Origin of the sequence: Bartonella machadoae (genome assembly GCF_022559585.1) — a bacterium.
GTDB classification, from domain to species: domain Bacteria; phylum Pseudomonadota; class Alphaproteobacteria; order Rhizobiales; family Rhizobiaceae; genus Bartonella; species Bartonella machadoae.
In genome coordinates this window covers 223,908-281,578 of record NZ_CP087114.1, presented here as the reverse complement: position 1 = coordinate 281,578, position 57,671 = coordinate 223,908, and the positions used below count along the sequence as shown (strand labels likewise).

The 57,671-nt window shown below is 38.1% G+C and carries 48 protein-coding genes, 1 other RNA gene and 5 pseudogenes (1 of these 54 only partly in view); 41 read left to right on the top strand and 13 right to left on the bottom strand.

From position 1 onward, the window contains the following. Positions 1 to 102 carry the beginning of an MFS transporter gene (locus tag LNM86_RS01405; protein WP_241438871.1) on the bottom strand. It extends 1,134 nt beyond the left edge of the window, so the window shows 102 of its 1,236 coding nt (coding positions 1-102); its start codon is at positions 100 to 102; its stop codon lies off the left edge, out of view. A 229-nt stretch (positions 103 to 331) separates the two neighbouring features. Beyond that, entirely contained in the window at positions 332 to 706 is a 375-nt protein-coding gene (locus tag LNM86_RS01400) for a ThiF family adenylyltransferase (RefSeq protein WP_241438870.1), read from the bottom strand. A 654-nt stretch (positions 707 to 1,360) separates the two neighbouring features. Here LNM86_RS01400 and LNM86_RS01395 point away from each other — a divergent pair. Continuing rightward, positions 1,361 to 1,610 (top strand): annotated as a pseudogene (locus LNM86_RS01395) (Arm DNA-binding domain-containing protein); the annotation flags it as partial. Positions 1,611 to 2,450: 840 nt separating this feature from the next. Here LNM86_RS01395 and LNM86_RS01390 read toward each other — a convergent pair. After that, positions 2,451 to 3,032, bottom strand: a complete 582-nt coding sequence (locus tag LNM86_RS01390) for a c-type cytochrome (protein WP_241438128.1) — start codon at positions 3,030 to 3,032, stop codon at positions 2,451 to 2,453. Positions 3,033 to 3,136: 104 nt separating this feature from the next. On the opposite strand from LNM86_RS01390, the gene LNM86_RS01385 reads away from it, so the two are divergent. From LNM86_RS01385 to LNM86_RS01265, 25 genes and pseudogenes are all read left to right on the top strand, one after another. Continuing rightward, a complete protein-coding gene (locus tag LNM86_RS01385; protein ID WP_241438127.1) occupies positions 3,137 to 3,868 on the top strand; it encodes a 3-deoxy-manno-octulosonate cytidylyltransferase in 732 nt (243 codons plus the stop codon). Next, complete coding sequence (locus LNM86_RS01380; protein WP_241438126.1) at positions 3,865 to 4,728, top strand: prephenate dehydratase; 864 nt, start codon at positions 3,865 to 3,867, stop codon at positions 4,726 to 4,728. The genes LNM86_RS01385 and LNM86_RS01380 overlap by 4 nt, the downstream gene beginning before the upstream one ends. 681 nt (positions 4,729 to 5,409) lie before the next feature. After that, the gene (locus LNM86_RS01375) at positions 5,410 to 5,817 is read left to right on the top strand and encodes a hypothetical protein (RefSeq protein WP_241438125.1); all 408 of its coding nucleotides are present in this window, start codon (positions 5,410 to 5,412) and stop codon (positions 5,815 to 5,817) included. 775 nt (positions 5,818 to 6,592) lie between these two features. Beyond that, positions 6,593 to 6,689: signal recognition particle sRNA small type (gene ffs, locus LNM86_RS01370), an RNA gene on the top strand. 227 nt (positions 6,690 to 6,916) lie between these two features. Next, complete coding sequence (locus tag LNM86_RS01365) at positions 6,917 to 8,839, top strand: DNA polymerase III subunit gamma/tau (protein WP_241439044.1); 1,923 nt, start codon at positions 6,917 to 6,919, stop codon at positions 8,837 to 8,839. 14 nt (positions 8,840 to 8,853) lie between these two features. Continuing rightward, on the top strand, positions 8,854 to 9,177 hold the full coding sequence (locus tag LNM86_RS01360; protein WP_241438124.1) for a YbaB/EbfC family nucleoid-associated protein: 324 nt from the start codon (positions 8,854 to 8,856) through the stop codon (positions 9,175 to 9,177). 36 nt (positions 9,178 to 9,213) lie between these two features. Continuing rightward, the gene (gene recR, locus LNM86_RS01355; RefSeq protein ID WP_241438123.1) at positions 9,214 to 9,819 is read left to right on the top strand and encodes a recombination mediator RecR; all 606 of its coding nucleotides are present in this window, start codon (positions 9,214 to 9,216) and stop codon (positions 9,817 to 9,819) included. Between the two features lie 78 nt (positions 9,820 to 9,897). Then, a complete protein-coding gene (locus LNM86_RS01350) occupies positions 9,898 to 10,926 on the top strand; it encodes a YeiH family protein (RefSeq protein WP_241438122.1) in 1,029 nt (342 codons plus the stop codon). A gap of 531 nt (positions 10,927 to 11,457) precedes the next feature. After that, the gene (tsaB, locus tag LNM86_RS01345; protein WP_241438121.1) at positions 11,458 to 12,141 is read left to right on the top strand and encodes a tRNA (adenosine(37)-N6)-threonylcarbamoyltransferase complex dimerization subunit type 1 TsaB; all 684 of its coding nucleotides are present in this window, start codon (positions 11,458 to 11,460) and stop codon (positions 12,139 to 12,141) included. Beyond that, positions 12,141 to 12,623, top strand: coding sequence for a ribosomal protein S18-alanine N-acetyltransferase (rimI, locus tag LNM86_RS01340; RefSeq protein ID WP_241438120.1), 483 nt, complete (start codon positions 12,141 to 12,143; stop codon positions 12,621 to 12,623). The genes tsaB and rimI overlap by 1 nt, the downstream gene beginning before the upstream one ends. Positions 12,624 to 12,663: 40 nt before the next feature. Beyond that, entirely contained in the window at positions 12,664 to 14,040 is a 1,377-nt protein-coding gene (gene miaB, locus LNM86_RS01335) for a tRNA (N6-isopentenyl adenosine(37)-C2)-methylthiotransferase MiaB (protein ID WP_241438119.1), read from the top strand. 153 nt (positions 14,041 to 14,193) lie between these two features. Beyond that, a complete protein-coding gene (locus tag LNM86_RS01330) occupies positions 14,194 to 15,303 on the top strand; it encodes a PhoH family protein (RefSeq protein ID WP_241438118.1) in 1,110 nt (369 codons plus the stop codon). Between the two features lie 12 nt (positions 15,304 to 15,315). Further along, positions 15,316 to 15,801: an rRNA maturation RNase YbeY gene (gene ybeY / locus LNM86_RS01325; RefSeq protein WP_241438117.1), complete on the top strand. Its 486-nt coding sequence runs from the start codon at positions 15,316 to 15,318 to the stop codon at positions 15,799 to 15,801. A 92-nt stretch (positions 15,802 to 15,893) separates the two neighbouring features. After that, positions 15,894 to 16,916 carry a hemolysin family protein gene (locus tag LNM86_RS01320; protein ID WP_241438116.1) on the top strand — a complete coding sequence of 341 codons (1,023 nt, stop codon included), beginning with the start codon at positions 15,894 to 15,896 and terminating at the stop codon, positions 16,914 to 16,916. Continuing rightward, complete coding sequence (gene lnt / locus LNM86_RS01315) at positions 16,897 to 18,513, top strand: apolipoprotein N-acyltransferase (RefSeq protein ID WP_241438115.1); 1,617 nt, start codon at positions 16,897 to 16,899, stop codon at positions 18,511 to 18,513. Before LNM86_RS01320 ends, lnt begins: the two co-directional genes overlap by 20 nt. A gap of 146 nt (positions 18,514 to 18,659) precedes the next feature. Beyond that, entirely contained in the window at positions 18,660 to 19,073 is a 414-nt protein-coding gene (locus LNM86_RS01310; protein WP_241438114.1) for a helix-turn-helix domain-containing protein, read from the top strand. Between the two features lie 130 nt (positions 19,074 to 19,203). Beyond that, on the top strand, positions 19,204 to 20,475 hold the full coding sequence (gene metK, locus LNM86_RS01305; RefSeq protein ID WP_241438113.1) for a methionine adenosyltransferase: 1,272 nt from the start codon (positions 19,204 to 19,206) through the stop codon (positions 20,473 to 20,475). After that, the gene (locus tag LNM86_RS01300) at positions 20,468 to 21,169 is read left to right on the top strand and encodes a tRNA (guanine(46)-N(7))-methyltransferase TrmB (protein WP_241438112.1); all 702 of its coding nucleotides are present in this window, start codon (positions 20,468 to 20,470) and stop codon (positions 21,167 to 21,169) included. The genes metK and LNM86_RS01300 overlap by 8 nt, the downstream gene beginning before the upstream one ends. Positions 21,170 to 21,320: 151 nt before the next feature. Continuing rightward, positions 21,321 to 21,947, top strand: coding sequence for a ribosome maturation factor RimP (gene rimP / locus LNM86_RS01295; protein ID WP_241438111.1), 627 nt, complete (start codon positions 21,321 to 21,323; stop codon positions 21,945 to 21,947). 67 nt (positions 21,948 to 22,014) lie between these two features. After that, positions 22,015 to 23,644, top strand: a pseudogene (nusA, locus tag LNM86_RS01290) (transcription termination factor NusA). Continuing rightward, the gene (locus LNM86_RS01285) at positions 23,645 to 24,280 is read left to right on the top strand and encodes an RNA-binding protein (protein WP_241438110.1); all 636 of its coding nucleotides are present in this window, start codon (positions 23,645 to 23,647) and stop codon (positions 24,278 to 24,280) included. After that, positions 24,277 to 26,799, top strand: coding sequence for a translation initiation factor IF-2 (infB, locus tag LNM86_RS01280; RefSeq protein ID WP_241438109.1), 2,523 nt, complete (start codon positions 24,277 to 24,279; stop codon positions 26,797 to 26,799). The genes LNM86_RS01285 and infB overlap by 4 nt, the downstream gene beginning before the upstream one ends. 126 nt (positions 26,800 to 26,925) lie before the next feature. Further along, complete coding sequence (gene rbfA / locus LNM86_RS01275; RefSeq protein WP_241438108.1) at positions 26,926 to 27,333, top strand: 30S ribosome-binding factor RbfA; 408 nt, start codon at positions 26,926 to 26,928, stop codon at positions 27,331 to 27,333. Positions 27,334 to 27,337: 4 nt separating this feature from the next. Beyond that, a complete protein-coding gene (truB, locus tag LNM86_RS01270) occupies positions 27,338 to 28,297 on the top strand; it encodes a tRNA pseudouridine(55) synthase TruB (protein ID WP_241439042.1) in 960 nt (319 codons plus the stop codon). 309 nt (positions 28,298 to 28,606) lie between these two features. After that, complete coding sequence (locus LNM86_RS01265; protein WP_241438107.1) at positions 28,607 to 28,858, top strand: hypothetical protein; 252 nt, start codon at positions 28,607 to 28,609, stop codon at positions 28,856 to 28,858. Between the two features lie 193 nt (positions 28,859 to 29,051). On the opposite strand, the gene LNM86_RS01260 is transcribed toward LNM86_RS01265, so the two are convergent. Then, entirely contained in the window at positions 29,052 to 30,680 is a 1,629-nt protein-coding gene (locus tag LNM86_RS01260; RefSeq protein WP_241438106.1) for an MFS transporter, read from the bottom strand. Between the two features lie 321 nt (positions 30,681 to 31,001). Here LNM86_RS01260 and rpsO point away from each other — a divergent pair, with 321 nt between their 5' ends. The 3 genes from rpsO to LNM86_RS01245 all read left to right on the top strand — a co-directional run bounded on the left by rpsO (position 31,002) and on the right by LNM86_RS01245 (position 34,735). Further along, complete coding sequence (gene rpsO / locus LNM86_RS01255) at positions 31,002 to 31,271, top strand: 30S ribosomal protein S15 (RefSeq protein ID WP_019219947.1); 270 nt, start codon at positions 31,002 to 31,004, stop codon at positions 31,269 to 31,271. 256 nt (positions 31,272 to 31,527) lie between these two features. Then, entirely contained in the window at positions 31,528 to 33,663 is a 2,136-nt protein-coding gene (pnp, locus tag LNM86_RS01250) for a polyribonucleotide nucleotidyltransferase (RefSeq protein ID WP_241438105.1), read from the top strand. A 73-nt stretch (positions 33,664 to 33,736) separates the two neighbouring features. Then, complete coding sequence (locus LNM86_RS01245; protein WP_241438104.1) at positions 33,737 to 34,735, top strand: class I SAM-dependent methyltransferase; 999 nt, start codon at positions 33,737 to 33,739, stop codon at positions 34,733 to 34,735. Between the two features lie 16 nt (positions 34,736 to 34,751). Here LNM86_RS01245 and hslU read toward each other — a convergent pair whose 3' ends face one another. Further along, entirely contained in the window at positions 34,752 to 36,062 is a 1,311-nt protein-coding gene (gene hslU / locus LNM86_RS01240; RefSeq protein WP_241438103.1) for an ATP-dependent protease ATPase subunit HslU, read from the bottom strand. Between the two features lie 14 nt (positions 36,063 to 36,076). Further along, positions 36,077 to 36,643, bottom strand: coding sequence for an ATP-dependent protease subunit HslV (gene hslV, locus LNM86_RS01235; protein ID WP_241439041.1), 567 nt, complete (start codon positions 36,641 to 36,643; stop codon positions 36,077 to 36,079). A 220-nt stretch (positions 36,644 to 36,863) separates the two neighbouring features. Between hslV and LNM86_RS01230 the strand changes: the two genes are divergently transcribed. The 5 genes and pseudogenes from LNM86_RS01230 to LNM86_RS13065 all read left to right on the top strand — a co-directional run. After that, complete coding sequence (locus tag LNM86_RS01230) at positions 36,864 to 37,853, top strand: asparaginase (protein ID WP_241438102.1); 990 nt, start codon at positions 36,864 to 36,866, stop codon at positions 37,851 to 37,853. Between the two features lie 172 nt (positions 37,854 to 38,025). Then, positions 38,026 to 38,970 (top strand): type I pantothenate kinase, encoded by a 945-nt coding sequence (gene coaA / locus LNM86_RS01225; RefSeq protein ID WP_241439040.1) that lies wholly within the window; start codon positions 38,026 to 38,028, stop codon positions 38,968 to 38,970. A gap of 13 nt (positions 38,971 to 38,983) precedes the next feature. After that, positions 38,984 to 40,357 carry a leucyl aminopeptidase family protein gene (locus tag LNM86_RS01220; protein WP_241439039.1) on the top strand — a complete coding sequence of 458 codons (1,374 nt, stop codon included), beginning with the start codon at positions 38,984 to 38,986 and terminating at the stop codon, positions 40,355 to 40,357. A 149-nt stretch (positions 40,358 to 40,506) separates the two neighbouring features. After that, a pseudogene (locus LNM86_RS01215) lies at positions 40,507 to 40,777 on the top strand (peptidoglycan endopeptidase); the annotation flags it as partial. A 259-nt stretch (positions 40,778 to 41,036) separates the two neighbouring features. After that, positions 41,037 to 41,150, top strand: a pseudogene (locus LNM86_RS13065) (peptidoglycan endopeptidase); the annotation flags it as partial. Between the two features lie 607 nt (positions 41,151 to 41,757). Here the strand turns inward: LNM86_RS13065 and LNM86_RS01205 are convergent. The 3 genes from LNM86_RS01205 to LNM86_RS01195 all read right to left on the bottom strand — a co-directional run bounded on the left by LNM86_RS01205 (position 41,758) and on the right by LNM86_RS01195 (position 44,645). Further along, on the bottom strand, positions 41,758 to 42,183 hold the full coding sequence (locus tag LNM86_RS01205; protein WP_241438101.1) for a (deoxy)nucleoside triphosphate pyrophosphohydrolase: 426 nt from the start codon (positions 42,181 to 42,183) through the stop codon (positions 41,758 to 41,760). A 133-nt stretch (positions 42,184 to 42,316) separates the two neighbouring features. After that, on the bottom strand, positions 42,317 to 43,549 hold the full coding sequence (gene argJ, locus LNM86_RS01200) for a bifunctional glutamate N-acetyltransferase/amino-acid acetyltransferase ArgJ (protein ID WP_241438100.1): 1,233 nt from the start codon (positions 43,547 to 43,549) through the stop codon (positions 42,317 to 42,319). 142 nt (positions 43,550 to 43,691) lie between these two features. Next, positions 43,692 to 44,645 carry a peptidylprolyl isomerase gene (locus tag LNM86_RS01195; protein WP_241438099.1) on the bottom strand — a complete coding sequence of 318 codons (954 nt, stop codon included), beginning with the start codon at positions 44,643 to 44,645 and terminating at the stop codon, positions 43,692 to 43,694. 439 nt (positions 44,646 to 45,084) lie between these two features. Between LNM86_RS01195 and secA the strand changes: the two genes are divergently transcribed. From secA to prmC, 4 genes and pseudogenes are all read left to right on the top strand, one after another. Then, on the top strand, positions 45,085 to 47,820 hold the full coding sequence (gene secA / locus LNM86_RS01190; protein ID WP_241438098.1) for a preprotein translocase subunit SecA: 2,736 nt from the start codon (positions 45,085 to 45,087) through the stop codon (positions 47,818 to 47,820). Further along, a pseudogene (locus LNM86_RS01185) lies at positions 47,759 to 48,252 on the top strand (Fur family transcriptional regulator). Before secA ends, LNM86_RS01185 begins: the two are co-directional and overlap by 62 nt. Before the next feature lie 181 nt (positions 48,253 to 48,433). After that, positions 48,434 to 49,513, top strand: coding sequence for a peptide chain release factor 1 (gene prfA / locus LNM86_RS01180; protein WP_241438096.1), 1,080 nt, complete (start codon positions 48,434 to 48,436; stop codon positions 49,511 to 49,513). Beyond that, entirely contained in the window at positions 49,510 to 50,376 is an 867-nt protein-coding gene (prmC, locus tag LNM86_RS01175; protein ID WP_241438095.1) for a peptide chain release factor N(5)-glutamine methyltransferase, read from the top strand. Before prfA ends, prmC begins: the two co-directional genes overlap by 4 nt. On the opposite strand, the gene nrdF is transcribed toward prmC, so the two are convergent. From nrdF to nrdH, 4 genes are read right to left on the bottom strand one after another with little or no spacing between them, the layout of a single operon-like run. Then, positions 50,373 to 51,347 carry a class 1b ribonucleoside-diphosphate reductase subunit beta gene (nrdF, locus tag LNM86_RS01170; RefSeq protein WP_241438094.1) on the bottom strand — a complete coding sequence of 325 codons (975 nt, stop codon included), beginning with the start codon at positions 51,345 to 51,347 and terminating at the stop codon, positions 50,373 to 50,375. The genes prmC and nrdF overlap by 4 nt on opposite strands. An 11-nt stretch (positions 51,348 to 51,358) precedes the next feature. Next, positions 51,359 to 53,509, bottom strand: coding sequence for a class 1b ribonucleoside-diphosphate reductase subunit alpha (nrdE, locus tag LNM86_RS01165; protein ID WP_241439038.1), 2,151 nt, complete (start codon positions 53,507 to 53,509; stop codon positions 51,359 to 51,361). Further along, positions 53,491 to 53,889, bottom strand: a complete 399-nt coding sequence (nrdI, locus tag LNM86_RS01160; protein ID WP_241438093.1) for a class Ib ribonucleoside-diphosphate reductase assembly flavoprotein NrdI — start codon at positions 53,887 to 53,889, stop codon at positions 53,491 to 53,493. The genes nrdE and nrdI overlap by 19 nt, the downstream gene beginning before the upstream one ends. Further along, positions 53,889 to 54,113, bottom strand: a complete 225-nt coding sequence (nrdH, locus tag LNM86_RS01155) for a glutaredoxin-like protein NrdH (RefSeq protein ID WP_241438092.1) — start codon at positions 54,111 to 54,113, stop codon at positions 53,889 to 53,891. The genes nrdI and nrdH overlap by 1 nt, the downstream gene beginning before the upstream one ends. 686 nt (positions 54,114 to 54,799) lie before the next feature. Here nrdH and LNM86_RS01150 point away from each other — a divergent pair. The 3 genes from LNM86_RS01150 to LNM86_RS01140 are packed head-to-tail and all read left to right on the top strand — an operon-like array spanning position 54,800 to position 57,365. Next, positions 54,800 to 55,552, top strand: a complete 753-nt coding sequence (locus LNM86_RS01150; RefSeq protein WP_241438091.1) for an ABC transporter ATP-binding protein — start codon at positions 54,800 to 54,802, stop codon at positions 55,550 to 55,552. Positions 55,553 to 55,555: 3 nt separating this feature from the next. Then, entirely contained in the window at positions 55,556 to 56,437 is an 882-nt protein-coding gene (locus LNM86_RS01145) for a metal ABC transporter permease (RefSeq protein WP_241438090.1), read from the top strand. A gap of 1 nt (position 56,438) precedes the next feature. Beyond that, positions 56,439 to 57,365 carry a metal ABC transporter solute-binding protein, Zn/Mn family gene (locus LNM86_RS01140; RefSeq protein ID WP_241438089.1) on the top strand — a complete coding sequence of 309 codons (927 nt, stop codon included), beginning with the start codon at positions 56,439 to 56,441 and terminating at the stop codon, positions 57,363 to 57,365. Positions 57,366 to 57,671: the final 306 nt, after the last annotated feature.

The following is a 57,671-nucleotide window of genomic DNA, read 5'->3' as shown; positions in this document are numbered from 1 at the left end:
AACCCCCATAGACATTAGAAAAATGGCGTGATAAACGCCAATAAGCATTCGTATCGCATGGTAAGATCCATAGGTTACAGCAAGTATTCTGGGTCTGTTCATTAGTTTGTTCCACAAACTTTGCAATGAGGATTCTTTTTTAGGCAACGCTTTTGTGTGAAAAGTTTGCTGCTCCATATCCCACCACGGCGATCAATGGACAGGAGCTCACCATAACCACCCAAAAATTTAAGAGCATCCACAGGAGAAAACGTCGCAACTTTAAAATTATTATTAATAGCAGCACAAGTGTCATAGATTAAACTTTCGCGTTTTTCGGGGAGATTTCCTATCAATGGACTGTATACATAGTAACCGGTTTTCTAGGTATATAAAAAAGCCCAAACACAGCAATGTCATTAACAGTGCCGGAATCTCTATAAGCTTGTTTGTTTATCCATGGGACCAAATGATCAGGTTCATCAGATGAAATGAGCCACAAATCGGCTTTAGGAAACTTGATAATATCTTCTTTCACAGTGATCAACATTTGTAATTCACTAACCTCACTTTGACTGTTTCTTTGTATCAACTCACGCCGAAGAACTGTTGTTTTAGGAAAACCAACATCTTGTTTAGTAAAAAGAATTTGTCCGGTCAAATTGGTTATCTTGATGACATCATTGTCGACAAGAATTAATTTTTCCACACCAGAGGATGCAAGTATTGCTGATACATGATGACCAATTCCTCCACGTCCTAAGATGACTACTACTTTTGTAAAAGTATACGTTGAACGGACTCTGGATCCATACCGTAACTTTGATAATGAAAATGATTTCTCGAATAGCGATTATTGAAGATATTGTCCGATGTTTCTACTAACATAAGGAAATGGTTGGAAAAAAGAAAGTTAAACGCGCGGTTAAAAGCTTCTCTTAACATGATTGATGATAGTGAATTATAAGCTTCTTCTATCGTCTTTTTTCAATCCATTATGCAGCAAGAGATACAAAATTTCCCCCGTCTTTCATCTCATTAATAACAAACTGCTTTGATCTAGCACCGAAAATATGTTCTCTTTACGGATAAGAACACGGGTGTATTTTTTAAATATATTGCCGTTCTATTGTCCCTCATGTATTCAATTAAATAAACATCTCCCTCAAAAGCCATTCTAGAGAAAAAACCCTTTTCATCAATTATATAATACGTTGATTTATAATGATAATTTGCTATTTTGCATGTTGAATAAGGGGCTCGAATATTATAAGATTCCCTTATTTCAAACCTGCTTATGTTGAATCAATCAAAACCATCTCTTTGCACATCACAAGTGGGATTATCGTGTGGATAAAAAATAGAGAAGAAAGGAGTAAAAATGCCTCTTATGAATCGTCCTAATACCAAGGGCTGTTGCAACAGTGGGGGCTGGCAAATAGTATGACGGTGCCGGCTCGCACCTTCATAAGCGTAAAGATGGGGGGGGGCAATGGCTTTTACGTTATACCATCCACGGGCGGCAGCGTGAAATGGGCTTGGGTGCTTTAAGAGACGTTTCTTTAAAACAAGCCCGTGAATTGGCACCCCAATGGCGTTCTGTTTTACGTGAGGGTCGTGACCCCATTAAAACCTATATGATACGTAATGCTTCCCTAACTTCCATATCTCCATTAATTCATCACTCATGTAACAGAAATTAAGCCTGTATCAACATCTTATTATTGTCAATCCGCTTTATATGACCTAGTATGAATATTCTTATAAAATATTGTCTAGAGCTTCTTAGAAAATAAAAAAACACCCCTTACATATTAGAACTCTCTTTTGCATTCGCAAACGATAAATAAAGCTTGTTTTTGTCGAGCTTTATTTTCTATGATCTTTAATCGGCTAACTTCAACAAAATACAAATGACACATCACACAACTCTTTATTCACTTTCTTTGATAGAAATGAGAGTAATTTTATTTTTAAACGAAACTCTCAATGAAACTTTGCTTGATACTTGTATTTTCCAACCTTGCTTGAATTATTGTGGTCCAATCACTTGTAAGTATATTTTATTACATTACAATCATCGAAAGAGAATGCCAACCAAACTTTTATCACAGAGTTTTAAATGAGTATCGAATTCAACGCATTCCCTCCATCACTTTATCGAATAAATCTTGGTAATATACTTTTACTCTTGATAAGAAAAAATGCTTATAAACAATTCTTTATAAGAAATTATGGCGCTTTTCTTGGCATAATTTACTGCGTAAATTTTAAAGTTTTAATGGAAAGCTCTTTAATAACAGAAAACCACCGTGTGCCAATGATCAACAAACGCATTAAACTCAAATATCTACATATTTTATGCTATGTGGTGAATCCTGCTGTACACGAAAATAGATTGATGCGTAGACTAAAAAATACATTGGAACTGCCATTATAAATGCAAGTCTAAAAAACAACCACATCTCTTTCTAAAATAGTTTATCTTTAGTCTGATCTCTTTCGCTTTCTTTATTATCCATTGGCAAAGGGACAGGATGATCAGACAAACTGCGTAAATAAAGCAAAAGATCAGCACGATCTTGATCATTTTTTATTCCACGGAAAGACATAATGGTTCCCGGAAACGCTTTACGGGGTGATTGTATATAACGATCTAAAGTTACAAAATCCCATTTTTGATGAGAGTTTGCACGCAATACTCGTGAATAAGCAAAGCTTGGCGCCGCGGCCAAAGGACGGTTCACTATATCCCAAAGCACTGGACCAACACGACCAGATTCATTGCGTCCAGAGGTATGGCATATAGCACATTGGTGAAAAATTTTACGCCCATTTTCAAGATTGCCTTGTTGAAGACGATCTCTTAGTGATAAAGAGCTCTCAGATACCTGCTGCTCCTCTTTTGATACGTCATTCTTGGTAACTGTATGAGGATGTTGAACCGATGAAGAATTGTCATAGATGATATCACTGAGCGTGGAAATTCCTACCAATATAATCAGCACAAAGAGACAAGCACAAACAAAATAAAGAACTGTCGAGCGATTCATAAAAACTTAAACGTTTATCTTTTCATTACCCCTTTTAGTTTAAGCTTTTTCCTTATAACATACAATATTATAAATGCATTACACACGGTATTTGGAACATTACAATGGCACTTGAACCTATCATTCTTATTCCTGCCCGCATAGGCTCAACCCGCCTACCTCAAAAAGCTCTCGCTGAGATTGCTGGAAAACCAATGATTGTTCATGTCGTTGAACAAGCAAAAAAAGCTGCAATAGGGCGGACTCTCGTTGCAACAGATCATAATGATATCGCTAAAGCTGTAACAACTTATGGACATGAATGTATTATGACATCTTGTGATCACAAATCGGGATCTGATCGTATTTATGAAGCTTTAACACATATTGATCCTGAACAACGCTACGATACAATTTTGAATCTACAAGGTGATCTGCCGACAATCACACCTCACGAAATCATCAGTACTTTACGCCCTCTAGAAAACAGTCTCACTGATATCGCAACTTTGGGTGCCAAAATCATTGAAAAAGATGAAGAGAGTGATCCCAATGTCGTCAAAATTATTGGGACACCGCTTTCTCAAAATCGCCTTCGTGCTCTTTATTTTACCCGTGCAACAGCGCCTTATGGAGAAGGACCCCTTTTTCATCATATTGGAATCTACGCCTACCGCCGCAAAGCACTTGAACAATTCGTGGCGCTTAAACCCTCTCCCCTCGAGCAACGTGAAAAACTTGAACAATTACGCGCATTAGAACATAATATGCGTATTGATGTAGAAATAGTTGACACCATTCCCTTAAGCGTTGATACACAACATGATCTTGAAAGAGTTCGTAAGATTTTAGCATGAAAACACTGAAAAAAACCAACAAAATCTCTTTTCAAGGAGAATATGGTGCAAATTCTCATATTGCTTGCTCCAAACTGTTTCCCAAGATGGATGCTGTACCCTGTACTACTTTTGAAGATGCCCTCAACTTCGTAGAAAGTGGACAAGCTGATCTTGCTATGATTCCTATTGAAAATACTCTTGCTGGACGCGTTGCGGATATTCATCACCTTTTACCGCAGTCATCCCTTTATATTATTGGTGAATATTTTTTGCCTATTCATTTCCAACTCATGGTTTTACCCGGTGTTACGCTTGAAGAAATTAAAACCGTACATAGCCATACACATGCCCTTGCACAATGCCGTAAAATCATACGCAATCATGGCTGGATACCTGTTACCTCCGCCGATACAGCTGGGGCCGCAAAATTGATTAAAAACGATGCAAAACGTTCACAAGCAGCCTTAGCGCCTCTGATCGCAGCAGAACTTTACGGACTTGATATTCTTGAAAAAAATGTTGAAGATAGTCCTCATAATATTACCCGTTTTGTCATTCTTTCGCGTTTTCAAAAACACGTACCAAAACCCCAAAATGGCGAAAAAATCATCACAAGTCTTCTTTTTCGCGTGCGCAATGTACCAGCTGCCCTTTATAAAACTCTGGGAGGATTTGCCACAAATGGTATTAATATGACAAAATTAGAAAGCTACCAAATTGGTGGGAATTTCAATGCAACACAATTCTTCGTTGATATTGAGGGGCATCCTGAAGAGCCTATGATGAAACTCGCTCTAGAAGAGCTCGCTTTCTTCTCTGCTGAATTGCGCATTATCGGTATTTATCCTGCTAAAAATGATCGAATGGCACATATATAATATATTGATTTATAATGATAATTTACTGTTTTTCATGTTGAATGAGAGACCCAAATATTCTAAGATTCTCTCATTTCAAACCTGCTTATTCTTAAATCAATTAAAATCATCCCCTTGCACGTCACAAGTGGGATTAACGTGTGGGTAAAAAAACGTTTAGAAAGGAATAAAAATGCCTCTTATGAATCGTCTTAATACAAGGGCTGTCGCAACATTGGGAGCCGGTAAATAGTAAGATAGTACCAGCTTGCACCTTCATGAGCGTAAAGATGGTGGTGCTCAATGGCTTTATCGTTATTAAAGGACAATTGATTGTCTATTTTTTGTGGACAATACAAAATACAATCTAAGCATGGACAAAAAACAACATAAGCAACAATTCACAATTTCCTTTGGCCCTCATTTCTCTCATACAAAAGAGGCCCTTTGGAGAAAAGATATAATCTTCATTTGATTTTATTTTAAAAGAATAACTATAAACCTTCTAAATAAGCTCATAAAATAATTTAAATTTCTCTCAGAATATATCAAACCGCTTTTTATTGTCTCTGACTCAAAAAATGCTCAAATTTATAAAACTACAAAGTACAATTACGCCCCGTTTTTTGCTTTAGCTTTGGTCTTTTCTATTTACAAAAACTGATTTATCTTTAATCATATTTTAAAACAAAAGGGAAAAAAATGAAAAAAATTTTCAGTCAAGGATTATTAGCTGCCAATATTCTTGTTTACTCCAGTGTTGCATTTGCTGGATTTGGTGAGAAAGAATGGGATTTTGCGCCTGGTGAAAGTGCTAAGATTGGTACGCCCGATAAAATGCATCATGGTGTTGAATACTCTTGTAAAATATTTAAGCCCAAGAGAGCGTCTTTTACTTTATCTTACTCTTCTCCTTCTGACTTAGAAAAATTAAAAATTGTTGCTGATGATGAGAAGAAAATAACGCATAATAAAAAACATCAAATCTTTAGGCTTAAAGGTGTAAAATCTCTCACTGTAAGCTTCCCTCCATCAGGGAATTATGTTTTTAAAAATATTACTAAGAAAAGAATTATTGGAACCAATTGTGATACAGGGGATTACGATTGATAATTTTTCCAAGAACATTTAAATTTGGATAGTTTTCTGCAATTGTTGAAATGAGCTTTTTAAATCGGGTAGAGTAAGTTATCAATGCCTGTTTTTTAAAGCAACATTTGTGTTTTGTTTAACAAAATCAAACTATTCAAACTAAATTGCGGAAAACTAAATATTAAGTAACTCTTGCAACCAATTGAATTTTGTATAGTTGCATTTCAGAACATCAAAGCAATTTTTCATAAAAATATTCTATCCGCTTGATACTGCTTGACAGTTGAATCGCATCAAAAACTCGGTTTTACTTTTCAGTTCTCAGGTCTTGATCGCTATAGAGCGAACATTTAAGTCAAGGGGGCGTGTTTTTGGACTGTTAAAAATCATCTGTTATTGAAAGTGATGTAACAGTGGATGTGCTCTTTGGTAACAATATTTTTCCCCAATTTTCTCATTTCAGCTTATTAAACAACCTGTATGTTAAATCCCTCTTTTTGATTGCTGAAAACTTCTCATCATTTTAAAATATTTCTCCCCCCAAAATGCATATTCCTGCCCAAAAATTCTACAACAGGTCTTCGTTAATGAACATCTCCTTAATCTTAAAAATAAAAACTTTTGTTCATACGCAATAATATATGATGCGCGCTCTCAATGAAAGTTAATGATTTTTTTTTCTATTGATTGCTTATGGTATAAATTTAACTCAAAAGAAAATTTCTTTATCGCTCTTGTCATATTTTTTGTTTCTTAGCTTGATTTTTCATTTTAAATCGACAATATGAGATTGGGAGGTTGGTAGTGGACGGACTGCTCGCCAACTGGGTCAGGTCTGGAAAGAAGCAGCCCCAACGAGTTTTGGTACGGGTCATGTACCAGCCTCCTTTGTTTGTTTTGTAAATTACACTTTTATCAATCATGAAGTGTCTTTATTTTTCAAAGTGATGGTGTGATGTGAAAAATAGAGGGAGTGGGTTGTCTTTTAAAAATAACCCTATTTCTTCAAAAAATAATTTGATTGAGAAAAAATCCTTTTATATTAAAGTACCATAGTCATCTGTCGTTTTGTGTTATCAAAATATACGCATAAAGAGCTTCAAAATTGGAATCATTGATGGAAAATACGCCGGTAGAAACGACCTATCGTGTTCTTGCTCGCAAATATCGACCTCAGAATTTCTCTGACCTCATTGGTCAAGAGGCTATGGTGCGTACCCTCACAAATGCCTTTGAAACAGGGCGCATTGCACAAGCGTGGATGCTCACAGGAATTCGCGGAGTGGGGAAAACCACAACAGCGCGTATTTTGGCACGTGCGCTCAATTATAAAACAAAAGATATTCATCAACCAACAACTGTATTGAATACACTTGGTGAACATTGCACGCAAATCATTGAAGGACGTCATATAGATGTTATAGAAATGGATGCGGCTTCGCATACAGGTATTGACGATATTCGCGAAATTATTGAACAAATACGTTACCGTCCTGTTTCTGCACGCTATAAAGTCTATATTATTGATGAAGTGCATATGCTCTCAACGCAAGCATTTAACGGCTTGTTGAAAACACTTGAAGAACCACCAGCGCATGTAAAATTTATTTTTGCAACAACAGAAATTCGCAAAGTTCCTATTACAATCCTGTCACGTTGCCAGCGTTTTGACCTTCGGCGTATTGAATCAACCGTCTTGGTTGCGCATTTGCGCCAAATTGCAAAGTATGAAAACGTAGAAGTGGAAGAGCAAGCACTCTCTATGATTGCTCGTGCTGCTGAAGGTTCTGTACGTGATGCACTGTCCATTTTTGATCAAGCAATTGCGCATAGTCATGGCAACGTTAGTGCTATTGCAGTGCGCGCAATGTTAGGATTAGCCGATCAAGCACGTATTATTGATCTGTTTGAATTTATTATGAAGGGCAAGGTTGTAGAAGCATTGCATGAATTACGCAGCCAATATGATGCAGGCGCTGATCCTCTTACTATATTGACAGAATTGGCCGATTTTAATCATCTGGTTACACGTCTCCGTTTTACTCCAGAGATAGCTAAAAATCTCTCACTTGCTGAAGACGAACGTTTAAGAAGCCTAGAATTTTCAAAAAAACTTTCCATTCCTGTTTTATCTCGAAGTTGGCAAATGTTGCTCAAAGGTCTACAAGAAGTGAGTCAAACCGCGCATCCCCTGCAAGCTGCCGAAATGCTCCTTATTCGTCTTGCGCATACTGCTGATCTCCCAACGCTTGATGAAGCTTTGAAAAAACTTACCCAAGAACAAACACCCCGCACAATTGTTTCAAATACTTCGCATCAAGAAGCCTCAAATGTAAATAATTTGACAAAAGAAACAGCTGTTTACGCCTCTTCTGCTCCAGATATTGCAAATACATCACAAAATCAATCCGCTATAAAAACACCGTTAGGCACCCCATTAGACCACTCTTTACAACAAAAAGATTCATTCAAAACTCCAGATCTTGAAAATACAAACACCCTTGAAAAAACAAAAGCTTTTGAAACTTCTCCATCTGTTGAACTTTCTCAAGATATTGCAGATTTATCGCATTCCTCAACGCACGAAGTAGAAGAGATGGCTGAAACGCAATCCATAGTCATCAATTCTTTGCACGATATTGTTACATTAGCTGAACAGCATAATGATGTTCCTTTCAAACTTCTTATTAAAGAATTTGTTCACCCTGTTTCTTTTAAACTAGGACATATTACCTTAAGACTTGCTGAAAATGCTCCCCTTTCACTTGCTCGTGATATCGAAAAAACACTTTTCCAATGGACAAAAAAACGTTGGACGATAACTTTTGTTAATGAAGGAGGGGGTCCAACCCTACAAGAAGAGAGTTTGGCTCTCCAAAAAACTCTTTTTTCCAATGCACAAGCAGATCCTGACATTGCAAAAATACTCGACTATTTCCCAGAAGCAAAAATTGTCGATATCCGTCTGAATAAACAAGAAAACGATCTTGATTTACTCTCCAATACCGTTAAAAATGAAAATGATATCAATGATGAATAAGGATACTCACTCCTATGCGTAAAATGATGGACATGATGAAAAAAGCCAAAGAAATGCAAGAACAAATGCAAAAAATGCGAGAGGAAATGGCAAATATGCAAGCCGTTGGCTCTGCAGGCGGTGGTCTTGTAAACGTCATTGTAAATGGTAACAACGCCATAATAGCGTTGCAAATTGATCCTTCATTACTTAAACCTGAGGAAGCTGAAATTCTTGAAGATCTCATTGTAGCAGCACATCATGAAGCGAAAGCAAAAATTGAAATCGCTATAGAAGAAAAAACCAAAAGCATAACAGCAGGGCTACCGCTCCCAACAGGTTTTAAACTTCCACTCTAATGTAGCGGATTTTATCAAATCCCGTGGAGTAGAGATATGTCTAAATACATTGCCGGACCTGAAATTGAACGTCTCATTCAACTTTTAGCACGAATACCAGGTCTTGGTCCACGTTCGGCACGCCGTGCGGCACTTCATCTAATTAAAAAAAAGGAATCCTTATTGGAGCCTTTAGGAGCAGCAATACAAGCAGCTGTAGATACCGTCGGCATTTGTTCTGTTTGTGGAAATGTTGATACAACGGACCCCTGTTCCATTTGCACAGATCCCCGCCGCGATGATACAACAATTATTGTTGTTGAGGATATTGCAGATCTGTGGGCTCTCGAGCGCGCAAAAACTTTAGCAGCTCGTTATCATGTCTTAGGTGGACGGCTCTCTCCCTTAGATGGAATAGGTCCAGATGAACTTAACATTGCTCCCTTAGTACAACGTGTTGTAAAAAGCGCAATTACAGAAATTATTTTAGCTGTTAATGCCACTGTTGAAGGACAAACAACAGCCCACTACATCACCGATCAGCTTTCCAACTTTTCAATTAAAGTGACTAGGCTTGCCCATGGAGTGCCTGTAGGAGGTGAATTAGATTATCTGGATGATGGGACTTTAGCAGCAGCCTTACAAGCGAGAACAAATCTTTAAAACTTTTTTCTCTTCGCTCTTTTTTTGCTATCATTGCTCTTATTTGATACTATCATCCCTTTGGGGGAAAATTTTAAATTGATAAAGAAAAATCTCTCACTTTTAAACGACTTTGGTCCTGGTATCTTGGTATGTTTACTGATATCAGTCTTAGCGTATGGTATAGAAGTTGTAGAAAAACAACTTTTGGGACAAGCATGGCTGGAAAATCTTGTTTTAGCAATTCTCTTAGGATCGATTATTCGTAGCTGTTTTACTTTACCAACATATTTTCAAAGAGGTATAACTTTTTGTGCCAAAACACTGCTTGAATTTGCGATTGTTCTTCTAGGAGCAAGCATTAGCATACATGCTGTTTTTTCAGCGGGTTGGAATCTACTTGCGAGTATCATATTTGTTATATTCATCACTATCCTTATGAGTTTTTCTATCGGTCGACTTTTTGGGCTTTCTTCGCATTTAGCAATGCTCGTTGCTTGTGGAAATGCTATTTGTGGTAATTCGGCTATCGTTGCCGTTGCCCCTGTCATTAAAGCAAAACATGAAGAGATAGCTGCATCGATTGCTTTTACCGCTCTTTTGGGCATTCTTATTATTTTATTTCTTCCTTTTTTACATCCACTCCTCAATTTATCCTTTAGCCAATATGGTGTTCTTGCCGGTATGGTGGTTTATGCCGTACCACAGGTTTTAGCCGCTACAGCATCTGTTTCTTTTATAAGCGTTCAAATTGCAACAGTTGTTAAATTGGTGCGTGTCCTTATGTTGGGCCCTCTTATTTTTGCCTTATCAATTATTTACCATCGATCGGCACAAACGCGTTTGCGTTGGCACTCTCTTGTTCCGTGGTTTATCATTGGTTTTATGATCATGATGTTGATCCGCTCTAGCAATCTTATTCCTGAAACCGCGCTCCCCCCCATTCGATTTATTGCTCAGTTGTTTACTGTCATTTCAATGGCAGCTTTGGGATTAGGCGTTGATGTCCGATCATTAAAAAAAGCAGGATGGCGTGTTATTTTGGCTTCAACCTGCTCCATCTTTATCCTCGGTATTTGTAGCCTTATCATGATACAATTGAACGATTTAAAACAGATAACATTTTGAAATGTGCGTTCTCAAATATTTGTGCTTTTTCACCTAGCCTGTAATCATCCTAACGGTTTGCTAGTATTGGGAAATTCTTTTACAATGCTAGGTAAAAGTTACAGAAACTTCCCTATCATTTTAGATGAAAAATTAAATGCAATTTCGATATGAGGTGCATGTTTTGTGCTTTTTTCAGCACATAATTGTTTGCAACTAAAAGAGTACAAAATAATATATAGTTTATAAAAATACTGTCTTTTGCTGTATCTATGTTCATCACAATCAAAGTTTTATACGAGATTTACAGAATATATTCTTTATCGGGAAAAAACAAATATAACTTCAAAATTTCTCCTTTCAAATTGCTTTTACTCACTGTATGGTGCAGGAGGATACGAACAACAATCAAATCAATCTTCGAGAGAAAAGATATTGTTGCTTATTGGTATGAGCAATATTCTTAAGTTATTGCAAAACAGGCAAGCAAAATGAAAAAACTAAAAAACACCGTGTACCTTTTGTTTATCATCTTATTGAATTAAAGTTTTTATGCTTATTCTTGCTATAGACACTGCTTCGATTTATTGCGCTGTTGCGCTTGTTCGTCATAAATCTGTTATTGCTCGCATCAGTGAGCGCATCAATAAAGGACACGCTGAAAAACTCATTGGATATATTGCACAAATAACAAACCAAGCCAATATTACTCTTCATCAAGTTGATCGCATTGCTGTCAATATTGGACCTGGATCATTTACCGGTGTACGTGTGGGTGTTTCAACAGCACGCGCTTTGGCATTAGCGCTCGAAATACCCGCTATTGGAGTGAGCGCACTTGAAGCATTAGCAGCACAGACAAAAAGTACAAATACCACATCGGCAATCGCTGTTGTTATTGAAGCAGGAAGAAATATGTTCTATCATCAAAATTTTAATGAGGATCTTACTCCTTTGGGAGCTCCGAGATTAAAAACAATTGAGAATATCCTCGAAGATTTACCGCAGCAAACGATATTAACCGGTCCAGCAGCTGATATCGTTGGACTTTATATTAAAAACAATAAGCTAAATAAAATCGTTGTACTCGATCAAATCTTCTGCAAAGCAGCTGATGTTGTAAACTATGCTTATCTTGCTGCGAATAAAAAACCTCAAGATCCACCCCGCCCACTCTATTTACGCAATGCGGATGCAAAACAGCAAACTGGTTTTGCTTTACCACGAAAAAAATAATGTCTCAATTTTCATCAACAAATAAGCATTTTGCAATTGCTCCACTCCAAACGGATGATAGTGCTTCTCTTCATCAAATTTATCAGAATTGTTTTACCCCTGCTTGGGAAAAACAAGCTTTTGATGATTTTTTAACAGATCACTCTATCTTTGGATATAAAGTCGCCCTCATGAGTGAACCAGAAAAAATTTTAGGCTTTTGCCTCTGCCGTCTTATTCTTGATGAAGCAGAAATCATCACAATTGCTGTTCATCCTCATTTTCGACGACAAGGAATTGGCACCTTGCTGATCGATAGCATATTTTGTCATCTTCACCACGAAGGAGCTATAAAGCTCTTCTTGGAAGTAGAAGAAACGAATCTTTCTGCTTTGAAGCTTTACCAACGTTTTAAATTTGAAAAAATTGCCAAACGTTTTGCCTACTACCAATCACACAACAGTCGTACAGATGCAATCATTATGCAAAAAACTTTTAAGTAAAGAGATTGAGATTTATGCTAAAAACATTTAGACATGCATTATGAATAAAGTAAATCCTAAAAATATACCTCCTGTCCCTCCTAAAAAGGTTTTTATCAAAACCTATGGGTGCCAAATGAATGTTTATGACAGTCAACGAATGACTGATAGCCTGAGCGCGCAAGGTTATGTTACAACACAAACCCCAAATGATGCTGATCTTATTCTCGTTAATACTTGTCATATTCGTGAAAAAGCAGCAGAAAAACTCTATTCTGATCTTGGACGTTTGCGCGTAATGCGTCAAGAACGTGCACCGGACAAACCTTTGATGGTTGGTGTGACCGGTTGTGTTGCACAAGCTGAGGGAAGTGAAATTTTACGTCGTGCTCCAACAGTTGATCTGGTCATTGGCCCGCAAATGTATCATCGCTTGCCAGACTTGTTAGAAAAAGCCAAACGGGGGGAAAAAGTTATTGAAACAGACTATGCTGTTGAAGATAAATTTGCATCCTTACCGGCGCATAATAAACGCGCTGTAAGAAAACGGGGCGTTAGTGCATTTTTAACAGTACAGGAAGGTTGTGACAAATTTTGCACTTTTTGTGTTGTTCCTTACACACGTGGTGCTGAAATATCACGATCTGTCGAGCAAATTACCGAAGAGGCTCGCCAACTCATTGAAGCAGGTGTTAAAGAGATTACGCTGCTTGGTCAAAATGTCAATGGTTGGCATGGACAAAGTGCGAATGGCAAAACTTGGCGTCTTGGCGACCTTCTCCATCATCTTGCCAAACTGGATGGTTTAAAACGTCTCCGTTATACAACCAGCCATCCCCGAGATATGGATGACAGCCTTATTGCTGCACATCGCGATCTTGATATCTTGATGCCTTACCTGCATCTGCCTGTACAGTCTGGTTCAGATCGTATTTTAAAAGCAATGAACCGCCAACATAAAAGTATTCATTATCTTCAGCTTATCGAAAAAATTCGTAATGCGCGACCTGATATTGCTTTTTCAGGCGACTTTATTGTAGGGTTTCCAGGGGAAACAGAGGAAGACTTTGAAGAGACACTTAAACTCATTCAACAAGTACAATACAGTTCGGCCTATTCTTTCAAGTATTCACCAAGACCTGGAACCGTTGGTGCAACAATGAAGAATCATGTTGACGAGACTGTGAAAGACGCTCGTCTTCAACATTTACAAGTGCTTCTTCTTGAACAGCAAAATGCATTTTTGCGTTCTAAAGTTGGTCAAACAACCGATGTTCTCATCGAGAAAGCTGGACGTCATTCGGGACAAATGGTGGGTCGTTCACCTTGGCTTTTACCTGTGGTGGTGGATACAGAAGCCTCTACAGGGACTGTGATGGCAATCCATATTAAAAATGCAAGCTCAAACAGTTTTGTTGGTGAAGTGGTAAACGGGTGAATATATCTTGATTGCAAAATGGATTCTAAAAAGCTCTTTTATTTTTGAAGAAAATGATTACATCTAAAAATTGTGCTCTATGAAAGATAAATTGTCTTTGATAAAGCTGCTTCAAAAAAGTGTATAACACTTATGTCAATAAGGGAGAATAGGTTGAAAAATTCAACCGAAAAAATAAAACGCGTTAAAGAAAAAGTAACAGCTTACCCTAAAAATACTGGTCTCTTGGAAAAAGCAAGTACGCCAGATGTTAGTCGTGTTGTTTTGATTTTTGAAAATAATCAATATGCAAAAGCAGTTTTTGGTAAACTCGATGAAAATCTTGCTTATATCGAACAAAAACTTGGACTTGATATTCATCCGCGTGGGAATGAAGTTCTCATCCATGGAAATATCGCTGCTATAAAACGTGCACAATATGTATTACAGCAGCTTTATGAACGCGCCAAAACACATCAAGAGCTCACTTTATCCGATACAGAAGGAGCGATTGCCATGGCAAATTTGCTACAGGAACAACAAGAAGCCCCAACAAGAATCCAACCTGCCAAAAAACATATTCCTGCACGATTAAGTACGCATAAAAAAACAATTCATGCTAGAACTCCAACACAGGATGCTTATATACGTGCAATGGAGCGTAGTGAACTTGTTTTTGGCGTTGGACCAGCAGGAACAGGGAAAACATATCTTGCTGTTGCGCACGCTGCAATGCTTTTAGAGCGTGGTATCATTGAACGAATCATCCTCTCACGTCCTGCCGTGGAAGCTGGAGAACATCTTGGCTTTCTTCCCGGTGATCTGAAAGAAAAAGTCGACCCTTATTTACGTCCACTTTATGATGCCCTTTATGATATGATACCCGTCGAAAAAGTAGAGCGCATTTTGGCGTCTGGTGTCATAGAAATTGCTCCTCTTGCTTTCATGCGCGGACGAACACTTGCCCATGCCGCTGTTATTCTTGATGAAGCGCAAAATACCACACCCATGCAGATGAAAATGTTCCTCACACGGCTTGGAGAAGGAACACGGATGATTGTCACCGGTGATATAAGCCAAATTGATTTGCCTAGCGGACAAAAATCAGGTTTAATCGAAGCCGTACGTATTCTCTCACAGGTAAAAGAAATTGAAATTATTCGTTTTAATGAAAACGATGTTGTGCGTCATCCCCTTGTTACCGCTATCGTCCGTGCCTATGATCATGATTCTGCTATACAAATCCAAGAAATACCATCTTCAAACGCTTCATTAAAAAAGTGAGTTTGATTTATTATGATTACTATTGATATAATGATCGAAAGCTCTGAGTGGAGTGATAAGCAATTACTTTATAATATCACTGAAAAAGTATTAACAGCAACAATGCATCATCTTTCCTTGGAAAATATTGTCAGTGAAGTCAGTTTGCTCTTTACAGATGACAAACATATGGCACAAATCAACGCAAAATGGCGCAATAAGAATAAACCCACAAATGTATTATCTTTTCCTGCTTTCCCACTTGAAATCGGACAGAAACCTGGCCCCATACTTGGTGATATCGTTATTGCACAAGAAACTGTTGCGCTTGAAGCAAAAAAAGAAAGGAAATCATTTCAGGATCATTTGACACATATGATCGTTCATGGTGTTCTTCACCTTCTTGGCTATAATCACGAAACAGATGAAGAAGCGCATCAAATGGAAAAACTTGAAAGAGAAATTCTGCAAAAGCTTTCCATAAACGACCCCTATATTGATACTATTGAAATGTCTTAAAATGCTAAAAATGAGCCTTCTTAATCACTATCATATGATCTAAGGTCTCTTATCGCTCTATTATAAAAAGAAAGTTTGAAGATTTTAAAATTATGGCAAACAAAATAAATGCACCAAATAATAACAGTCAAACGCCTTCCAATATTGAAGAAGATACCTCTCAACAGGCTCATCATACAGAAAAAACGTCCCTGCTAAATCATTTATTTTCATTTTTACGTGGTCGTAATTACACATCATTGCGGGATGATCTCACTGTTGCACTCAATACTGATAATGAAAAAGACACAACTCTCTTTTCTCCTGAAGAACGTACTATGCTACATAATATCTTACGTTTGCGTGAAGCACGCGTGGATGATGTTATGATTCCACGTTCTGAAATCGAAGCATTGGAAATAAACACCCCTCTTGGGGAAGCCCTTAAATGTTTTGCAAAAATTGGACATTCTCGCATGCCTGTTTATGCCGAAACTTTAGATGATCCACGAGGGATGATCCATATCCACGATATCCTTAATTATATGACAAGCTTTATTATCAACTCAAATCAAACCGAGCAGAAATTCGATTCACTTCAGTTAAACCATAAAGATTTACACACTCCAATTGGTGCATTAAATTTAATTCGAACAGTTCTCTTTGTGCCCAGTTCCATGCTGGCAAGCAAATTATTAACACGTATGCAAACCACACGAACACAGATGGCTTTGGTTATTGATGAACATGGTGGCACAGATGGTTTGGTTTCAATGGAGGATATTGTCGAATTGGTTGTTGGTGATATCGAAGATGAACATGATAACGTCGATAATGCTATCGTCTATGAACAAAATAATAAATGGCTTGTTGATGCAAAAACCGAACTAGAAGATGTAGAAAAAGCTCTTGGTCCTGATTTTATCGTAGGCGAATATGGTGATGAAGTCGATACCATTGGTGGTTTGATCGTCTCTATTCTTGATCGTATTCCTGCAAAAGGTGAAGTCGTTGAAGCTGTACCGGGCTATCAATTTCGTATTTTAGAAGCTGATAAACGCCGGATTAAACGATTGCGCATTTTGCGCATTCCAGAAAATAAAAATTTTGAAAACAATGCCATCTCTAAAGAATAATCAAACTTTTTTAAGTCATTTCACATTTTTCTTATTTTCTGTTACCGGTTGGAAACGACAAATGGGGGTGTTTTTGTGTGGAGCTGCGACTTCTTTTGCACTTCCACCCTTTTATTTAACACCACTCTGTTTTTTAACTTTTCCCATCTTTATTGTGCTTCTTGACACAATACGAACTATCCAAAACAATAAAAAGCGCTTTCTCACCTATGCTCTAAGCTGTGGAATCTTTGGCTTTAGTTATTTTATTTGCAGCTTGTGGTGGTTGTGTAATGCTTTGTTAACAGATCCGGTTTCTTTAGGTTGGGCGGTGCCTTTTGCCATTTTAATCCCTCCCTTCTATCTTTCGCTTTATTGGTTTTTTTCTGGTTTCATCATTGGTTTATTATGGACAAAAGGAATAGCACGCTTCTTTGTCTTAGCCTTTTCTCTAGGATTGGCAGAGTGGTTACGTTCATTTTTATTCACAGGATTTCCGTGGAATTCTCTTGGTTATACAGCCATGCCAACCCCACTACTCATGCAATCTGATGCAATCGTTGGACTTTACGGAATGAATATTCTTGCTGTGTTAGTCTACAGTTTACCAACTGTTTTATTAACGAATGAAAAAAAGAAAACAGCACTTTCTCTTTGCTTATCGCTTATATTATTTCACAGTGGTTTTGGATTTTACCGCCTTAATACTATAGAAAATACTGCGAATGACCCAAAAAACAATTATTGGGTGCGCATTGTTCAACCCTCTATTCCACAAAATACAAAATTGAATAACACTACACAAGAGGCGATATTTGCAGCCCATATGCGTTTGAGTGCAACACCAACAGCCGATCAGAACCCAGAACCTGATTTTATTGTATGGCCTGAAGCCTCTATTCCTTACCTTCTTTATGACAACTCTTTTACGACAATGCGCATTGGCTCTCTTCTAAAACCCAAACAATGGGCTATTATTGGTGCTGTACGTGCCATTGATGATGCACCTCATGCACAAACAAAGTATTTTAATAGCATTGCAGTTATTAACGCTAAAGGGAATATTCTCAATATTTCTGATAAACTTCACTTAGTTCCTTTCGGTGAATATCTTCCTTATGAAAATTTCTTAAAAAAAATTGGATTACATATCCTAGCTGATAATATTGGTGGCTATAGCGCTGGTAGTGTACGTAAAACTGTCACCATGCCAAACGGTTTTGTTTATCTTCCGCTGATTTGTTATGAAGCTATCTTTCCCAATGAAATGACTTTTCAAGGCCCACCACCTCAGGCAATCATTAATGTCACAAATGATGCATGGTTTGGTGTAACACCCGGCCCATATCAACATCTTCAACAAGCACAACTTCGTGCTATTGAGCTGGGGATTCCCCTCATACGAGCAGCCAATAATGGAATATCGGCTGTTATTGATTCTTATGGACGAATAGTTGTAGCTCTCCAACAAAATGTTGTTGGCGTTATTGATTCACCGATTCCATCACCCATTACTCCCATAGGAAGCAATGAAAACAGGATATTCTCTACTTTCATCTTATTTATTCTTATGCTATTGTGTCGTATTGGTTTTGGTTCTACAAAACAATTTAAATGATCAGATGCCCATAGACGGTTTTGTGTTGTGCATACCCGTAATATTGGGAAAAAGTATTACATATTGTTTTAATTCTATGATAAATCAACCTCACATAAATTTGATGTTGGTTTAAAAGTAGAGTGCTGGAAATAAAGAGTTGCATTATGACTGAGACTAGAAAAAAACCTGATCCTATAGATGTTTATGTTGGAACTCGTATACGCTTGCGTCGTAATATCTTAGGACTTACTCAAGAGAAATTAGGTGAGAAGTTAGGCATTACTTTCCAGCAAATTCAAAAATATGAAAAAGGTATCAATCGTATTGGTGCGAGTCGCCTTCAAGCAATTGCAGAAATTATGGATGTTCCTGTTTCTTATTTTTTTGACAAAGGCATTCATACACAACAAGTAGAGGGTTTTGCTGAAAGCGACAGTGATTTTATGGATTTTTGTTCTAGTAACGAAGGAATCCAGCTCATGCGTGCCTTTACTAATATCTCTGATGCTAAAGTGCGTCGAAAAATCATTGATTTGGCAAAAGCACTTTCAGAAGAAGATATGACAACCAAACTATAAAATAAAAATTACATCTTTTCTTTCCTTGTCTTATAAATCAGCATTGACGATTTGTCATGGTGTTGGCAAATAGGAGCGGCTTTAAGAAACAATGAATGAACTGTCGGTTTTCTTTTTTGAAGGAGTTCCTATGCCGCATCAAGATTATTTTTTTACGAGTGAGTCGGTATCGGAGGGACATCCTGATAAAATTTGTGATCGTATTTCCGATGAAATCGTTGATATGATTTATAAAGAAGCGCAAAAAACCGGTACAGATCCATGGCTTGTGCGAATTGCTTGTGAAACTCTTGTCAGTGTAAATCGTGTTGTTATCGCCGGTGAAGTGCGTGTTCCTGATACACTCTTAAAAAGAAATAAAAATAAGCAATTTATTTACGATGAAATGGGAGCTCCTCTCATTAATCCTACCCCTTTTCGTAAAGTCGCACGCCATGCTATTCGTGCCATTGGTTATGAACAAGCAGGGTTCCATTGGAAAACTGTTAAAATTGATGTTCTTTTACGCCCACAATCAACGGATATTGCATGTGGCGTTGATAATGCTATAGATCGACATGGTGAAGAAGGAGCAGGTGATCAGGGTATCATGTTTGGATATGCTTGCCGTGAAACACCTGCTCTCATGCCAGCACCCATTTATTACGCGCATAAAATTCTTAAACTTCTTGCTGCGGCCCGTCATAAAAATGAAGGAGAAACCGGAAAATTAGGACCAGACGCCAAAAGCCAAATAACAATACGGTATAAAAATGGAAAACCTATCGAGGTAACATCTATCGTTCTTTCAACACAACATTTGGATGAGAGTTGGGATTCCCATAAAGTCCGTACAGTGGTCGAGCCCTATATTCGTCAAGCTTTACATGATATCCCCATTTCTGATCAATGTCGTTGGTATATTAATCCAACCGGAAAATTTGTTATTGGTGGTCCGCAAAGTGATGCAGGATTAACAGGGCGTAAAATCATTGTTGACACTTATGGAGGCGCAGCACCCCATGGCGGAGGTGCTTTTTCAGGAAAAGATACGACAAAGGTTGATCGTTCTGCGGCTTATGCTGCGCGCTATCTTGCTAAGAATATTGTTGCAGCTGATTTAGCAGAACGTTGCACCATTCAACTTTCCTATGCAATTGGCATTGCACAACCCTTATCCATTTATCTTAATCTCCATGGAACAGGAAAAGTTGATGAAAAAGTTCTTGAAGCAGCTATCCGCAAAATAATGGACCTTTCACCTACGGGCATCCGAAAACACCTCAATCTTAATAAACCTATTTATACAAAAACAGCTGCTTATGGTCACTTTGGACGCAAACCAGAAGATGATGGTTCATTTTCATGGGAAAAAACCGATCTCATTAAAACGCTTCAAACAATGACTCAAAATTATGATTAACGACAATACACGTATACGTGAAGCATTTTTTGGTCGACGACAAGGGAAACGGTTACGAGACAGTCAACTTGCGCGTATAAAAACGCTTCTTCCAACTCTTAATATTGATTTAAAGTCCCCTCCACCTTTAAACTTAACGTCTCTTTTTCTCGGTAAAGTAACAGAAGTTCGACTTGAAATTGGTTTTGGTGGAGGAGAACATTTGCTTTATGAAATGGAACATTTTCCACAAACGGGTTTTATCGGCATAGAGCCCTTTATTAATGGTATGGCAAAAATGTTGTTGTCTCTTGAACAACATAAAGAACATCAAAGTCATATTCGCCTTTATGATGATGATGCCACACGCCTCCTTGACTGGCTTCCAAATGCGTCACTTGATGGGATAGACCTCTTCTACCCAGATCCGTGGCCTAAAAAAAAGCATTGGAAACGCCGTTTCATTAACATAAAAAATCTTAATCGTTTTGCACGCGTTCTTAAAACAGGTAAAAAATTCCGCTTTGCTAGTGATATAGACAGTTATGTAAACTGGACCCTCTACCATTGTGCACAGCATAACAGTTTTGCATGGGAAGCTGAAAATCCTAAAAATTGGAAGATGCCTTATCCTCTATGGCAAAGTACCCGCTATGAAGCAAAAGCTCTGCGCGAAGGAAGAACACCTGCTTATCTTACCTTTATCAAGAAATAAATGTTAAAATGCTTTTCTTATAAACAACTTGAAAAGTTTTGCATTTAAGAGTATCAATGAATAAATTCTTGGTCTTATGATGAGGAGTGGGCCGTTGGACCCGCTCTTTTTTAATGTCATAAAACTTGTGAAAATGACTTGGATAAAGTGTATGAACGAAACTGAAAAAATAAGCAATCTTGACGAACCTCGTTTGTTTAAAGAAGATGGTGTTGAAGCACGTATTGCTGCCCTTATTATACCCTTGCTTAAACCGTTGGGCTTTCGTTTAGTTCGTATAAAACTTCTTGGTTTGAATGGTTTAACACTTCAGATTATGGTTGAACGCGCAGATGGCTCTATGACTGTAGAAGATTGTGAAATTGTTAGTCGAACTGTTTCTCCCCTTCTTGATGTGCAAAATGTTATTGAACGTAAATATCATTTAGAAATTTCATCTCCTGGAATTGACCGTCCACTGGTAAGAAAATCTGATTTTTTTCATTGGCAAGGGCATCTTGCAAAAATTGAAACAAAAATAACAATTGATGGGCGCCGAAAGTTTCGTGGAACACTTACAAATATCACCCAAGATGGATTTATTTTAAATACTGATAAAGCCGCTTATGGAGAAGCCATGTATACCTCTATTTCCTTTTGTGATATCATAAATGCACATTTGATCCTCACCGATGAACTTATTCGTGATGCGTTGAAAAAAAATAAAGATTTAAGTCAACAATGCATTCTAGAAGATCATCCTCATGTTTCGGAAAAAACATCAAATTATAAGAATTAATCTCATTTTATAAAAATTAATATCACTGGGAAATGCCCATCGTGTAGCACAAAGAAGGAGAAAATTGATGGCTACAAGCGCTAACAGGCTTGAAATTCTGCAAATTGCAGATGCTGTTGCACGTGAAAAGTCAATTGACCGTGAAATTGTCATTTCTGCGATGGCTGATGCTATTCAGAAAGCGGCGCGTTCTCGTTATGGTCAAGAAACCAATATCCGTGCTGAAATCAATTCCAAAACAGGTGAAATTAAATTACAACGCTTGCTTAAAATTGTTGATGTCATTGAAGATTATACAACTGAAATTACTTTATCTGACGCGCTCAAACGCCAAGCGGACGCGAAAATTGGTGATTTTTTTGCTGATCTTTTACCTCCTATGGACTTTGGGCGTATCGCAGCACAATCTGCTAAACAGGTTATTGTGCAAAAAGTTCGTGATGCAGAGCGTGATCAACAATATGAAGAATTCAAAAATAAAATTGGTGAAATTATTTCTGGTACAGTAAAACGTGTAGAATATGGTAATGTTATCGTTGATCTAGGACGTGGTGAAGCTATCGTGCGCCGTGATGAATTAATTCCACGAGAATCCTTCCGCTACGGAGACCGTATTCGTGCTTTTGTCAATGATGTGCATCGTGAATCGCGCGGCCCGCAAATTTTCCTTTCACGCACACACCCTCAATTTATGGTAAAACTTTTCACTATGGAAGTACCAGAAATCTATGATGGCATTATAGAAATTAAATCCGTTGCCCGTGATCCTGGTTCTCGTGCTAAAATTGCTGTTGTTTCACGTGATGGCTCCATTGATCCTGTTGGAGCATGTGTTGGAATGCGAGGAAGTCGTGTACAGGCTGTTGTTGCAGAACTACAAGGCGAAAAAATTGATATTATCCCTTGGTCCCCTGATGCTGCAACATTTATCGTCAATGCATTACAACCTGCTGAAGTTTCTAAAGTCGTTCTCGATGAAGATGCAGAACGAATCGAAGTCATTGTGCCTGATGAGCAACTCAGTCTTGCTATTGGTCGGCGTGGGCAAAATGTTCGTTTAGCTTCACAGTTAACAGGATGGAATATTGATATTTTAACAGAGCAGGAGGAATCGGAAAATCGTCAAAAGGAATTTACCGAACGCAGTAAAATGTTTATGGAATCCTTAGACGTTGACGAAATGATTGGGCAAGTTATGGCCTCAGAAGGCTTTTCTTCCATTGAGGAAATTGCCTATATTAATCTTGAAGAAATCGCTTCCATTGATGGTTTTGATCATGAGACTGCTGCTGAAATCCAAAACCGTGCACGCGAATATCTCGAACATAAAGAAAAAGAACTCGATGAAAAACGTAAAAAACTTGGCGTTTCTGACGAATTACGTACACTTCCTGGAGTGACAAGTGCTATGCTGGTTGCTATTGGTGAAGATGGTGTCAAAACAATTGAAGACTTTGCTGGCTATGCTGTCGACGATTTGGTTGGCTGGAGAGAGCGTAAAGATGGTCAAACACAGAGTTTTTCTGGTATCCTGACCCCTTTTGATATTACACGTGCTGATGCAGAAGCTATGGTTTTAGCAGCACGTGTGCAAGCGGGCTGGATAGACCAAGCTGATCTTGTGGCAGAAACTCCTGCAGAAAGTGAAAATTCTGCAAAAGATGAAAACAATTAATGTGAACGTGGATAAACTTTAAATGAATGAACGGACCTGTATCGTAACAAGAAAAAATGCTTCAGCTGAAACGCTGATCCGTTTTGTTATTGGTCCTAATAATCAAATTGTTCCTGATCTTAAATCCAATTTACCCGGGCGTGGTGTTTGGATTTCTGCTTGCCATTCTGCTATTGAAGCAGCAATAAAACAGAACGCTTTTAAGAAAAGTTTTAAAACAGATGTTGAGGTTTCACCAAATCTTGCGCATATTGTTGATACACTTTTACTAAAAACTGCTCTTTCAAACCTTTCCATGGCGCGAAAAGCTGGTGCCGTTGTCATGGGGGCAACAAAAGTTGATGCTGCTATCCGCTCTGGTCAAGCTCTTCTCGTCCTTCATGCCAAAGAAACTAAAGAAGATGGAAAACGAAAAATTGCACAAGCTATTCATACAATACAACAACAAACAAATCGAAAGATAAAAACCATATCTTTATTCACAAGTGATGAAATGCGCGTGGCTTTTGGAGCCAATCCCGTAATGCATGCAGCCTTATTGGATACCAAAGCTGCCACAGGGTTTCTCAAAACAATACACAAACTGCTCGCCTATCGTGATGATAAGCACAATAAGCTTGGTGAGATAACGGCACAAGCCGTGAAGGAAGTACAATGAGTGAAAATAATAACGACAAAACGACAGCCAAAAGGACTTTAACCTTAAAGCGGTCAGTTCTAGAAACGAGTACGGTCAAACAAAATTTTAGCCATGGCCGCACGAAAGCTGTTGTTGTCGAAACTAAACGGCGTAAAGTAACACGCCCTGACGAAAGAGCTGAGGTACAACAGCCAATTACAAAACCACATGTCGCTTCCCAACGGGCTAAACCGCGATTCGAAGAAGCAGCTCCTCGTGAACCTGTCGCTAAAAGCAATCTTTCATCTGCTGAAATGGAAGCAAGACTTCGTGCATTAGAAGAAGCGCATATTCAAGAAAAAATAATGCGTGAACGTGCCGAAGAAGAAGCAAGACGTATTAAAGAACGTGAAGAACTTTTGCGGCAAAAAACTCAAGAAACAGAAAAACATCAAGAGGAAGAAAATCCACCTGTAGAAGTTCCCCCTCTTCCCGTCACTCCCTCCATCATAGAACCGATAGATATTCCTGTCACACCTAAAAATACGCCTGTTATTGAAAAACGAAAAGTCGATGAACATAAGGAGGAAGATCGGTACGGTCGGCGTGCTAACCTTTCTAAATCAGAAGTACGTGCACCAAAAGTTGTAAAAGGGGCTGATGAACGACGCCGCGGAAAAATAAATCTTAATAGTGCTTTAGATGAAGAAGGAAGTGCACGTGGACGTTCAATGGCTGCAATGCGCCGTAGGCAGGAGAAATTTAAGCGGGCGCAAAATCAAGAGCCAAGAGAAAAAATTTCTCGCGAAGTTGTTCTTCCTGAAACCATTACTATTCAAGAACTGGCGCAACGTATGACTGAACGCTCCGTTGATGTCATTAAGTTTTTGATGAAACAGGGACAAATGATGAAACCTGGTGATATTATTGATGCAGATGTTGCTGAACTTATCGCTGTCGAATTCGGTCATACTGTTAAACGCGTTTTAGAATCTGACGTAGAAGAAGGCATCTTTAATGTCGCTGATAATCCACAAAAAATGCGCCAGCGTCCACCCGTCGTAACAATTATGGGCCATGTCGATCACGGGAAAACTTCTCTGCTTGATGCTATTCGCAAAGCAAATGTTGTTTCTAGTGAAGCTGGGGGTATTACACAGCATATTGGTGCTTATCAAGTGGAGAAAAATGGTCAAAAAATTACCTTTATTGATACACCAGGACATGCTGCCTTTACAGCTATGCGTGCTCGTGGAGCCCGTGTTACCGATATTGCTGTTCTTGTTGTCGCCGCAGATGATAGTGTCATGCCGCAAACGATTGAATCCATTAATCATGCTAAAGCAGCGGGTGTACCCATTATTGTTGCGATCAATAAAATTGATAAACCAGCTGCTAATGCGCAAAAAGTGCGTACAGAGCTTCTACAACATGAAGTGTTTGTTGAAACCATGGGTGGTGAAACTTTGGAAGTCGAAGTTTCTGCTAAAACTGGTCAAAATCTTGATAAACTTCTCGAAGCAATTCTCCTTCAAGCTGAAATGCTTGATCTGAAAGCAGATCCGCAAAGAACCGCAGAAGGGGTTGTTATTGAAGCAAAACTGGATCGAGGACGTGGATCTGTTGCAACAGTTCTTGTACAGAAAGGAACATTACATCCTTCTGATATTATTGTTGCTGGTAATGAATGGGGACGTGTGCGTGCTTTGATTGACGACCATGGTCATCATGTTAAAGAAGCCGTTCCCTCTACACCCATTGAAATTTTAGGGATGCAAGGCACACCACAAGCTGGTGACCGTTTTGCTGTTGTCACGCATGAAGCAAAAGCACGCGAAATTTCTGAATATCGCCAACGGCTAGCACGTGATAAAGCGGTAGCTCGACAAACTGGTTCTCGTGGTTCTCTCGAGCAAATGATGACCAGATTACAAACTACAGGTATTAAAGAGTTTCCCCTTATTATTAAAGGAGATGTGCAGGGATCAATTGAAGCAATCGCTTCAGCATTAGAAAAGCTAGGGAATGAAGAAGTCCGTGCCCGTGTTGTGCATTCTGGTGCTGGAGGAATCACTGAAAGTGATATTTCTCTTGCTGAAGCTTCTCATTCAGCTGTTATTGGCTTTAATGTTCGAGCCAATAAACAAGCTCGTGATTATGCTAAAACGCAAGGAATTGAAATTCGCTATTATAATATCATCTATGATCTCGTTGATGATATAAAAGCCGCTATGTCAGGACTACTCTCACCAGAGCAGCGTGAAACTTTCCTTGGGAATGCTGAAATTCTAGAAGTCTTTAACATTACAAAAATCGGAAAAGTTGCTGGTTGTCGTGTTACTGAAGGTAAAATAGAACGAGGAGCTGGTGTCCGCCTTATCCGCGATAATATTGTCATTCACGAAGGAAAACTTAAAACTCTCAAGCGCTTTAAAGATGAGGTTAATGAAGTACAAAGTGGTCAAGAATGTGGGATAGCATTTGAAAATTATGAAGATATCCGCGCAGGAGATATTATTGAAACCTTCCGCATCGAACATGTCAATCGTACGTTATAAAATAATCCAATGACTTTACTCTTTATAAAACGAGAGACTATTGGGATTTATGTACAATGTTTCTGTTCTTTTTTAATTTTTTCAGATGATTAAAAAAAGAATAGTTGTAATAAGGATAACACTTCGATGAAAAACGCAGAACCATCACAACGGCAACTAAGAGTAGGAGAACAAGTGCGTCATGCCTTAGCGCATATGTTACAGCGCAATATTTTATTCGATGATACCTTGAAAAACATTGTGGTTTCTGTCTCTGAAGTGCGCATGTCAGCAGATTTAAAAATTGCTACCTGTTTTGTTCCTCCTCTCAGTACTGTTAAAAATGCATCTCATATTGATATCGTTGATATCCTCAATAAACATAGCCGTTTTATCCGTGGAGAAATCAGTCATGCGTTACGACAGATGAAATATATGCCTGAACTGCGTTTTCGGCTCGATAGTAGTTTTGATAATTTTTCAAAAATTGACGCTTTGCTGCGTTTGCCTGAAGTAGCACGTGATCTTCACCATAAAGATGAACTTGAGAACTGAAAATATGTCACAGCAACGCAAAAAAAAAGGTCGTTCTATTTCTGGCTGGGTCATACTTGATAAACCAAAAGGAATGAGATCAACAGAAGCTGTCTCTCAAATCAAAAGGCTTTTTCATGCACAAAAAGCAGGGCATGCTGGCACACTTGATCCTCTCGCTTCTGGCCTCCTACCAATTGCATTGGGTGAAGCAACCAAAACCGTTCCTTATGTTATGCAAGGTATAAAAACCTACCGTTTTCATATCGTTTGGGGTGAAGAGCGTTCAACAGATGACCTAGAGGGTGAAATAACAAAAACATCGCTTAAGCGTCCAACGCAAGAAGAAATACTTGCTGTTCTCCCACAATATACAGGTGTTATTTTGCAAACACCTCCACAATTTTCGGCAATTAAAATTGCCGGTCATCGAGCCTATGATTTAGCACGTGAAGGTGAAATTGTTGAAATTCCACCACGCCAAGTAGAAATAGAAACTTTTAAATTAATAGAAACTATTACTAAAGAGCGTGCGCTCTTTGAAATAACCTGCGGAAAAGGAACCTACGTGCGTTCCTTAGCGCGTGATATAGGGCGTGATCTTGGTTGTTATGGTTATATTGCTGATTTAAGACGTATCGCAGTAGCACCTTTTTATGAAGATGATCTCATTACATGGGATAAACTCAAAACAGTAGCGTTAGATCAAAATGCAACAAGTGAAAATGATACTTCCCCAAAAAGAAACTTTTCAAAACTTGATGCACTTTTAATTGAAACAAGTGCTGCTCTCGATTGCCTCACTCATTATGCTCTTAATAAAACCCAAGCCCAGCGAGTCATGATGGGTAATCCAGTATCCCTTTGTCATCACGACGCTCCTCCTGATGAAAATGAAGTTTGCGTCATTTACAAAGATCAACTTCTTGCGATAGGCTCCCTTGATAAAAACTTGTTCAAGCCAAAGCGTATCTTTACAATTTGATCTATTTTTTCTTACAATCCTCTCTTGGAAAAGAGATTTTTTCATATCAATATTGTTTTACACTCACCTTTTTACGATAATTTGTGTTATAACCTAAATCCGCAATATGTTGATAAATTTATCTTAACTTGTGCCAATAATATATTGATTTATAATCATAAATCGCCTTTTTATGTTAAATGAGACCCCCAAATATTGTAAGATTCTCTCATCTTAAATCCTCTTATGTTGAATCAATAATAATCATTTATTTGCACGTCATAAGCGAGACTGATGTGTGGGTAAAAAACTCTAAAGAAAGGAGTAAAAATGCTTCTTATGAATCGTTTTAATGCAAGGGCTGTAGCAACATTGGTGGCTGGCAAAGAGTATGATGGGTCCAGCTTGTACCTTCATAAGCGTAAAAATGGTGGTGTTCAATGGCTTTATCGTTATACCATAAAGGCAGGTCTCTGTTTTTTGTTGTTTTTAATCCTTTCTTTGATCCTTACTAGATATACGTACAGAGCTCTCATTTTAAGAAGATTTTCTAGAAGAGGAATCGCAAGCTTTCGGTTTTAAAAAAATCATAATATTCATGATTTCAAATTGCTTTTTCAGAAGAAATTTATCCTCCATTTACAAACAGTATAAAATACAAATTACAATATCTCATTTCTCTTCTCTTTTCTTCATACTCACATCTTTATTCCATGAAAATACATTGCACAGGTTAAATAGTTTACAAAAAAAATCGTTTTTAACTCTTGTGCCATTAAGGTAATTGATCAGCAGAGGGCTTTAAATGCATCTCACCAGCATGGGGTATTGTTTGACGTTCAATCATCCGGTGAACCCTTATACCATCAGGCGCACGATTTAAGCGACGCAAAAGCTTATTTACCTCCGCATCTGCTTTTATACGACGATGATTATGACGTAAATAATCTACCCATGTTGGCATATGATAAGCCTCTGTCCAATATTCAGGTCTTTCAAGATCGCGTAAGAGAACCCATTGGCGAGCGCCATCACGTAAACGAATATGGCGACGACGTGTCATCACTTTGAGAAATTCTTCGAGATCATTTTCATGAATTTGATAATCAATCATTATCATGATCGGACCACTTTGTGCTTTTAGATCAAGTAAAAGCTCTGGTTCTCTAAAATGATCAAGGGGATTTAGATCTATCTGAGGAATTTCTTGAATTGTAAATTTTATCCCTGCAAGAGCGCCAAAAATCAAAAAGAGAGAACAAACACTCAAAGCAACTGTTGGAGAATAACCATCAGCCAAAACACCCCAAATCACACTTCCAATGGCCATACCTCCATAAGATGCTGTTTGATAAAGTGCTAACGCACGTGCCACAACCCAACGCGGTGTAGAAAGCTGTACAGATGTATTAAACAGTGATAACGCCAAGACCCAACATAAGCCCGCAGGAAATAAAGCGATATGGCTTACAATCAATGAACGGCTTATTGCTAAAAAAAAGCAAGAAAAGGCAAAACCGATAAATGCACCGGCAATTATTGTCTCTAAACGAAAATAATGCCGTACAGATGAATTAATTATACCAGCTGTCATAGCGCCAAGCCCAAAACAACCAAGTAATGTTCCATAAAGAAGAGCACTGCCCCCAAGAACTTTATGCACAACAATTGGCAAAAGTGCTAAAATCGAAATTGCTCCAATCCCAAAAAGAAACGCTCTCACCATGATACTCAGAAGATTTGGTGACATTGCAACATAACGCAAACCATCTGAAACAGCTCCTAAAAGCCTTTCCCGTGGCAGCTTATTGTTTTCATAGTTTGGTTTCCAGAAAAATAAAACACCAATTAAAGGGATATAACTTATCGCATTAAACAAAAAAGCTGTGGATGCCCCCAAAGCCGCAACGATAGCACCACCAATAGCAGGACCGACACTGCGCATCAAGTTAAAACCAACACTGTTCAAACTAACAGCAGAAGGTATATTCTCCCTGCTCACAATATCTCCTATTGTTGCTTGCCAAGGAGGATTATAAAAAGCCGTTCCACATCCAATCAAAAAGGTAAAGCATAACAAAAGCCAAGGTGTTACAACACCAAAATAGGCTAAAATAACCAAAATCATTGATATAACCATCATCATAATCTGCGCGCACAGCATAATTTGGCGACGATTAAAATTGTCTGCTAATGCTCCTGCCATGAGAGAAAACATAACAAGTGGTAATGTGGTGGCACTTTGCACAAGACTAACCATGGAATGCGAAGAACTAATCAACGCCATTAACCACCCTGCTCCTACAGCCTGTATCAGCCCTCCTAAATTAGAAATAAGCGTGGACGACCATAAATTTCGAAAGACTGCATTACGAAAAAGTTCTAATGTTGAAATGCTTTGCATCTTTTGCCTCCCAATCGATATTTATTGCTTTTTTTATCACACTCATTCTCTAAAGCTGTCATCTTTGTATCAAAAGGATGCATAATTCTTTAAAAAAATTCTCATAAAGCTCTGTTAAAATCAATATTTTAAAACAAAATCCTTTATTGTAAGATAAGTTTTCAAGATAGTTTTAAGGACTAGTATTTTAACCTTCTTTCCTATATAAACCCTAAAATAAGCAAGATTCTTCAACTCTTCTTGTTTTTTCACAGACCCTTGCTGAACGACATCTCGGCTGTGGGTAACTTTGGTTTCTTCGTTTTTTGAAAGGATAATACGATGTCGATTACAGCTGAACGTAAACAAGCTCTTATCGCAGAATATGCAAATAAAGTTGGTGATACAGGATCACCAGAAGTACAGGTAGCGGTACTTTCTGAACGTATTTCTAATTTAACAAACCATTTTAAATCTCATAAAAAAGATAACCATTCTCGTCGTGGTCTTTTGAAAATGGTGTCTCAACGTCGTCGGCTTCTTGATTACCTGAAAGGAATTGACCAAAATCGTTATCAAGCACTTATCAAAAAGTTAGGTTTACGGCGCTAAAAAAATGGGTGGGTGGTTTTTCTAAAAAACCATCCATTTTTTCAGTTTGCTGCTTTTAGTTGAAAACTTAAAAATTTATGAATCATTATCATGGGGCAGGATTGCTGGTTACTTCGCGTTTAAATTGCGATTTACTCCTCTCTTCTTGCAAAAAGACAGAAGTCTCTTGTTGTCCTGCCCAGAGCTTCTAAATATGCTACGCAAAACCGAAACGTGAACACTTAAAAATATGAACACTGATCATTAAGGATAAAAAATGTTCAAAACGCATAAGATAGAAATTGAATGGGCTGGACGACCACTCACCATCGAAACAGGGAAAATAGCACGTCAAGCTGATGGTGCAGTTATTGCTACCTATGGGGAAACTGTTGTCTTAGCAACCGTTGTATCGGCAAAAAGTCCAAAACCAGACCAAGATTTTTTTCCACTTACCGTTAATTATCAAGAAAAATCCTATGCTGTCGGTAGAATCCCTGGTGGTTATTTAAAACGTGAAAGTCGGCCAACCGAAAATGAAACTTTGATTTCGCGTTTGATTGATCGTCCTATTCGTCCCCTCTTTGCCGATGGTTATAAAAATGATACGCAAGTTATTGTTTCCGTTCTACAGCATGATCTCGAGAATAATCCCGATATCCTTGCAATGATTGCATCTTCTGCGGCTTTAACCTTATCAGGTGTTCCTTTCATGGGCCCCATTGCCGGTGCCCGTGTCGGCTACTGTAATGGACAATATGTTCTCAATCCTCATATCGATGAAATGCCTGAATCAAAACTTGATCTTGTTGTTGCTGGAACAGAAAGTGCTGTGTTGATGGTTGAATCAGAAGCACAAGAATTGCCGGAAGACATCATGTTGGGAGCCGTTATGTTTGGGCATAAAGGCTTACAACCTGTTCTTGATGCCATCATCAAACTTGCTGAAGTTGCAGCAAAAGACCCACGCGATTTTATTCCTGAAGATCTTTCTGATCTTGAGAAAGCTATGCTAGAAATGGCTGAAAAGGATATACGAAAAGCTTACACAATTACTGATAAACAGGAGCGATACGCTGCAATTGATGCGCTTAAGGCCGAAATTGTCAATAAATTTATGCCCGAAACGGAAGAAGACTGTCAATTTAGTGCAGAGCAAATTGCAACCGTTTTTAAACAGTTGCAAGCAAAAATTGTTCGCTGGAATATTTTGGATACAGAAAAACGTATTGATGGACGTAACCTTTCAACAGTACGTCCTATCAAATCAGAAGTGAGTATTTTACCTCGCACGCATGGATCAGCACTCTTTACGCGTGGAGAAACACAAGCAATTGTTGTTGCAACACTAGGAACGGGTGAGGATGAGCAGTATGTTGACTCTTTAACAGGTATGTATAAGGAAACATTTCTTCTCCATTACAATTTTCCACCATTTTCAGTCGGAGAAACAGGGCGTCTTGGCTCTCCTGGGCGTCGCGAAATTGGACATGGAAAATTAGCGTGGCGGGCAATTCATCCTATGTTGCCAACGAAGGAATCTTTTCCCTATACTATTCGTGCTGTCTCAGAAATTACTGAGTCCAATGGCTCTTCCTCCATGGCAACTGTTTGCGGCACTTCACTTGCTCTTATGGATGCTGGTGTTCCTCTAGCGCGCCCTGTCGCAGGTATTGCTATGGGTTTAATTAAAGAAGGGGAACGCTTTGCTGTGTTGTCTGATATTTTAGGAGATGAAGATCATCTCGGAGATATGGATTTCAAAGTAGCGGGAACAGAAAATGGTATTACCGCCTTGCAAATGGATATCAAAATTGATGGTATTACTGAAGAAATCATGAAAATCGCACTTGAGCAAGCTAAAGGTGGCCGAATCCATATTCTTAACGAAATGGCTAAAGCTTTAACCAGTGCCCGTGCTGAACTTAGCGAATTTTCTCCACGTATCGAAGTGATGAATATTCCTGTTGATAAAATTCGTGATGTTATTGGTTCTGGTGGTAAAGTTATTCGAGAAATCGTTGAGCAAACTGGGGCAAAAATCAATATTGAAGATGATGGAACAATTAAAATTGCTTCTGCCGATGCTAAAACTATTGAAGCAGCAAAACGCTGGATTCATTCCATTGTTGATGAACCTGAAGTTGGTGCTATCTACCAAGGAACGGTTGTAAAAACCGCAGAATTTGGTGCATTTGTAAACTTCTTTGGTTCACGAGATGGACTCGTCCATATCTCTCAGCTCGCATCAGAACGCGTCACAAAAACAACAGATGTTGTTAAAGAAGGTGATAAAGTTTGGGTTAAATTAATGGGCTTTGATGAACGTGGTAAAGTTCGACTATCAATGAAAATCATTGATCAAAAAACCGGTAAAGAAATTACAAATGAGAAACCGGCAAAAGAAGAATGACTTTTCCCTCTTCTTATAAAATAAAATGCCATCCTCCTCTTAGAATGGCATTTTTTCTTTGAAAGAGACATATGTGTTACTGTTTTTGCCTTTTGAAAACCACAGCCTCTCCCCCCCCCTTCCAAACCAATCTTGGTTGAGTTTTGGTTTAACAGAACTTCCTGTTCTAGAATGGAAGCAAAATTTAAAAGTTATAGCGCCTTGGCGACCAGATTTTTTGAAATTTACCGATGCCCAGTTTCATTGCTCTCCTCAAATAGATAAAACTCTTGTTTATGATGGTGCGTTTTTACGTTTGAGCAAATATCGTGGTTTTAACCAGAATTGTTTTCTTGATTTATTAGAATGTGTTCAACCTGGTGGGTGGATTGTTATCGGTGGAAATAAAACTGCTGGAGCTGCTTCAATGATGAAATGGGTTAAAACGCTCATTCCGATCACTGATAAATTGTCCAAAAACCATGGACTGGTCTTCTGGATTCAAGTTCCACAACAAATCGATAGACAGAAAATTGAACAATTGCGTTCACCACCACTTACTTTTGAAAATAAATTTCAGACTTGTTCTGGAATGTTCTCACACGGTCGTATTGATCCTGGATCTGCCGCTCTTGCTTGTCATATAAACAAAATTGTTTCTGGAAAAACTGCAGATTTTGGTGCTGGTTGGGGGTTTCTTTCTTATGCTGCCCTTGAAAGAAGTGAAAAAATAACAACTCTTGATCTTTATGAAGCTGATTATAATGCTTTGAAAGCAGCCAAAAAACACCTTCAAGACGCAACAACTTCTTGTCCCATTCATTTTTACTGGCATGATCTTGTGCATGAACCAATTGCAAATCTCTATGATACAATTATTTCAAATCCACCATTTCACACGCAACGAACAACAGATATTTCATTAGGGCAGCATTTTATTATAAACGCCGCGAAATGCCTAAAGCCTAGCGGCAAATTGCTTCTTGTTGCAAACCGACACCTCCCTTATGAAAAAGTGTTAAAAGATATTTTTCGTACAGTCTTGATACACGAAAAAAATGACGGCTTTAAAGTTATTGAAGCACACCGCTAGACGAAAAAAGATGACTCTAAAGAATGAAACGTGAAAGATCGATATCAGCAGCAAGTTCACCTATAGATTGTTTGACATAAGCAGCGTCAACTTTAAACGATGTTCCCGCTTTATCGGGTGCTGTAAAAGAAATCTCATCTAAAACACGCTCCATTACCGTTTGCAAACGACGTGCTCCTATATTTTCAATTCTTGCATTTAAGTCCACAGCAATATCTGCTAAAGCATCAATCGCATCATCGGTAATTTCTAAATGAACCTCTTCTGTTGCCATTAAGGCAATATATTGCTTAATCAAACTGGCTTCAGGTTCAGTTAAAATACGTCGTAAATCTTCCCTTGTAAGAGCGTTCAACTCCACACGAATGGGCAGACGCCCTTGCAATTCTGGCAATAAATCAGATGGTTTAGCAACATGAAACGCACCTGAGACAATAAAAAGAATATGATCTGTTTTGACTTGACCATATTTTGTAGAAACTGTTGTTCCCTCAACCAAAGGCAAAAGATCCCGTTGCACACCTTCACGCGAAACAGTAGCACCAGCACCACCATCCCTTGTGGCAATTTTGTCAATCTCATCGATAAAAACAATCCCATCATTTTCAGTAACACGAAGTGCTTCTTGAATAATCTGATCTTGATCAAGGAGCTTTTCAGATTCATCATCAATGAGAGGTTTAAAAGCATCTTTTACTGTTATTTTGCGAATCTTTGTACGACTGCCCATTTTACCAAAAATATCTGACAAATTCATAATTCCCATTTGTGCACCAGGAATCCCAGGAATATCAAAAGTTGAAGCGCTATTGCTGTTATTATCAGCCACTTCAATTTCAATTTCTTTCTCATCCAATTCACCTTCGCGCAATTTTTTACGAAAACTATCGCGAGTCATGGGACTTGCTGTCTTACCAACAAGGGCATCTAAAACGCGCTCTTCAGCATTCATGTGAGCTTTTACTTTGACTTCATCTCGTTTTTTTTCACGCACAAGAGAAATAGCAATCTCCACAAGGTCACGAATAATTTGCTCAACATCACGTCCTACATAACCAACTTCAGTGAATTTCGTCGCTTCTACTTTTACAAAAGGTGCTCCAGCAAGTTTTGCTAATCGACGCGCTATACCTGTCTTACCAACGCCTGTTGGTCCTATCATCAAAATATTTTTTGGCATAACCTCTTCACGCATTGGTCCATCAAGCTGTTGTCTACGCCACCGATTACGCAATGCAATAGCAACAGAACGTTTGGCATCATTTTGACCAATAATAAAACGATCTAGTTCAGAAACAGTCTCACGAGGGGAAAATACAACACACATTCAAATAACTTTCTCTAAGAAGATAATTCTGCATCCAATGTTTCAATGGTAAAATGATCATTGGTGTAAACACAAATTTTAGCGGCAATATTCATAGCTTTACGGGCAATGGTTTCTGCATCCAGATCCACATCCATGAGTGCACGAGCAGCTGAAACAGCAAAATTGCCTCCAGAACCAATAGCCATAACCCCATCTTCTGGTTCTAAGACATCACCAAGGCCTGTTAAAGCTAATGTTACTTTCTTATCAGCGACAAGCATCATTGCTTCAAGACGACGTAAATAGCGGTCTGTGCGCCAGTCTTTTGCAAGTTCTACACAAGCACGCATGAGTTGATCAGGATATTGCTCAAGCTTTGTTTCTAATCTTTCCAGCAACGTAAAAGCATCTGCTGTTGCGCCTGCAAAACCAGCAATAACTGCTCCACCTTTACCAAGACGACGAACTTTGCGTGCATTGCCTTTCATGATCGTCTGCCCAAGTGAAACCTGACCATCACCAGCCATTACAACTTTACCACCTTTTCGTACAGTAATAATCGTTGTACCATACATTATGTTTGGCCTATGTTCTGCCATAAGAAAATTCATTAATATTGACCTCTATTTTTAATATTGTTTTCTTTTCATCAAATGTAACATCCAATTACTATGACCTTTATTTAAGAACATACATTGCAAAACACAATGATCTAACAAAATTCAATTTATTGAAATAAAAAAATGATATCATTGTTATCAATGCAAATTGTTGCTAAAGAGTTTTAGTAAACAGTTTGCGTCTTTTAAAGGAAAAACTATGAAAAAAATAGCTATAGGGACACTGGGAGGAACAATTGCCATGGCTGCTGACGATTTTGGCAAAATGCAGCCAACATTAACTTCAGATGTTCTCATAAAAAATGTTCCTTATTTAAATAAAGTTGCTGATATTCACGCGCAAACATTAACACAATTACCGAGTGGATCTTTGTCCTTTAAGATTCTGTTTGAAATCATAGAGTGGGCAACACAACAAATAAAAAATGGCGCAGAAGGCATTGTTTTAACTCAAGGGACTGATACAATTGAGGAAACTGCTTTTTTTCTTTCTCTTTATTGGGATAAAGCAGAACCACTCATTATAACTGGTGCTATGCGCATCCCCTGTGAAGCAGGCGCTGATGGACCAGCAAATATTTTAGCAGCAACACGTGTTGCTGTTCATCCACAAAGTCGAAATAGAGGTGTTTTAGTTGTCTTCAATGATACCATTCACTCACCTTATTGGGTCCAAAAAAGCCATACTGTTAAAATTGAAACATTTCAATCAGGCTTGGTAGGTGTTTTAGGCTCTCTTTTGGAAGGAAAAGTGGTTTATTTTAATGATCGAAATTTTTTCCCAAAAACATTTGATCTTCCTCAAAATTATCATCACCAAGTGGCACTCCTATACTCCTCTTTATCCTCTAATACACAGTTAACGCGCTTCTGTCTTGAAAGTGGGCATTATGCTGGACTTGTCATTGCTGGTTTTGGATCAGGACACTGTAGTTTTGAAGAAGCAGACATCATACGACAATATACACAAAAAATACCAATCATTATCGCTAGTCGCACCTGCACTGGCTCAACAACACGCACAACTTATGGTTATAAAGGTTCAGAAGTTGATCTGATTGCTTCTGGTGCACTCATGTCTGGTTATTTATCAGCAGTAAAAGCACGTTTACTTTTATGGGCCTTTTTGGCACAAGGACACTCATTGACTCAAATCCATTCACAATGGAATGACTGGACCATAAGCTAATAAAAGACTCTATTATTTTAAAGAAGAAAATATGCAAAATAAAACTCGTTTGAATGCAAAACACACACCCTCTTTATCCTTAATTAATGATTACAGAAAAAACTCCTGACTAACACAAATGATTGATACGCTTCTCTCAAAAATTGATCAAGAAGATAACTTGGTCAAATCTATTTCTGATCGATATTCACCCTATCGTGTCTTTACGGCACAAGAATGGTCTCAATTTCGTGACGATACACCATTGACCTTGACTTTTGATGAAATCAAGAATTTACGTTCAATTGATGATCCAATTGATCTTGAAGAAGTGCAACGCATTTATCTTTCCTTATCGCGTTTATTATCCTGTCATGTTGAAGCTGTACAAGAGCTTTTTCATAAGCGTCAACAATTTTTACATCAAAAAGGAACGAGGAAAACGCCTTTTATTATTGGGATTGCTGGCTCTGTAGCAGTAGGGAAATCAACGACTGCGCGCATTCTTCAAGAACTTTTAAAACGTTGGGCATCCAGCCTTAAAGTTGATTTGATTACAACGGATGGCTTTCTTTATCCTAATACTGTTTTACAGCAAAAAAATCGTATGCATCGTAAAGGATTTCCCGATTCTTATGACATTAAGAAATTGCTGTGTTTTCTTTCTGCTATAAAGGCCGGTATTGGTAATGTTCCTGCTCCACTTTATTCGCATATGACCTATGATGTTTTGGAAAATCAAACTATTATCATTGATCGTCCTGATATTTTAATTGTCGAAGGGATTAATGTATTACAGGTCAGTGATCTTCCTAAAGATGGGAAAGTTATTCCTTTCGTTTCAGATTTTTTTGATTTTTCAATCTATGTGGATGCTGAAACAGAAGTCATTCGTCGCTGGTATTTAGAACGATTCAAACGTTTGCGTAAAACAGCTTTTCAAAATCCTGAATCTTACTTTCATCGTTATGCACATCTCAACGAAAAAGAAGCTTCAAAAATCGCGCAAGAACTTTGGCAAACGATTAATTTGAAGAATTTACAAGAAAATATCTTGCCAACACGACCACGCTCTAATCTCATTCTACGTAAAGGAAAAAACCATTTGGTTGAATATGTCGCACTTCGGCGACTATGAGGATTTCATGAATATGCATTTACATCACATTTATTTCAGTTCAACACATGTTGAGAATAGCTGTCCTATACTCTTAGTGAACCAAGAAAATCTTAGTGACTTATCGTTTGATGCTTCAACAACAGCGTGGATGAAAGTAAACGATTTCACTGGAAAAGCAGGACAAATACTCTTTATTCCTCACGAAACGGGACATTTAAAAAAAGTTCTCTTTGGAATTGGCAATGGTGATGACCCCTTTATTACAGGCATTCTTGCTAAAAATCTTCCTGCTGGACATTGGCATTTAGAAGGGACAGCTTCCCATGAAATAAATAGCTACCTTGGACTGGCATTTGGAAGTTATCAATTTAACCGTTATCGTCACGAATCTTCCTCCAAATCGTTATCGATTTCTGTCAACGAAATGGTTGACCTCGATGAGCTTCAACGCATTTATAAAACTGTCTTTCTTGTTCGTGATCTCATCAATATTCCTGCCAATGATATGAATCCTAACACCCTCGAGAAAGAAGCACGCCAACTGGGGGAAGTCTATGGTGCTGATGTCAAGAGCATTTGTGGAGATGAACTTTTAACACATAATTTTCCGATGATCCATGCTGTAGGACGCGCCGGTAGCACTGCGCCACGACTCATTGATCTGCGCTGGGGGCAAGAAAATCATCCTAAAATAACGTTGGTTGGAAAAGGTGTAACCTTTGATACGGGAGGACTCAATATTAAATCGGCAAATAACATGTCACTCATGAAAAAAGATATGGGCGGTGGTGCACATGTTTTGGGATTGGCTAAACTGATCATGGATGCAAAATTACCCTTTTGTCTGCGTGTTTTGATTCCAGCTGTTGAAAATGCAATTTCTGCTAATGCTTACAGGCCAGGAGATATTCTGCAAAGTCGTAAAGGCTTAAGCGTTGAAGTTGGCAATACAGATGCTGAAGGGCGTCTTGTTCTTGCTGATGCACTAACCTATGGCGATGAAGAAAGCCCACAATTCATGCTTTGTATGGCGACTTTAACAGGAGCTGCGCGGATAGCATTAGGACCAGATCTTCCGGCATTTTATTGTAATGATTCACTCTGGGCACAACAAATTTCTCACTCTGCTTATTCTGTTTCAGATCCTCTTTGGCAAATGCCGCTTTGGAAGCCCTATCAGGAAATGTTATCATCACCCATTGCTGATCTTAACAACATAAGCGGAAATAACTTTGCTGGCTCTATAATCGCTGCTTTGTTTCTTAACTCTTTTGTTGAAAAAACCAAGCATTTTGCGCATTTTGATCTTTACGGATGGGTGCCAAAAGAAAAACCAGGCTATCCTATCGGCGGTTCTGCACAAGTTATTCGTGCTCTTTATCACCTCTTTAAAAATAAAACTTAGCACAAAATATCTACAAAGATGCATAGTTCTCAAGTTTTAAAAGTCATTGTTTATCATCTGAAATTGTGTCTACATTGATTGTGAGAATGAAAATCCTACCAATATAATGATTATCATTCTGTTTAAAAATAAAAAATGAGAGGTAACAGATGATCTTTAAAGATCCTAAGCTATATGCATTTAGAGATGATCTAGCAGATCAACGTCTTGAAACAGAAGTTACAGCTAAACAGCTTTGTTCAAGATACAAAACAATATGTTAATACAGCTGTCGCTGGACTTTTTAAAGAAAACAATAAAAAAAGCGAAAGACAAACAAAGTGCTTATCGGGAGGAGAATTGCTCATCTTTGAACAAGGAGAAGCCATGTCATGGGGACAATCTCTTAAAGATGGTTATGTCGGTTATATTTATAATACAACATATTGATTTATAATGATAATTAATAATTTTGCATGTTGAATTAGCCCCCCGAATGTTGTAAGATTTTTTCATCTCAAATCATTTCATTTTGAATCAATTAAAGTCACTTACTTACACGTCATAAGCGGGATTGTCGTGTGGGTAAGAAACTCTAAAGAAAGGCGTAAAAATACTTCTTATGAATCGTCTAAATAGCAAGGGCTGTCGCAACATTGGGGGCCGGTAAAGAGTATGATGGTGCCGGCTTGTTATAGCAGTTTTTTGTATCTCAACTGTAAAACAAATATATGTCGTATCAATACCATACACTTTTCAATATTTACAAGCTGACTTACGTGGACCAATAGAGTATGCCTTATCCATGGGTAACGCTGAAAGATAAGAGTCTTTAAAACCAAAAAACAATACAACTTCAAAGAAAATAATCGACCATTGGAATGGTAATTTATATTTATAAAATCAACACCTATTACACTGATAATTAAGCTGTTGATCAAAACAGAACGCCGTTATGTTGCACATTCACGAGCTTTTTTTCAAGGAATATCCTTTAAGGTAGCCAAGCCATCTCACACCGCCGCCCGTGGATGGTATAGTGATAAAGTCATTGTGCACTATAATCTTTATGGTAGTGAAAGAGTAAGACAATCCCATCATACTCTTTATCTCTTTATCGGCCCTCAATGTTGTGACAGCCCTTGCTATTTAGATGTTTCATAAGAGGTATTTTTACTCATTTCTTTAGAATTTTTTATCCACACGATAATCCTACTTGTGACGTACAAGGGGATTTTTTGATTGATTCAACATATGCAGGATGAAAATAAGAGAATCTTAGGATATTCTAAGCTTTCATTCAACATGAAAAAAATGAATTATTGTTATAAATCAATGTGTTGTTCATACAAAAGAAATAAACCTCTCTCATCAATGCGTTATGCAATAGATGACTCTTATCTGTACACCGTATTTTCTTCTTAATAACCTATTAAAGGAAAGAATTTTTTTAACAGCTGAACCAATGGCTTATCGGCATCCGGCATAGGATATTGATCAAGATCATCAATAAAAACCCATTTTAAATTTTGCCCTTCCCGTCCTTGTGCAATGCCCTTATAATGGTAACAAAGATACAACGGCATTAAGAGATGAAATGTTTCATAAGCATGGCTTGCAAATGTTAAGGGCAATAAATTTTTTATCTGAACATGAATACCAAGCTCTTCATCTAATTCACGAATCAATGATACTTCTGGAGTTTCACCTTGTTCAACCTTGCCACCAGGAAACTCCCATAAACCAGCTAATGATTTTCCTTGAGGACGCTCTGTAAGCAAAACACGCTTATCTTGATCTAATAATGCACAAGCAACAACAAGAAGAAGTGAACTTTTTGCATGCATACCACTCTCCAGCAGAAATAGTAAAGATAATTACACCTTCTATAATGCCCTCTTCTTTAAGATAAAAGACCCTAGAAATACATCTTTTCTAAAAAATATACAGATCTTCAGCATTAAATTTATAGTATATTGGTCAACTTCTATAATCGCCATTAATCATAATGTACTCTTTCGTCAAATCGCAAGACCAAACTGTCGCTTTACCAACGCCTAAACCGATATCAACACGAATTGTGATGTGTTTACCTCGCATATACGTCCCTATTGTCTCTTCGCAATATTCAGGATCTCGCTCACCATTAACTGCTAAACGATGTTCACCAAACCAAATTGTCAAAAGATCACGGTCTACTTCCACCCCTGCCTTACCAACTGCCATAACCACCCGCCCCCAATTAGCATCTTCACCAGCAACAGCTGTTTTTACAAGTGGTGAATTTGCAATTGATAAGGCGATGGTTTTAGCAGCTTTATCTGTTGTTGCACCAATCACATTGACCTCAATTAAGTGGCGTGCACCTTCTCCATCACAAACAACTTGTAAGGCAAGCTCATGTAAAAGTGCACTTAAGTGTTTTGAGAACACCTCATAACGCGGATCAGTTTGACATGTAATGCAAGGAAAATTTTCTTTTCCTGTCGCAAACATCATAAGTGTATCTGATGTCGAGGTATCGCTATCGACAGTAATTGAATTGAAAGAATCCTGAACAGCCTCTGATAACAGGGATTGAAGGATATGCGAAGAAATACCTGCATCACTTATGACAAAAGAGAGCATTGTTGCCATATCTGGTGCAATCATACCAGCACCTTTTGCAATTCCATTAATGGTAACAATCTCTCCCCCACACTCAAATCTGCGTGTTGCAAGTTTTGGAAATGTATCAGTCGTCATAATAGCTTTTGCAGCTTCCAACCAATTCCCTTCTTTTGCTGTCTCCACCATAGTTGGTAAAAGATTGACAATACCCGATGCATCCATTGGCTCACCAATAACACCTGTAGAGGCTATAAAAACTTCATTTTCTCTAGCTGCCAAAACACGCGCAGCTGCACTCATGATTTCATTTGTTGTATGTCTCCCTCTGCCTCCCGTAAAAGCATTTGCATTCCCCGAATTAACAACAATACCCCTAGCAATCCCATGAGGAAGTGAGGCACGGCAATGCTCTACAGGAGCAGATGGGCATTTTGAACGCGTAAAAACACCGGCCACACTTGCTGGTTTATCAAATATAATAAAAAGAAGATCCGTACGACCTTTATATTTAATTCCAGCTTCAGCTGTTGCTATCCGCACACCAGATAATGGCGGAAGCTCTTGTATGTTTTTAGGGGATAAAGGAGATATCTTTAAAGTCACAGTCTATGTTCCATAAAAACAGATAAGGCAGGTGCAAACACATGATTGCTAACAAATAATCCCTAACAAGCAAATGCTAAGATTTTTGAACGTGATAAATCTCTTAAATCACCAAGCAAAAATATTATCCCCTTTTTTCTCGCTATTCTGTATCTTCTTCATCCGATGTTTCATTGGGAAGTGGTGTTCCATTCTGGTTAAGCGATTCCATCAGTTTTGTAACATTAGGATCAGGATATTTCACATCTAACTTGTTGCGTAAATCAACAATCAATTTTTGGTAACGCTCTTTTATCAGTTGTGTACGCAACATCTCTTTAACATCATCAAAGACAGGAGGTTGTTTTAAGCGACGATCTTCTACTTTAATAACATGCCAACCAAAAGGACTTTCAACCGGTTTTTTAGTGTATTCGCCAACTTTCAAACCAAATGCAGCATCCTCAAAAGGCTTGACCATTTGACCATGGCTAAAGTAACCAAGATCGCCCCCAACAGCAGCAGAACCATCTGTTGAACTCTTTTTTGCAATCTCTTCAAAACTTTCCCCTTTACTTAAACGCTTAATGATCGCTTCCGCTTCTTTTTTCGTTTTGACCAAAATATGACGCGCTTTAACTTCATCTTCTTTCGGTAAAGAAGCAACTTCTTTCTTATAAAGAGCTTCCAAATCAGTATCTGAAATCTGATCAACAACTGTCTGTTTAAAATAAAGCTGCTGAAGAACATTGTTACGCATAACTGCCATACGTTTATCATAAGCTTCTGTCTTATCAATGCCCTCACTGATTGCTGCTTTAGCAAGTACCTGCATATCCAAATAAGCTTTTAAAACCATTATACGACGTTGTTCATCAGGAAAACGTGCTAAATTAGGATTTATCTCAAGCGCTAACTCATCCAATTGTCCTGCTGTAATATTTTTTCCATCAACAATTGCCATAATATGAGAGGGAGCAACTGTTTTCTCAGAAGCTTTCTCTAAAGTCTTCAAATCATTCGATGATGAATTCAAACTTTCTTGTGCTATCACCCTTAAACTCGTACTTGCCAATAGGGCGGATGTTAAAAAAAGCATGATAAAATTGAATTTCATAAATATACTCCTTAAAAGTGAAAGCTGGTTCGAGATTCTCGTTTTCTTTACCATAGCATTTTAATCTCTAAATAGAGATAAATAAATCAGTAATTTTACTTTAAAAAGCATAAACTTGTCCTTTTATCTCAGTTTATTGCACCCTATCTCATGTTAATGGGAAATATGATAGTGTAAAAAATGACATATTACATTCAAAATTACTTGGTATTGTATCAATTAAATAGCATGACTAAAGTTGACACGGTGCATTTAGCCTCCTATCTCTACGTTACAATTAAAGTGATAAATTGCACATCAACAAGTATAATGGTACCATATACATCCTATATTAATTGCCTTAGGAGTTGCTTGGGGAATTGCTTGAAGGGTGCGAAGTATGGGGATAGCTATGTGTCTACCCAACGATAATGATAACAATTAAAAGAAAGGACCAGAGATGGTCGGTTTAGGTGTTTTGGCGCGTAAATTATTTGGCTCTGCTCATGAGAGACGTCTCAAAGTTCTTCGTCAAAAAGTTATACAAATTAACGCTTTGGAAGAACAGTTCGTGAAATTAAGCGATGCGCAACTTTGTCAGAAAACTGAGGAATTTCGTAAACGTCTCAGAGAAGGTGAAACCGTTGACTTGCTCCTACCAGAAGCTTTTGCAACCGTTCGTGAAGCAGCAAAACGTGTTTATGATATGCGTCCTTTTGATGTACAGCTCATTGGTGGAATGGTGCTGCATAACTGTGGCATTGCGGAAATGCGTACAGGTGAAGGAAAAACATTAATGGCAACTCTGCCAATTTACCTCAATGCATTGGAAGGTAAAGGCGTTCATGTCGTTACGGTAAACGATTATCTTGCGAATCGTGATGCTGAAACAATGGGAAAAATTTTCGGGTTTTTAGGTCTCACAACAGGTGTGATTCTCCATGATCTTGATAATGATGCCCGTCGAGAAGCCTACGCATGTGATATTACCTATGCAACAAACAATGAATTGGGGTTTGATTATCTGCGCGATAATATGGCTTTTGATCGTAGTCAAATGGTTCAACGTGGGCATCATTACGCAATTGTTGATGAAGTTGATTCGATCCTCATTGATGAAGCGCGTACTCCCCTTATCATTTCTGGTCCTTTAGAAGATCGTACAGACTTCTATAATCTTATTGATACATTTATCCCTGCTTTAATTCCAGAAGACTATGAAATAGACGAAAAACAAAAGACAACAACCTTTACTGAAATTGGTACTGAAAAAATTGAAAAAATGCTTGAACAAGCCGGATACCTTAAAGGTGAGAGTCTCTATGATATAGAAAATGTTGCTATCGTCCATCATGTCAATAACGCCCTAAAAGCCCATAAACTGTTTGTCCGTGACAAAGATTATATTGTTCGCAATAATGAGATTGTTATTATTGACGAATTTACAGGCCGTATGATGCCAGGACGGCGTTATTCCGAAGGACTCCATCAAGCTCTTGAAGCCAAAGAGCATGTTGCCATCCAACCAGAAAATCAGACACTTGCTTCCATCACTTTTCAAAATTACTTCCGTATGTATAGAAAATTATCTGGAATGACTGGAACCGCAACTACAGAAGCTGAAGAATTCAGTAATATTTATGGTCTCGACGTTGTAGAAGTCCCCACGAATTTACCAATACAACGTCTTGATGAAGACGATGAAATTTACCGAACAGCAGAAGAAAAATACCGTGCTATTGTGCGTGATATCCGTCAAGCACATGAAAAGGGACAACCTATTCTTGTTGGAACAACATCTATTGAAAAATCAGAGCAATTGGCAGAACGTTTGCGAAAAGAAGGTATTACTGACTTTAGAGTCTTAAATGCCCGCTATCATGAGCAAGAAGCATATATCATTGCACAAGCTGGAGTTCCTGGAGCTTTAACCATCGCAACCAACATGGCTGGTCGTGGAACCGATATACAACTTGGTGGGAATGTTGAAATGCGTATCCGACAAGAATTACAAGATATGCCTGATGGAGAAGAACGAGCAGCTAAAATTAAAGAAATTAAAAAAGATGTTAAGTGCCTCAAAGAAAAAGCATTAGCTGCTGGTGGTCTTTATGTTATTGCTACGGAACGCCATGAAAGCCGTCGTATTGATAACCAGCTACGTGGTCGTTCTGGTCGCCAAGGTGATCCGGGTCGCTCAAAATTCTTTCTCTCGCTTCAAGATGACCTCATGCGTATCTTCGGCTCTAACCGTATGGATGGCATGTTGCAAAAACTTGGATTGAAAGAAAATGAAGCCATTACCCATCCATGGATTAATAAAGCTCTTGAAAAAGCACAAAAAAAAGTTGAAGCACGAAACTTTGAAATTCGTAAAAATTTGTTAAAATATGACGATGTCATGAATGATCAACGAAAGGTTATTTTTGAACAGCGTATGGAAGTCATGAATGCAGAGGATCTAACAGATACGATTCTTGAAATGCGCAATGAAGTGATTGAAGACCTAGTGGAAACCTATATCCCATTGGGAACATATTCTGAAAAATGGAATGTGAAAGCGCTACAAGAGGAAATTCATCAACTCTTCAATCTTGAGCTTCCAGTAGAAGAATGGGCAAAAGAAGATGGAATTGCTGAAGAGCAAATTTTACAGCGCATATCAGATGCTGTTACAAAATGTGACAATGAACGGACTGAACGCTACTCTCCAGAAGTTATGGCTTATTTTCATAAAGCCATATTACTTGAAACCATTGACACTTTATGGCGTGAACATTTGGTAAGTTTGGACCATTTACGTTCTGTTGTTGGTTTTCGTGGTTATGCACAACGTGATCCACTCAATGAATATAAAACAGAGTCTTTTGAACTCTTTCAGTCCATGCTTAGAAATTTGCGCAGAATTGTTACTTCTAAAATCATGCGTTTTGAAATCATTCAGCAATCTACAGATCCCCTCACATCTTTGCAAACAGATGCTGATAACCCTTTTCCAAATGATCAACCTGTTCCCAATAATCAAGGAGAAGAAAATATTTCTACCTTGTGGACACGAACACAAGGAAATAAAATTGTTAATCCGAAAGACCGTGATCCAAATGATATAACCACCTGGGGAAAAGTTGGGCGGAATGAGCGTTGCCCTTGCGGTTCAGAGAAAAAATATAAACACTGTCATGGATCCTTCGTTTAAAAAACAGTGAAAAATATGAATAAAAAGCGAAACTATGAGCAAGAATTGCGCACCGCAGGTTTAAGAGTCACCCGTCAAAGGCGTATTATTCTCGATATTTTAACGGATACAGATGATCATCCGAACGCGTTTGAAATTTTTCAGCGCGCCCATAAAATAGATTCTAGTATTTCACTCTCAACTGTTTACCGAACCATGAAAACATTAGAAGGAAATGGAACAATTCATCGCCATACTTTTAGTGGTGGTCCCTCTCGTTTTGAGCAAGCAGATGAGCAACACCATGATCATCTCATCGATGTAGATACAGGACAAGTTATTGAATTTCAGTCTGATATCATTGAAAAAATGCAAGAAAAAATCGCAAAATCCCTTGGTTATGATATTATTTACCATCGTCTTGAACTTTATGGGAAAAAACGCAATTCTTAAATTAATGATCTTATATATATCGCTAAAGAACGCTTCATGAAAATGAATCTTTATACGAGTTCACCTTTATAATTTATAGTTTTCATTGGCAGAGAAGTTTTTCTGCTTTATTACCCCTGTTTATAGGATGCTATAAAATAATCAATCGTTAGTATTATTAACAAATTAGGCTAATATTGTCATGGTTTCTTTGCCTCAAGATCGTATGCGACAGCTTGAAAAACGCTTTGAAATAATTGAAAGCCAGATGGCTGAAAATCCCAATGCTGAAACATATGTAAAACTCGCTTCTGAATATGCAGAATTGCAACCAATCGTTACCTCCATACGTGCCTTAAACGCTCTTTATAAAGAGAGTACAGAACTGGAAACCCTCATCAGTGATAAACGAACAGATATAGAGATGCGTAATCTTGCTCAAGAAGAGTTACCATTATTATGTCAGAAGATGGAACAACTTGAAAAAGAGCTCCAGATTCTTCTTTTACCCAAAGATGTTGCTGATGAAAAAAGCGCTATTATTGAAATTCGAGCAGGAACAGGTGGGTCAGAAGCAGCACTGTTTGCCGGTGATCTTTTTCGTATGTATGAGCGTTATGCCAATATGCATAATTGGAAAGTTGAAGTCGTTTCCCTCAATGAAGGAGAAGTTGGTGGATATAAAGAGATTATTGCAACCATTTCAGGTAAAGGTGTTTTTTCTAAACTGAAATTTGAATCAGGTGTTCATCGTGTGCAACGCATCCCTGAAACGGAAACAAGTGGACGTATTCACACATCTGCTGCTACTGTTGCCGTGCTTCCAGAAGCTGAAGAAATTGATATCGAAATTCGTCCTGAAGACATTCGCATCGATACAATGCGCGCATCTGGAGCAGGAGGACAGCACGTTAATACAACGGACTCAGCTGTTCGTATCACGCATATTCCAACAGGAATTATGGTTGTGCAAGCAGAAAAATCACAACACCAAAACCGTGCACGTGCACTGCAAATTTTACGTGCACGCTTATTTGATATCGAACGACAAAAAGCAGAAAGTGAACGTTCAGCTTCCCGTAAAAACCAAGTTGGCTCTGGTGACCGCTCGGAACGTATTCGTACCTATAATTTTCCTCAAGGACGTATTACAGATCATCGTATTAATCTTACTCTGTATAAGCTTGACCGCGTTCTAGAAGGAGATCTTGATGAACTTATTCATGCACTTATCTCCGATCATCAGACAGCACTCCTTATGGAAATGGATAACAATGGATGAACGCGTACACTCTTAATGATGCCATCCGAAAAATACAAAAAAAATTGCATAATCAAGGAATTTCTGAGGCTAATCTTGAGGCAAAAATACTTGTTGAATGGATAACAGGTACAAATGCCTTTGAAAGAATTTCCCAACCAGACTTGGGCCTTTCTTGTGAGCAAATGACACAATTAGAACATGCTGTACAACGACGCCTTTCTGGAGAACCAGTCTATCGTATGATTGGAAAACGAGAATTTTATGGTCTATCTTTTACACTCTCCAAAGAGACCTTAGAACCACGCCCTGATACAGAAACGCTCGTAGATCTTGTTTTACCATACCTTACAAAACATAGTGAAAAATCCCAAAAAATAACATTTCTTGATATGGGAACAGGAAGTGGTGCTATTGCTGTTGCAATTCTTAAACACATTCCCCAATCCTTTGCCGTGGCTGTCGATATTTCTGAAGATGCTCTCAAAACAGCGACACAAAATGCGAAGAATACTGATGTTATAAATCGTTTTACCCCCCTACTCAGTGATTGGTTTGATTCTGTAACAGGTCAATTCGATCTTATCGTTTCCAATCCACCTTACATTCCAGAAAAAGAAATCCAAAATCTTGCAAAAGAAGTGCGACTCTATGATCCTTTGCGCGCTTTAAGTGGTGGTAAAGATGGTCTTGATTTTTATCGAAAGCTCGCTCATAAGGCAAAAAACTATTTGAACACAAAAGGTTTTGTCGCTGTCGAAATAGGCTACTCTCAAGAAAAAGAAGTTTGCCGTCTTTTTGAAAAAAATGGCTTCAAGTGCTTAGAAATGCGCAAAGATCTCAACGATATACCTCGCGCACTTCTTTTTGCATGTAGCCCTTAAAATTCCCAATCATCATCCGTGGTAGCAACTGCCTTGCCAATGACATAAGAAGAACCGGCACCTGAAAAAAAGTCATGATTTTCATCAGAATTTGGTGACAACGCCGCTAAAATAGCAGGATTAACGCGGCAAACCTCAGGGGGAAAAAGAGCTTCAAAACCTAAATTCATCAGGGCTTTGTTTGCATTATAATGAAGAAAAACTTTAACATCTTCTGTCAATCCAAGTGCATCATAAAGATCTTCTGTATATTTGCATTCAATATTGTAAAGATCAAAAAGCAAATTAAAAGCAAAATCTTTCATTTCTTGCCTTGCAGCTTCATCAAGTTTTGCAAAACCCAATTGAAATTTATAGCCTATATAATAACCGTGGACAGCTTCATCACGAATGATAAGTCGAATGAGATCTGCTGTATTTGTTAATTTAGCGCGACTCGCCCAATACATGGGTAAATAAAAACCAGAATAAAATAAGAAACTCTCCAGAAAAGTTGAAGCAATCTTCTTCTTTAGCGGATCATTGGCTTCATAACGTTCAAGCACTAATCTCGCCTTTTTTTGCAAATGGACATTTTCCTCTGACCATCTAAAAGCATCATCAACTTCCACTGTTGAACACAAGGTTGAAAAAATAGAGGAATAAGAACGGGCATGAACCGCTTCCATGAAGGCAATATTTGTTAACACTGCCTCCTCATGCTCTGTTATCGCATCAGCCAACAGTGAAATGGCTCCTACCGTATTTTGAATCGTATCTAGAAGCGTTAATCCCGTAAAAACACGAATTGTTAATTGACGTTCTTCCTCAGTCAAACTTGCCCATGAAGGAATATCATTAGAAAGCGGAACCTTTTCAGGCAACCAAAAATTTCCAGTTAAGCGGTTCCAGACTTCAAGATCTTTCTCATCATGCAATCTATTCCAATTGACAGCGGAAACAACAGGATTCTTAGTTGTAATCTTTGTCATGTGATTCTCTCCTATAGACTACACGAAACACAGCCATCCACCTCTGTCCCACTCAACGCAACTTGCCGTAACCGTACATAATAAATACTCTTTATACCCTTTTTCCAAGCATAAATTTGCGCGCGGTTAATATCACGTGTGGTGGCCGTATCCGGAAAAAATAATGTTAATGAAAGACCTTGATCAACATGCTGTGTAGCAGCTGCATAGGTATCAATAATTTTTTCAGGACCAATCTCATAAGCGTCTTGGTAGAAATGCAAATTCGTATTGTCCATGTAAGGAGCGGGGTAATAAACGCGTCCAATTTTCCCCTCCTTGCGAATCTCAATCTTTGAAGCTATTGGATGAATAGAAGATGTTGCATGATTAATATAGGAAATAGATCCTGTAGGAGGAACAGCCTGTAGATTGCGATTATACAGTCCATACTCAACAACTAAATCCTTGAGTTCCTGCCAATCCTTTTGGTTTGGTATAGCGATATTATTCCGTGCAAAAAGCTCTTGTACAAGGGCAAACTGTGGTTTCCACTCTTTTTCAAGATATTTTGCAAAAAAACGACCATCTGCGTAAGCTGATTTCTCAAATCCTACAAAGACCTTTTGGCGTTCGCGTGCAATTAAATTGGACGTACGTATCGCGTGATACGTTACAATATAAAAATAGATATTGGTAAAATCAATCGCTTCTGGAGATCCATAATAGATCTGTTCACGCGCTAGAAAACCATGCAAATTCATTTGTCCCAAACCAATTGCATGACTCTCAGCATTCCCCTTCGCAATCGAAGGGACACAAGCAATATTGCTCATATCAGAAACAGCCGTAAGAGCACGAACAGCCGCTTCTACCGTCTGCCCAAAATCACGACTTTCCATTGCTTTTGCAATATTCATCGAACCAAGATTACAGGATATATCACTTCCAATAGTGCGATAAGTTAAATCTGTCTCCAGTTCACTCGCTTCACTTACCTGCAAAATTTCTGAACATAAATTGCTCATACTTATTCGCCCAGCTATTGGATTGGCTCGATTGGCTGTATCCTCAAATAAAATATAAGGATAACCTGATTCAAATTGGATCTCTGCTAATGTCTGAAAAAAAACACGTGCGCTTATTTTCTTTTTACGAATCTTGGCAGTATCAACAAAAGAGCGATAATGCTCCGTTAAAGAAATATCACTAAAAGGTTTCCCTGTAACACGCTCAATATCATAGGGTGAAAATAGATACATATCCTCATTATTACGTGCAAGCTCAAAAGTAATATCAGGAATCACCACACCAAGCGAAAGTGTTTTGATTCTGACTTTCTCATCAGCATTCTCACGCTTTGTATCTAAAAATTTCATAATATCTAAATGATGCGCATGTAAATAAACAGCACCAGCTCCTTGGCGCGCACCAAGTTGATTGGCATAAGAAAAAGAATCTTCCAAAAGTTTCATCACAGGTAGGACTCCTGAAGATTGGTTTTCTATTTGCTTGATTGGTGCCCCAGCTTCTCGCAAATTGGTCAAACAAAGTGCTACACCTCCACCACGTTTTGAGAGTTGTAAAGCTGAATTGACCGAACGCCCTATCGATTCCATATTGTCTTCAACACGCAACAAAAAACATGAGACCAATTCACCACGTTGCTTTTTTCCTGCATTCAAAAATGTCGGTGTTGCCGGTTGGAATCGACCTGTAATAATCTCGTCTACTAAAATTTCAGCAAGCGTTTTATTCCCTTGAGCTAAATACAAAGCGACAAGGCAAACGCGGTCTTCATAACGCTCAAGATAGCGTTTTCCATCAAAAGTTTTTAGTGTATAGCTGGTATAATACTTAAACGCACCCAAAAAAGTAGGAAAACGAAACTTAAATGCATAAGCACGTTTAAAAAGCTTTTTGATAAAAGAAAAATCATAAAGCTCAAATAATGCTTTTTCGTAATAACCTTCTTCTATCAAATAATCTATTTTTTCCTTCAAGTTATGAAAAAATACTGTGTTTTGATTAACATGCTGAAGAAAATATTGTCGTGCTGCAAGTCTGTCCATATCAAATTGAATATGACCATTTTCATCATAAAGATTAAGCATTGCATTCAACGCATGATAATCCATAATCTGACCTGATTTTTGCGATTGTTCTATACCAATTGTTTCCAAAATTTTTCCAATCCCTTCTTCACACAAATAACATCTTCATCCGTTCCACGTAACTCAAAACGATAAAGACAAGGTACGAAACATTTTTCAGAAATGATCTTACTGGCTAAATTATAATAGCGACCAAAATTGCGATTCCCACCACCAATAACACCACGAATCCATTTGCGGTTTTCTATCTCATTGAGGAAACGGATAACTGCTTTCGGAACAGCCCCTCTCCCTTCACCATCTGCATAGGTAGGAACAACTAATATATAAGGCTCATTAACTAACACAGATGGGTTTTTCTTATCAATCTTGAAAAGTCGTTGATCAAGCTGAGAAACAAAATGTTCAGTATTACCCGTTGCACTCGAATAATAAACAATAAGTCCCATTAAACACAAAGACCGCTAATCATATCTGGTCTAAAACCAGACCAATGATTTTCACCACAAACAACCACAGGAACCTGACGATATCCTAGAGATTGAACAAAAGTATATGCTTGTTCATCACGAGAAATATCGACTACACGATAATGAATACCTTTAGCATCAAAGGCACGACGCGTAGCATCACATTGAACACAAGATGGTTTGCTATAAATAGTGACCGGCATTTTCTTCAACTTTCAAAATTTTAACAAATAAACCCTTAAAGGGTTTCTTCTGATAACTTCATCAATACTCAAGGAAACAAAAATAGGAATCGTACACAAACACAGAGGGGCTATACCTCTTGACCTCTTGTCAACAACACATAGCCTCCTGAACACAACAGTAATCCCCATCAAATAATTTAAAAACTATGATGAAAATAAACAATTATTCTACAACTTAAATGGCAAATTCCCTTAAGTTTAAAACAATCTTTTGCTTGCATTACAATTCCCTCCTACTGTCTGAAAAACCAAACACCTGCGGCTACTTCCCGTAGCTTATCTTTACTCTTTCATGACGAAAACAAAAGGAGACTCCTTCGAGAGAGATACTCCCATAGAGATACAACTCTCCTTTTTGTCAATAAACTCTTTAATGATTATAGTACGGAAATAACTTAGATACCAAACGAAACACACTTTTACCCTCACCTGTGCTTATTTAGAATCAACAATCATTCTGATACTATATATAGTATACACACTCTCTTTTTCGTCAAGGAAAATTCAATTATTATTTTGAATTGTCCACGATCTTCTCACTAAGATTTTTAACTCTCAACACATATGTAATAATATAACATTTTTATTGACAAGCGTTATATTATAACATAACTTTTTGAGATCAAATAATTTAAGGTGGAATTATGAGTCTGCATTTCAACAATGCAACATTAGGCTATGTAAATAGGACAGCTATCAAAAACTTCTCAGCAAAATTAAAAGCTGGATCGTTGGTAGCAATAATAGGTGATAATGGTGCGGGAAAATCTACACTCCTAAAAGCTGTAGCCGGATTGATTAAACCTCTCAAGGGCCAAATTACAAAACCGAAAAAAAGTCGGATTGCTTATCTTGCCCAGCAATGTGATATAGATCAAACATTTCCCATTGATGTAAAATCACTTATAAAAACGGGATTATGGTCTTTTTGTGGATTATGGAAAAGTCATCGCCCTTATGATTCTAAAATCCAGAATGCACTTGAAATGGTTGGACTTACAGCACTTGCTTCGCGTTCACTTGATACGCTCTCAGGCGGCCAATTACAACGCGCCCTTTTCGCACGTATTATTGTACAAGATGCCGATATTATTTTGCTTGATGAACCTTTCAATGGTGTAGATCGTAATACCCAAAGGGACCTCCTTGCGTTAATCACACACTGGCAACAACAAGGACGAACAGTTCTTACAGCACTCCATGATCCTGTTGTCGTGCAAGAATATTTTCCTCATATAATTCAAATTAAGAGAGAAAATGCCTTTTATGAAGAAACACAACAGTTTTTCCATAATAACATTCATCACGTGATACCATCTCTCTCATCACCTTCTTTCGATATCAGCATATTAAAACAATACTTCCCCCTCGATGATTCTCGTTCTATAAGGCTATAATAGGTGTACGCATTTTTCCTTGCCCCCTTTATTGATTTCCATTTTATGCAAAGCGCCCTTATCGGTTCAGTTCTACTGTCCATCAGTGCCTGTCCTGTTGGTGTATTTTTGATGCTGCGTGGAATGAGTTTAACAGGAGATGCTATATCTCATGCTATCCTTCCCGGTGTTGCGATTGCTTTTCTCCTTTGTGGATTTTCGCTCCTCTCTATGACACTTGGTGGTATCTTAGCTGGTATCATTGTTGCTTTAGCAACCGCTTTGATTTCACGAAATAGTTTTCAAAAAGAAGATGCAACAATGACAGTCTTTTATCTTATTGCACTCGCAGCAGGTGTCATAATTGTTTCTCTTAAAAATTCAACGATTGATCTGCTTCATCTCTTATTCGGCTCAGTGCTTGCACTTGACACACAAGCTCTCTTGTTCATTACCACTATAATGCTGATCACAATATGCTGTCTTTACACTTTCTGGCGCGCACTGGTATTAGAAAGCTTTGACCCCCTCTTTTTTAAATCACTCTCTCCACTCAGTAAATATGTTCATATATCCCTGCTTATCCTTGTCGTATTAAATTTGGTTGGTGGTTTCCAATCACTAGGAACCTTGCTTTCTGTTGGCATTATGATGATTCCAGCCATTACTGCCCGTTTTTGGCTTTCTCGTCTTGGCCCTATTTGTATACTCTCTATCCTCTTAGGAATCGTTGCAAGTATCTGTGGACTCCTGCTTTCTTTCCATCTGTCCCTTCCCTCCGGTCCTGCTATCATCATTGCTGCTGGATTTATTTATCTGCTCTCCTGCTTCATAAGTCCACGTGGACTTATTGTCGCATGGTTTCCTCGTCTCTTTTACACATCCCTCCCTATCTTAAGGAAATAATATGCCTAAATTTATACAACAATTTGTTCTGCTTGGAACTCTTTTCTTGTTTGTCCTTTTTCCATTTTCTGCTGCTGCGCACAACAAGATTAAAGTTGTTGTAAGCTTTTCCATTCTTGCAGATTTAGTAAAAAATGTAGGAGGCGATCATATTTCTATAACGACCCTCGTTGGCCCTAATGCGAATACCCATACTTATGAACCTAGCCCCCGTGATGCTAAAATTCTTAGAAATGCTCACATTATTTTTATCAACGGTTTGCATTTAGAAAGTTTCATGGATCGTCTCATCACAGCAAGCGGGACAAAAGCGCTTCTTGTCGAAGTGAGTGCTAACATTTCTCCCCTCAAAATTCAAACGCAAGAACACACTTCCCACCAACATCACCATCACAGTGATCTTGATCCACATGCTTGGCAAACTCTTCCTAATGTTGAAATTTATACCAAAAATATCGCTGCTGCTTTATGCAAAATCGATCAAAAATCCTGCGCGAGCTACCAAAGAAATTCCAACATCTACATCCAAAAGCTTAAAGCAACACAAGAAGCACTTACAAAAAAGATTGCGACTATCCCAACAGAGAAGCGTATTATTATTACATCTCATGATGCCTTTGGCTATTTTGCACAAGAGTATGGTTTCACCATACTAGCACCCCAAGGCGCTTCAACAGAAGCTGAAGCAACAGCAGCCGATGTAGCCAAACTTATCAAACAAATTAAAGCGAATAAAGCAACCGCCCTATTCGTTGAAAACATCTCTAATCCCCGCCTCATAAAGCAGATTTCAAAAGAAACAGGTTTAAAAATTGGTGGAACTCTATATTCCGATGCATTATCGGACGAAAATGGTCCTGCTGCAACGTATCTTGATATGATGAAACATAATGTTAAAACCATTATTGATGCGATAACAAAAAGCTAAAACGAGTCTACAAAGAAGTGAATAAAAATATGTAAAATTATAGAGATATAACTTACAATCTTACCAATAATGGTAAAATGGTGTGCAATACTGAAATAATTTATTGAATAAAAGCATGATAAGAAATGGGATTATGGATGTTTTTTGTTTATGCCGCGCCTAAAAAATACATTCTTTTTTTGGAAAAAATAAATTCAAAGACTTCAATAACCTTCTCTCAATGATATTTATAGTTGGTATCCTTCATCTTTCTTTTTGCCTTGCCATTTAAACTCTTTTGTTTTTTATTCGACGTTTACAGAATTG

Coding starts and splice junctions, on each gene's coding strand:
- LNM86_RS01390 (WP_241438128.1), bottom strand. CDS start 3,032: ATGAATCGCTCGACAGTTCTTTATTTTGTTTGTGCTTGTCTCTTTGTG.
- LNM86_RS01385 (WP_241438127.1), top strand. CDS start 3,137: ATGGCACTTGAACCTATCATTCTTATTCCTGCCCGCATAGGCTCAACC.
- LNM86_RS01380 (WP_241438126.1), top strand. CDS start 3,865: ATGAAAACACTGAAAAAAACCAACAAAATCTCTTTTCAAGGAGAATAT.
- LNM86_RS01375 (WP_241438125.1), top strand. CDS start 5,410: ATGAAAAAAATTTTCAGTCAAGGATTATTAGCTGCCAATATTCTTGTT.
- LNM86_RS01365 (WP_241439044.1), top strand. CDS start 6,917: ATGGAAAATACGCCGGTAGAAACGACCTATCGTGTTCTTGCTCGCAAA.
- LNM86_RS01360 (WP_241438124.1), top strand. CDS start 8,854: ATGCGTAAAATGATGGACATGATGAAAAAAGCCAAAGAAATGCAAGAA.
- recR (WP_241438123.1), top strand. CDS start 9,214: ATGTCTAAATACATTGCCGGACCTGAAATTGAACGTCTCATTCAACTT.
- tsaB (WP_241438121.1), top strand. CDS start 11,458: ATGCTTATTCTTGCTATAGACACTGCTTCGATTTATTGCGCTGTTGCG.
- rimI (WP_241438120.1), top strand. CDS start 12,141: ATGTCTCAATTTTCATCAACAAATAAGCATTTTGCAATTGCTCCACTC.
- miaB (WP_241438119.1), top strand. CDS start 12,664: ATGAATAAAGTAAATCCTAAAAATATACCTCCTGTCCCTCCTAAAAAG.
- ybeY (WP_241438117.1), top strand. CDS start 15,316: ATGATTACTATTGATATAATGATCGAAAGCTCTGAGTGGAGTGATAAG.
- LNM86_RS01320 (WP_241438116.1), top strand. CDS start 15,894: ATGGCAAACAAAATAAATGCACCAAATAATAACAGTCAAACGCCTTCC.
- lnt (WP_241438115.1), top strand. CDS start 16,897: ATGCCATCTCTAAAGAATAATCAAACTTTTTTAAGTCATTTCACATTT.
- LNM86_RS01310 (WP_241438114.1), top strand. CDS start 18,660: ATGACTGAGACTAGAAAAAAACCTGATCCTATAGATGTTTATGTTGGA.
- metK (WP_241438113.1), top strand. CDS start 19,204: ATGCCGCATCAAGATTATTTTTTTACGAGTGAGTCGGTATCGGAGGGA.
- LNM86_RS01300 (WP_241438112.1), top strand. CDS start 20,468: ATGATTAACGACAATACACGTATACGTGAAGCATTTTTTGGTCGACGA.
- rimP (WP_241438111.1), top strand. CDS start 21,321: ATGAACGAAACTGAAAAAATAAGCAATCTTGACGAACCTCGTTTGTTT.
- LNM86_RS01285 (WP_241438110.1), top strand. CDS start 23,645: ATGAATGAACGGACCTGTATCGTAACAAGAAAAAATGCTTCAGCTGAA.
- infB (WP_241438109.1), top strand. CDS start 24,277: ATGAGTGAAAATAATAACGACAAAACGACAGCCAAAAGGACTTTAACC.
- rbfA (WP_241438108.1), top strand. CDS start 26,926: ATGAAAAACGCAGAACCATCACAACGGCAACTAAGAGTAGGAGAACAA.
- truB (WP_241439042.1), top strand. CDS start 27,338: ATGTCACAGCAACGCAAAAAAAAAGGTCGTTCTATTTCTGGCTGGGTC.
- LNM86_RS01265 (WP_241438107.1), top strand. CDS start 28,607: ATGCTTCTTATGAATCGTTTTAATGCAAGGGCTGTAGCAACATTGGTG.
- LNM86_RS01260 (WP_241438106.1), bottom strand. CDS start 30,680: ATGCAAAGCATTTCAACATTAGAACTTTTTCGTAATGCAGTCTTTCGA.
- rpsO (WP_019219947.1), top strand. CDS start 31,002: ATGTCGATTACAGCTGAACGTAAACAAGCTCTTATCGCAGAATATGCA.
- pnp (WP_241438105.1), top strand. CDS start 31,528: ATGTTCAAAACGCATAAGATAGAAATTGAATGGGCTGGACGACCACTC.
- hslU (WP_241438103.1), bottom strand. CDS start 36,062: ATGTGTGTTGTATTTTCCCCTCGTGAGACTGTTTCTGAACTAGATCGT.
- hslV (WP_241439041.1), bottom strand. CDS start 36,643: ATGGCAGAACATAGGCCAAACATAATGTATGGTACAACGATTATTACT.
- LNM86_RS01230 (WP_241438102.1), top strand. CDS start 36,864: ATGAAAAAAATAGCTATAGGGACACTGGGAGGAACAATTGCCATGGCT.
- LNM86_RS01220 (WP_241439039.1), top strand. CDS start 38,984: ATGCATTTACATCACATTTATTTCAGTTCAACACATGTTGAGAATAGC.
- LNM86_RS01205 (WP_241438101.1), bottom strand. CDS start 42,183: ATGCATGCAAAAAGTTCACTTCTTCTTGTTGTTGCTTGTGCATTATTA.
- LNM86_RS01195 (WP_241438099.1), bottom strand. CDS start 44,645: ATGAAATTCAATTTTATCATGCTTTTTTTAACATCCGCCCTATTGGCA.
- secA (WP_241438098.1), top strand. CDS start 45,085: ATGGTCGGTTTAGGTGTTTTGGCGCGTAAATTATTTGGCTCTGCTCAT.
- prfA (WP_241438096.1), top strand. CDS start 48,434: ATGGTTTCTTTGCCTCAAGATCGTATGCGACAGCTTGAAAAACGCTTT.
- prmC (WP_241438095.1), top strand. CDS start 49,510: ATGAACGCGTACACTCTTAATGATGCCATCCGAAAAATACAAAAAAAA.
- nrdF (WP_241438094.1), bottom strand. CDS start 51,347: ATGACAAAGATTACAACTAAGAATCCTGTTGTTTCCGCTGTCAATTGG.
- nrdI (WP_241438093.1), bottom strand. CDS start 53,889: ATGGGACTTATTGTTTATTATTCGAGTGCAACGGGTAATACTGAACAT.
- nrdH (WP_241438092.1), bottom strand. CDS start 54,113: ATGCCGGTCACTATTTATAGCAAACCATCTTGTGTTCAATGTGATGCT.
- LNM86_RS01150 (WP_241438091.1), top strand. CDS start 54,800: ATGAGTCTGCATTTCAACAATGCAACATTAGGCTATGTAAATAGGACA.
- LNM86_RS01140 (WP_241438089.1), top strand. CDS start 56,439: ATGCCTAAATTTATACAACAATTTGTTCTGCTTGGAACTCTTTTCTTG.